35 protein-coding genes, 1 tRNA gene and 1 pseudogene (2 of these 37 only partly in view) are annotated in these 57,671 nt (G+C 39.7%); 22 read left to right on the forward strand and 15 right to left on the reverse strand.

Translation table 11 applies throughout. The features are described from left to right. Both lptD and pcnB read right to left on the reverse strand, forming a co-directional pair. Positions 1-2,154: the 5' portion of an LPS assembly protein LptD gene (lptD, locus tag IPMB12_RS08170; RefSeq protein WP_166916684.1), read on the reverse strand. Its footprint begins 213 nt before the window's first position; 2,154 of the gene's 2,367 nt are visible here — the first part of the coding sequence; the start codon lies at positions 2,152-2,154; its stop codon lies off the left edge, out of view. Positions 2,155-2,298: 144 nt separating this feature from the next. Then, positions 2,299-3,738 (reverse strand): polynucleotide adenylyltransferase PcnB, encoded by a 1,440-nt coding sequence (gene pcnB, locus IPMB12_RS08175; RefSeq protein WP_166917746.1) that lies wholly within the window; start codon positions 3,736-3,738, stop codon positions 2,299-2,301. 175 nt (positions 3,739-3,913) lie between these two features. On the opposite strand from pcnB, the gene serC reads away from it, so the two are divergent. Together serC and hisC are read left to right on the forward strand one after the other, a co-directional pair. Further along, complete coding sequence (gene serC / locus IPMB12_RS08180) at positions 3,914-5,002, forward strand: 3-phosphoserine/phosphohydroxythreonine transaminase (protein WP_166916686.1); 1,089 nt, start codon at positions 3,914-3,916, stop codon at positions 5,000-5,002. Between the two features lie 33 nt (positions 5,003-5,035). Beyond that, positions 5,036-6,136, forward strand: a complete 1,101-nt coding sequence (gene hisC, locus IPMB12_RS08185) for a histidinol-phosphate transaminase (RefSeq protein ID WP_166916688.1) — start codon at positions 5,036-5,038, stop codon at positions 6,134-6,136. 106 nt (positions 6,137-6,242) lie between these two features. On the opposite strand, the gene IPMB12_RS08190 is transcribed toward hisC, so the two are convergent. The 6 genes from IPMB12_RS08190 to IPMB12_RS08215 all read right to left on the reverse strand — a co-directional run bounded on the left by IPMB12_RS08190 (position 6,243) and on the right by IPMB12_RS08215 (position 11,820). Further along, positions 6,243-6,917: a helix-turn-helix transcriptional regulator gene (locus IPMB12_RS08190; protein ID WP_166916690.1), complete on the reverse strand. Its 675-nt coding sequence runs from the start codon at positions 6,915-6,917 to the stop codon at positions 6,243-6,245. A gap of 71 nt (positions 6,918-6,988) precedes the next feature. Next, complete coding sequence (locus IPMB12_RS08195; protein ID WP_166916692.1) at positions 6,989-7,369, reverse strand: VOC family protein; 381 nt, start codon at positions 7,367-7,369, stop codon at positions 6,989-6,991. 129 nt (positions 7,370-7,498) lie between these two features. Beyond that, a complete protein-coding gene (locus IPMB12_RS08200; RefSeq protein ID WP_166916694.1) occupies positions 7,499-8,047 on the reverse strand; it encodes an MltR family transcriptional regulator in 549 nt (182 codons plus the stop codon). Between the two features lie 17 nt (positions 8,048-8,064). After that, the gene (locus IPMB12_RS08205; protein ID WP_166916696.1) at positions 8,065-9,240 is read right to left on the reverse strand and encodes a mannitol-1-phosphate 5-dehydrogenase; all 1,176 of its coding nucleotides are present in this window, start codon (positions 9,238-9,240) and stop codon (positions 8,065-8,067) included. Between the two features lie 101 nt (positions 9,241-9,341). Continuing rightward, complete coding sequence (locus IPMB12_RS08210) at positions 9,342-11,201, reverse strand: PTS mannitol transporter subunit IICBA (RefSeq protein WP_166916698.1); 1,860 nt, start codon at positions 11,199-11,201, stop codon at positions 9,342-9,344. A 271-nt stretch (positions 11,202-11,472) separates the two neighbouring features. Further along, positions 11,473-11,820 (reverse strand): DUF4156 domain-containing protein, encoded by a 348-nt coding sequence (locus IPMB12_RS08215; protein WP_166916700.1) that lies wholly within the window; start codon positions 11,818-11,820, stop codon positions 11,473-11,475. Between the two features lie 227 nt (positions 11,821-12,047). Here IPMB12_RS08215 and IPMB12_RS08220 point away from each other — a divergent pair. Further along, positions 12,048-12,124 (forward strand) — tRNA-Ile (locus IPMB12_RS08220). 7 nt (positions 12,125-12,131) lie between these two features. Here IPMB12_RS08220 and IPMB12_RS08225 read toward each other — a convergent pair. The 4 genes from IPMB12_RS08225 to IPMB12_RS08240 form a co-directional block, all read right to left on the reverse strand. Then, complete coding sequence (locus tag IPMB12_RS08225; RefSeq protein WP_166916702.1) at positions 12,132-12,971, reverse strand: PHP domain-containing protein; 840 nt, start codon at positions 12,969-12,971, stop codon at positions 12,132-12,134. A 56-nt stretch (positions 12,972-13,027) separates the two neighbouring features. Further along, complete coding sequence (locus IPMB12_RS08230) at positions 13,028-14,890, reverse strand: beta-glucoside-specific PTS transporter subunit IIABC (protein WP_166916703.1); 1,863 nt, start codon at positions 14,888-14,890, stop codon at positions 13,028-13,030. Between the two features lie 137 nt (positions 14,891-15,027). After that, the gene (licT, locus tag IPMB12_RS08235) at positions 15,028-15,867 is read right to left on the reverse strand and encodes a BglG family transcription antiterminator LicT (RefSeq protein WP_166916705.1); all 840 of its coding nucleotides are present in this window, start codon (positions 15,865-15,867) and stop codon (positions 15,028-15,030) included. Between the two features lie 256 nt (positions 15,868-16,123). Beyond that, complete coding sequence (locus IPMB12_RS08240) at positions 16,124-17,320, reverse strand: toxin-antitoxin system YwqK family antitoxin (RefSeq protein WP_166916707.1); 1,197 nt, start codon at positions 17,318-17,320, stop codon at positions 16,124-16,126. 322 nt (positions 17,321-17,642) lie between these two features. On the opposite strand from IPMB12_RS08240, the gene lpxL reads away from it, so the two are divergent. Both lpxL and IPMB12_RS08250 read left to right on the forward strand, forming a co-directional pair. Further along, complete coding sequence (lpxL, locus tag IPMB12_RS08245; protein WP_166916709.1) at positions 17,643-18,563, forward strand: LpxL/LpxP family Kdo(2)-lipid IV(A) lauroyl/palmitoleoyl acyltransferase; 921 nt, start codon at positions 17,643-17,645, stop codon at positions 18,561-18,563. Between the two features lie 248 nt (positions 18,564-18,811). Continuing rightward, positions 18,812-21,670, forward strand: coding sequence for an autotransporter family protein (locus IPMB12_RS08250; protein ID WP_166916711.1), 2,859 nt, complete (start codon positions 18,812-18,814; stop codon positions 21,668-21,670). A gap of 48 nt (positions 21,671-21,718) precedes the next feature. Here IPMB12_RS08250 and IPMB12_RS08255 read toward each other — a convergent pair whose 3' ends face one another. After that, entirely contained in the window at positions 21,719-23,953 is a 2,235-nt protein-coding gene (locus IPMB12_RS08255; RefSeq protein WP_166916713.1) for a TonB-dependent siderophore receptor, read from the reverse strand. 282 nt (positions 23,954-24,235) lie between these two features. Here IPMB12_RS08255 and IPMB12_RS08260 point away from each other — a divergent pair, with 282 nt between their 5' ends. Beyond that, positions 24,236-25,126 (forward strand): alpha/beta hydrolase, encoded by an 891-nt coding sequence (locus IPMB12_RS08260; protein ID WP_166916715.1) that lies wholly within the window; start codon positions 24,236-24,238, stop codon positions 25,124-25,126. On the opposite strand, the gene IPMB12_RS08265 is transcribed toward IPMB12_RS08260, so the two are convergent. Beyond that, on the reverse strand, positions 25,119-25,751 hold the full coding sequence (locus IPMB12_RS08265; RefSeq protein ID WP_166916717.1) for a hypothetical protein: 633 nt from the start codon (positions 25,749-25,751) through the stop codon (positions 25,119-25,121). The genes IPMB12_RS08260 and IPMB12_RS08265 overlap by 8 nt on opposite strands. A 439-nt stretch (positions 25,752-26,190) precedes the next feature. On the opposite strand from IPMB12_RS08265, the gene IPMB12_RS08270 reads away from it, so the two are divergent. The 11 genes from IPMB12_RS08270 (at position 26,191) to IPMB12_RS08320 (ending at position 52,122) form a co-directional block, all read left to right on the forward strand. Next, positions 26,191-27,675 (forward strand): hypothetical protein, encoded by a 1,485-nt coding sequence (locus IPMB12_RS08270; protein WP_166916719.1) that lies wholly within the window; start codon positions 26,191-26,193, stop codon positions 27,673-27,675. Positions 27,676-28,373: 698 nt separating this feature from the next. Further along, positions 28,374-29,813, forward strand: a complete 1,440-nt coding sequence (locus IPMB12_RS08275) for a hypothetical protein (protein ID WP_166916721.1) — start codon at positions 28,374-28,376, stop codon at positions 29,811-29,813. A 448-nt stretch (positions 29,814-30,261) separates the two neighbouring features. Continuing rightward, positions 30,262-31,743: a ketol-acid reductoisomerase gene (gene ilvC, locus IPMB12_RS08280; protein WP_166916723.1), complete on the forward strand. Its 1,482-nt coding sequence runs from the start codon at positions 30,262-30,264 to the stop codon at positions 31,741-31,743. 520 nt (positions 31,744-32,263) lie between these two features. Then, positions 32,264-36,046 carry a hypothetical protein gene (locus IPMB12_RS08285; RefSeq protein ID WP_166916725.1) on the forward strand — a complete coding sequence of 1,261 codons (3,783 nt, stop codon included), beginning with the start codon at positions 32,264-32,266 and terminating at the stop codon, positions 36,044-36,046. A 2-nt stretch (positions 36,047-36,048) separates the two neighbouring features. Further along, positions 36,049-44,286, forward strand: coding sequence for an SdrD B-like domain-containing protein (locus IPMB12_RS08290; RefSeq protein WP_166916727.1), 8,238 nt, complete (start codon positions 36,049-36,051; stop codon positions 44,284-44,286). 412 nt (positions 44,287-44,698) lie between these two features. Then, positions 44,699-45,544 carry a BglG family transcription antiterminator LicT gene (licT, locus tag IPMB12_RS08295; RefSeq protein WP_166916729.1) on the forward strand — a complete coding sequence of 282 codons (846 nt, stop codon included), beginning with the start codon at positions 44,699-44,701 and terminating at the stop codon, positions 45,542-45,544. Between the two features lie 207 nt (positions 45,545-45,751). Then, on the forward strand, positions 45,752-47,620 hold the full coding sequence (locus IPMB12_RS08300) for a beta-glucoside-specific PTS transporter subunit IIABC (RefSeq protein WP_166916731.1): 1,869 nt from the start codon (positions 45,752-45,754) through the stop codon (positions 47,618-47,620). 10 nt (positions 47,621-47,630) lie between these two features. Next, complete coding sequence (locus IPMB12_RS08305; RefSeq protein ID WP_166916733.1) at positions 47,631-49,028, forward strand: glycoside hydrolase family 1 protein; 1,398 nt, start codon at positions 47,631-47,633, stop codon at positions 49,026-49,028. Positions 49,029-49,074: 46 nt separating this feature from the next. Further along, positions 49,075-49,872: a histidine phosphatase family protein gene (locus tag IPMB12_RS08310; RefSeq protein WP_208293467.1), complete on the forward strand. Its 798-nt coding sequence runs from the start codon at positions 49,075-49,077 to the stop codon at positions 49,870-49,872. A 136-nt stretch (positions 49,873-50,008) separates the two neighbouring features. After that, complete coding sequence (locus tag IPMB12_RS08315) at positions 50,009-51,340, forward strand: OprD family outer membrane porin (protein WP_166916735.1); 1,332 nt, start codon at positions 50,009-50,011, stop codon at positions 51,338-51,340. 26 nt (positions 51,341-51,366) lie between these two features. Then, complete coding sequence (locus IPMB12_RS08320) at positions 51,367-52,122, forward strand: histidine phosphatase family protein (protein WP_166916736.1); 756 nt, start codon at positions 51,367-51,369, stop codon at positions 52,120-52,122. A gap of 60 nt (positions 52,123-52,182) precedes the next feature. On the opposite strand, the gene IPMB12_RS08325 is transcribed toward IPMB12_RS08320, so the two are convergent. Next, positions 52,183-52,878, reverse strand: coding sequence for a DUF3592 domain-containing protein (locus tag IPMB12_RS08325; protein ID WP_166916738.1), 696 nt, complete (start codon positions 52,876-52,878; stop codon positions 52,183-52,185). 246 nt (positions 52,879-53,124) lie between these two features. On the opposite strand from IPMB12_RS08325, the gene IPMB12_RS08330 reads away from it, so the two are divergent. The 5 genes and pseudogenes from IPMB12_RS08330 to IPMB12_RS08350 form a co-directional block, all read left to right on the forward strand. After that, complete coding sequence (locus IPMB12_RS08330; protein ID WP_166916740.1) at positions 53,125-53,961, forward strand: ABC transporter substrate-binding protein; 837 nt, start codon at positions 53,125-53,127, stop codon at positions 53,959-53,961. Positions 53,962-54,195: 234 nt separating this feature from the next. Then, positions 54,196-54,939, forward strand: a complete 744-nt coding sequence (locus IPMB12_RS08335; protein ID WP_166916743.1) for an amino acid ABC transporter permease — start codon at positions 54,196-54,198, stop codon at positions 54,937-54,939. Beyond that, positions 54,936-55,598 (forward strand): annotated as a pseudogene (locus IPMB12_RS08340) (amino acid ABC transporter permease); the annotation flags it as partial. The gene IPMB12_RS08335 and the pseudogene IPMB12_RS08340, both read left to right, overlap by 4 nt. A gap of 224 nt (positions 55,599-55,822) precedes the next feature. Beyond that, positions 55,823-57,193 carry a NarK family nitrate/nitrite MFS transporter gene (locus tag IPMB12_RS08345; protein WP_166916747.1) on the forward strand — a complete coding sequence of 457 codons (1,371 nt, stop codon included), beginning with the start codon at positions 55,823-55,825 and terminating at the stop codon, positions 57,191-57,193. A 92-nt stretch (positions 57,194-57,285) separates the two neighbouring features. After that, a protein-coding gene (locus IPMB12_RS08350) for a nitrate reductase subunit alpha (protein ID WP_166916749.1) crosses the window boundary here: on the forward strand, positions 57,286-57,671 show its start. Its footprint extends 3,352 nt past the window's final position; only the first 386 of its 3,738 coding nucleotides appear in the window; it begins with the start codon at positions 57,286-57,288; its stop codon lies beyond the right edge, outside the window.

Raw genomic sequence — 57,671 nt, forward strand, 5'->3', positions numbered from 1 at the left:
AAAGCTATCAGAAGATTGTTCAAGTTTGGTGTCATAGTAGTAAGAGCCTACTACAGATAATGTATCTGTAAGTGGCCAGCTAGCCATCAAACCAACTTGTGAAATATCTTGTTTATATGGCGAGTTAGTAATCAGGCCGATGGCATCGATATAGTTTTTATTGGCATAACGATAACTCAGTTGTGCCAGTTTATTTTGTGAGGCACGATATTCAATAACACCGTTGGCCAAAGCAACTTCATCAATACGTGTATCGTATTGCAGACCACCACGCATAATCAGGTTATCATTTACGCGCCAGAAGCCATCTGTAGCCCAGGTTAAACTACCAGTATCTTCATTCTGATCGAGAGGAGAACTGAGATCACCAGTACGTGATTTATTAAAGTAATAAACCTGTCCGAGAGAGAAGTTAAAGCGTTCAACTAAATTATTATCATAAAAACGTGTAGTCAAACCTGTAGAAAGTTGGTTGGCAGACGCAATGCGATCCAGACCACTATAAAGATGATCCCTGAATAGACCTGCATAATCAGATTGCAGTAATGATGAATCCGTATTCTGAATTCTTGACTGATTACGATAAGGAATATATTGATATTTAATACGTGGTTCGAGTGTTTGTGTATAACCATCAAGGAATGGAATGTTATCTCGTTCAAAAATAATACGTCCATCCAGATTTAGGTGAGGCATAACGCGGTTAACATCCTTTTGCAGCACAGAATAGTTATTACCCGGAACATCCTGATAATAGTGTGTTGCCAACAAAGTAGCATCAGCATTAAACATAGACCATTGGTTAGAGACATTATAGCTTACTGTTGGTGCAATATGTAAACGTGTAATCTCCGGGTTTCTGACACCAGGGCTGGTAAAACGTACTGCCTGAGCATAAGTGTTAAATTTAACCGAATCAAAAGGGTTACTGTAATAACGAATATCTAATTGTGGCACAGTACGGTACATATTATCTTTTAAGGTTGAACGAAATACCTGGAAAGATTTTGAACTCAACGCAACGTCCCAGTTATTATTAGCATAACCAAGCAAATAACGCTGAGTAATATAACCATCTGTCATCGAACCATAATTAGAACTTAAATCGGTGAAGTAACGTACATCACTTACACGAGTCATATCCGTTTCAATACGCCAGTTTTGGTCAATGAGTCCTTTATGTTCCCAGTGGAATAACCAACGCTCTTTATTATCACCAGTATCGATTTCAGGATCGCGACGGTCTTTATTATATAAAGAGTCATGATGTAACCAATCCAGCGCAAATACACCTTGCCCAAGGCTTGTTAAATAACGTGCTTCAGTTTGTAATTGCACACCACGACGCTGAATAAGACGTGGTGTAAAAGTAGCATCTAAATTAGGGGCGATATTCCAATAGAATGGTGTGGCGATGTTAACACCATCAATACTATCGTAGTTAAATGACGGTATGAGTAGGCCTGAACGGCGCCGGTCACCAACCGGGAATTGTAAATATGGTGAATACAACACAGGAACCGGACCGATTTTAAATACCGCATTCCAGATTTCAACTAATTCTTCTTCATTATCATGAATAACTGTACTGCCTTGAATATTCCAGCTGTTATCATCGACTGGGCAAGAAGTGAAACTTCCGTCTTTTAACGTAATATAGCGATTACTTTCTAGCTGAAGCTGGCTTGCCTGACCACGACCCAGTCGGCCGACTAAATGATATTGACTGTTTTTGATTTCAATATCATTAGTATCTAAGTTCATTGAGGCTTGTTCACCTTGTAAAGTAACAACATTATCAAGGTAGTTGATATCACCTGAAATGGTCACGACACGTGACTGGTCTTCTTTGGTTTCAATCGTGACTTTGTCAGCTTCTACTGACCGATTACCCTGAGTAATGACAACGTTTCCTTCATAGACAGCTGTGTTGGGTGCACTGGCTGTAAATGTATCGGTTTCAACTTCAACGGGCAGAGTTTTAATGTCACCTTCAACCAGTGGTTTAGTATAGACTGGCACGTTAGCCAGACATTGTTGGTCTAAGCAAGAAATTTCAGGACGATTTTCTTCGGTGTTATTAGCGAGACTATAGGCACTATAAAGCGTTGCCCATACAGCGACTGCGACCAATGAAGGGACATATTTTTTCATATGTAACGTATCTATACCAAGGCATCAAATAAAAAGATGCAGTATTATAACGTCTATTCATTATTAGCAAAAGGAATAATCAATAAAGTCACATTATCTATTCAATTGTTGAACAGATAATGTTAACTGAATGGAGATAAAGCGTTACTGCTTAGCTTTATCCTTAGTTGGTTTATGAGATTTACGTGGACTATGTTTACGACGCGTTGGCTCTTTATCCAGCATTTTAACCATCGCTTCTTGCTCGTCATGATCAGCGTGCTGGAATTCATCCCACCATTTGGCTAAAGTCAATAGTTCACCTTTCTCAATAGAAGAGCGAAGTTCTAACAAATCATAAGCCGCACGGAATTTAGGATGTTCAAGTAACACATAAGCTCGTTTGCCAAAACGTTTGGTCATACGAGCTTGCAGGCGCCAGATATCATTCATGATAATTGTTAAACGGCGTGGTATAGCGATGGTTTTACTTTGTTCATGTAACAAGTCATTAACCGCCATAGAGAACGCCTCATGATAAGGCAGGCCACTTTCCATCACCAGTTTCTGGGTCAGCTCTGTTAATGGATACCATAAGAACACAGCAAATAGAAATGCCGGATTTACGCGCTGATCATTTTTGATACGGTAATCTGTATTCTTGAGGACTTGTTCGAGGATCTGTTCCATATAGTTATCAGGCATTGCTTTATGCGTTGTCGTTTTTGGTGTAAACAGACGACTGATAACCGGGAAGAGTTGATCAAACAGATGATACTCACGAAGTAATTGATAAGTACTATAGCCATAACCGGATTGCAGTAATTTTAATGATTCATCAAAAATACGTGGTGCCGGAATATTTTGTAATAACGGCGCTAAGCGAACGATCGGCTTGGCCGTTTCTGGTGCTAAAGTCATATTTAATTTAGCAGCGAATCTGACTGCTCTAAGCATTCGCACAGGATCTTCGCGGTAGCGAGTTTCCGGCTCTCCAATTAAACGTATAACACCCTGACGCAAATCCTGTAAACCACCACAATAATCGCGAACAGTGAAATCTTTACTACAATAATAAAGGCTGTTAATGGTGAAGTCGCGTCTTACAGCATCTTGCTCTATAGTGCCATATACGTTGTCTCTGAGTAACATACCAGTATTTGACTGACGTGATTCATGAGAGTCATTACTGGCATCTTCATGATCGCCACGAAATGTTGCAACTTCAATAATTTCTTTACCAAACATAATGTGTGCAAGTCTAAAGCGACGTCCGACCAGACGGCAGTTACGGAATACTTTTTGAACCTGCTCCGGTGTAGCATTTGTGGTGACATCAAAGTCTTTTGGTGTTTGTCCCAGCAGTAAATCACGGACGCAACCACCTACAAGGTAAGCTTCGTAACCTTGTTTGTTAAGACGATTAAGCACTTTTAACGCATTTTCACTAATTAATTGACGTGAAATATTATGCTGTTCCCGGGGAACAATAACCACATTCCCTAAAGGTTGTTCTTGCTCTGAATGTTGAACTTCGACAGGTAATTCAGTAGGTACTTCAGATTGAAACAATTTGCGGTAAAAGCGCGAAACTTTTCTGAAAATAGTACACCCCTAAAATGGTAAAAAATTGATCGGCAGCAATTATATGCCTAACTCCTTTAATAATCAAACGACGAGCATTATAAAAATAAATTATGAAGAGTTTGTTGCGAGTTATGAATTACAATGATAAAACTATGTGGTTCAACATTCATTTCTCATCTATTGGTAAATCATTATGAATAAAGTGTACAATTTCAGTGCTGGCCCAGCTATTCTTCCGCACGAAGTGCTAAAACAGGCACAACATGAGTTACTTAACTGGCAAGATACCGGCGCATCGGTTATGGAACTTAGTCATCGCGGAAAAGAGTTTGATGCCTGTGCGATTGAAGCTACGCAAGATTTACGTGACTTATTAGCTGTTCCGGCTAATTATAAAATTTTATTTTGTCAGGGCGGTGCCAGAGGGCAATTTGCCGCTGTGCCAATGAATTTACTGGGGAATAAAACAACAGCTGACTATATTAATAGTGGCTATTGGAGCCAGTGTGCTGCAGAAGAGGCACAAAAATATTGTACGGTAAATGAACTACATATTCGTACTGAACATGATGGTAAAGTCGGTCTTAAACCCATGTCTGAGTGGAATTTAAATAAAGAGGCTGCTTTTATACATTATTGTCCAAATGAGACGATTGATGGTGTAGCGATTTTTAACGATCCCACTTTTGCTAAAGATAAAGTGGTAGTGGCTGATTTATCTTCTTCTATTTTATCTCAGCCAATTGATGTGAGCCGTTATGGTGTGATTTATGCCGGAGCACAAAAAAATATTGGCCCGTCAGGGCTCACGATTGTTATTGTGCGTGAAGATTTACTGGGTAAAGCAAGTCGTATCACACCATCTATTTTTGATTATCAAATTATGGCTAAGTATGATTCTATGTTCAATACGCCGCCAACATTTGCCTGGTATATGTCAGGATTGGTGTTTAAATGGTTAAAACAGCTGGGCGGTGTTGAGAAGATGCATGAGTTGAATCAGGCTAAAGCTCAGTTACTATATAAAGCTATCGATCAGTCTGATTTTTATCGTAATAATATTTCGGTTGCTAATCGTTCAATCATGAATGTTTCTTTCATGTCTCCGGGCGAAGAGCTGGACAAGCGTTTTGTTGAACTGGCAAAACAGGAAAATATTATTGGTATTAAAGGTCACCGAATTGCAGGTGGGATGAGAGCATCGATTTATAATGCGATGGATCTTGACGGGGTTAAAGCACTCATCGCCTTTATGCAGGAATTTGAGCGTACTCACGGTTAAACAAATTAAAATAGAAAATAAAAAGGAACAGTTATGAGTTGTGATTATTTAAGCAGGGCGAATAAAGGAATTAGTAAACTTCAACCTTATCAGGCAGGTAAGCCAATTGAAGAACTGGAGCGTGAGTTAGGTATTAAAGATATTATTAAGCTGGCATCGAATGAAAATCCACTCGGTTTTCCGGCTAGTGCCAAGCAGGCAATCACTAAACATCTTGATGAGCTCACTTTCTATCCTGATGCTAACGGATTTAGTCTGAAAAAAGCCATCTCTGAAAAATTTAAAGTAAAGCAGGAACAAATTACACTTGGTAATGGTTCTAATGACTTAATTGAACTCATTGCCAGAACGTTTGTTCATGATGAAGATGAAGTAATTTTTGCTCAGTACGCTTTTATTGTCTATCCGCTGGTGACTCAGGCGCTAAATGCTAAAGCGGTAGTTGTTCCGGCTAAAAACTGGGGCCATGATTTACCGGCTATGCTTGCTGCAATTACTGATAAAACTAAGCTGGTTGTGGTAGCGAATCCAAATAATCCAACCGGAACATTCCTTGAATCAGCTGAACTTGAACAGTTTATTAAACAGGTACCGGAAAATGTACTGGTAGTTTTGGATGAAGCCTATACTGAGTTCACACCAGTCAGTCGCCGTGCACCGTCACTACAATGGGTTGATAAGTACCCAAATCTGATTGTGTGCCGGACTTTCTCTAAAGCCTATGGACTTGCCGGACTGCGTATTGGTTATGCGGTTTCTTCTCCGGAAATTATGGGGATTTTAAATCGTGTGCGTCAGCCATTTAACTGTAATAGTTTAGCACTTGTCGCAGCCGAAGCTGTTTTGGCTGATGATGCTTATCTGGCTAAGGCTTATGAGAATAACTTAGCGGGCCTAAAACTGATTACTGAGTTTTGTGAGCAGGAGAAACTGCCATATATTCCATCAATGGGCAATTTTATTACCATTGATTTTGGTAAACCGGCACAACCTATTTATCAGCAATTATTGCAGAAAGGTGTTATCGTCAGACCAATTGCGGGTTATGGCATGCCAAACCATTTACGTATCAGTATTGGTCTGCCTGAGCAAAACCAGCGTTTAATCAATGGGTTAAAAGAAATTTTAAATTAATTTCTTCAATAAAATCAATGAGTTATAAATATGGTGTTTTCAATTTGGAAACACCTTTTTTCTTTGCTAAAACAATAAGTTAAACTGGTACCCGTTAGAATGTAACTTAGACGATTACAGAGGCCAGATAGGTTTCCAGTCTTTGTTCTTTTTCCAGCTTAAATGTCTCATCCAGTAGTGTATATTCCAGAATACGGTCTAAACGAAAGTGGCGGAAATCGTTACGCGTTGTACACCAGCCAACCATCGTCCAGCGGTCACTCCAGAAGAAGACTCCTAAAGGATAGATCTTGCGTCTTTCCGCTACTACGTCTTGTGGTTTTTGATAATCGATAGAGATCACCTGATGCTGAATAATGGCCTGATTGATTAAATCGATCATTGCACCATAATGCAGACGATTAAAACTTGGTGCGTAGAGCTTAATTTTATTGATATCTTCCTGCAGTTTTTTAGGCAAGGCACTATTAAGTTTTGAGAGCGCTCTGTCAGCATTGGTTTTCATTTTACCGCCTAAAGCTGCCACCATTCTGGCACCCAGTACCAGAGTCGTTAGTTCATCTAAATCAAACATTAACGGAGGAAGATCATAATCTTTACGCAGAACATAACCAACACCGGCCTCACCATCAATAGGCACGCCGGTACTCATTAAGTCCTGAATATCACGATAGACAGTTCTTTCTGAAATTTCCAGTTTTTCAGCCAGCCATTTAGCCGTTGTCAGACGACGGGTTCTTAAAAACTGAATTATCTGAAAGAGTCGGTCAGCACGGCGCATAGTTATCCTCGGTATACTTAAATGTTGGTAAAAGCTCAGAACAATGATAATCGTTCAGAGCTTTTCTAGTATTAAGGAACTGGTGACCAGAGTCCAATGGTATTTTCCTCACTGTCAGTAAACAGGGCGATATAACCATTCCCGCCAATTTCCATACATGGCATTACTGTTTTACCGCCTAATTGTTCTATTTTTGCCAGCGTTGTCTTAATTGAATCTGCAGGTAAGTAAATAACGATAGAACCAGAGCCCGACTGACATGATTTATAACATTCACCAGCAACAAGAGCACCACCAGTTTGTCCTTCCGGATAAGGGAAAATGGCCATAGACATATCATTCATTTGTTCAATATTAAATTGCACATTAAAAGCAGCTTCATAGAATTTTACGGCACGATCAAAATCACGAACAACAATTTCAAACCATTCAATTGGACGACGAACTTGCATAAGATTTTCCTTTTCATTTTGTTAATTAAAAATAATGTCATTAGGGTAAATGAGTGATTTACTTTGTGTTATCTCATTTACTGTGACTATCATAACGCAGTGCTCCTGACAGCATTATGTCAGTAGTGTTTAAGGAAAATAATTATGTTTTTGTTTTTCGCTGATACGCAGGGTTAAGTCGGTGATAGCAATGATCAGTGCAGAACGAATCATTTGCTCGTAACGGTGGCTATACATGGATGATTTCATTGAATCGACAATACCAACTTCACTCGTAGCTGTGCGGGTAATTGGCAGGTTAGGGGGTAAGACCATATCGTGCAGTAGACTGATTGGGCCTAAAATCTCATCATCTGTATAAGTATATAATGTCTCGTCATTTTCCAGCTCATCAAGAATTGCCATGAGCAGTTCAATATCTTCATACTCTTCACGGCTGATAATACCTAAGGCATACAGTAACTTTAGACGAACAGAGAGATCGTTAAGTGGGCCTTTATGCCCAATTAAAGAGGGAATAACAAATTTAATTGCGTGACGTTCTTTACGAAAGACTTTCATGATCAGCTTATTGACACTTTTGCCAATCAAATCAATGGCTGTAATCAAAAGCCCATGGATGTCAGGCTTTTGATTAAGCTGTTCTAAAATATAATCTTCGTGTTGTGTATCTGACATTAAATTTGTCACTAATATTAAAACTGCTTATTTTGCATCGAATGATAGATCTGCGCAACCCTACTTACTACAGGATTACTTTTCCCTAAAACAGAAGCTTCTAAACCTGAAACTTCACATAATGCTGCTTCAACCCCTGATTTAGTGATCTTTTCTGCCAGCTCAATAGCTTGTTCATCTTCCTGATTACGATAATTAAGCGCGGCAGCAATACCAATAAGTAAGTTATCATTCGCAGTATGATATTCAAAGGTGCCAAGTAATGGTTTGATCAGACGATCACCAGAACTCAGTTTACGGATTGGCTGACGACCAACACGCGCTGTATCATCATGCAGATAAGGGTTTTCAAAACGAGACAGAATTTTATCAATGTAAGCTGCATGTTTTTTTGCATCAAAATTATAACGTTTGATGAGGACAGCGCCACTTTCTTCCATCGCTTGACGAACGATGGCTCTGATTTTGTCATTTAAAATCGCGTCACGAATAGTTTCTACACCAAAATAAAAACCTAGGTAAGCCGTGATGGCGTGCCCGGTATTTAGAGTGAACAGTTTTCTCTCAACAAAAGCCATCAGGTTATCAACGACTTCCATACCCTTAATTGCTGGTACTGGGCCATTAAACTGGTTTTTATCAACAATCCATTCTGAGAATGTTTCCACAGTTACTTCTAAAATGTCACCGGTTTTAGAGGTGGCCGGCGGAACGATGCGGTCAACAGCTGAATCAACAAATCCAACGTGTTGGTTGACCCAAACGTGATAATTTTCTGGTAACGCTTTAAAGATATACTCTTTAAACTGACTGGTTCCACGTACCATATTTTCACAAGCGATAATATTAAGTGGGGAAGTATTCTGATCATTACAACGCTGGACTAAACCCTGCGCAACGCTACCGGCGATGCGAGCTAAGATTTGTGGACCAACTGCGGTAGTTATCAAATCAACCTGAGCAATTTGTTTAAAGACGTCATCTGACAGACTACTAATCGCATCAACATTTTTTACTGTTTCAGTTACGGCATATTCACCAACTACATTAACGGGATATTCGTGACGTGTTGCAATAGCATCGACGACTTGTTGATTAACATCAGCAAAAGTAACATGGATACCTGCATCAGAAAGTAATTTACCGATAAATCCTCGTCCGATATTTCCTGCACCAAAATGTAACGCTTTCATAATGACACCTTATTGATTATCTCTGTTAAGAGATTTTAAAACAGTGAAAGGGTAAGTTTTACCTTACCCTTATTTACTAAATTACTATCGTCAGTTCCTGCTTAAGATAAAATAGCCAGAACTTCGTCAATATTTTTTGTTGAGACCAGTTTCTCTATCACTGCACTATCGTCAAGGGCATTGGTTAGTTTAGCGATAACCTGAATGTGTTCGTTATTACGTGCTGCAATACCAATCACGATTTTGGCCTGATCTTCCGGACTGTCACTAAATGGCACACCAGCCGGATATTGACAGAATACGATACCTGTTTTTAGCACTTTATCTTTTGCTTCAATCGTTCCGTGAGGAACCGCAATAGATTCACCTAAATAGGTTGATGTGAGTTTTTCTCTTTCAAGCATAGCATCAATATATTCAGGCTCAACGTAGCCTCCTTCAACCAGTTTTTGACCGGCAAAACGGATCGCTTCTTCTTTATTGCTGGCACTAAGGCCTAGGAAGATATTGCTAGCTGATAATTTGAATACATTATTTACTGGGGCATTTTCTTCAATTGGTCTTGATGCACTGGTGCTTTGTGCTTTTTTCAGCCTATCAACCAGTTCACTATACAGGTTGCTGTCTAAGAAGTTAGTCAGTGAAATATGGTGAGCATTTGGAGCATATTGTCTTGCTCGCAGCGTTAAGTCTTGATGGGTAATCACAATATCAGCATCAGCCGGGATACTATTAATCGCTAAGTTATTGACGATAATATTTAAGCCCGCATCGTGAACTTTTTTGCGTAACACGCCAGCACCCATTGCGCTTGAACCCATGCCAGCATCACAAGCTACAATGATTTTTCTGACATTAGCAAGATCAAAGTTTTGGACACCTTTTGATTCGTTTTTCATGTCAGTCACATTAGATTGTGCTTCTTCCAGTGTTTTTTCTGCATTTTTAGAACTTTTCAGTAAGATTGCAGAGACGACAAACGATACTGCAGTCGCCGCAACAACAGAGGTAATCACACCAACATAAGAACCCTTAGCCATCCCAAGAACAGCGATGATAGAACCTGGTGATGCTGGAGCTGTTAAGCCGGCATTGAACAGAGTTAACGTGAATACACCAGTCATACCACCAAGAATAACCGCAATGATTAAACGTGGGTTCATTAGTACATACGGGAAGTAAATTTCGTGAATACCACCAAAGAAGTGGATAATTGCCGCACCACTGGCTGAACCTTTAGCGGAACCTTTACCAAAGAACATATAAGCCAATAATAAACCAAGACCAGGGCCCGGGTTTGCTTCGATTAAGAAGAAAATAGATTTACCGGTAGTGACTGCTTCTTGTACGCCAAGTGGAGTAAAGACACCGTGGTTGATTGCGTTATTTAGGAACAGGATTTTTGCTGGTTCAACCAGAATTGATGTTAATGGCAGAAGGTTATTCTGAACCATGAAATTAACACCAGAAGCCAGAACATTCGATGCACTAACGACAAATGGCCCAATAGCATAGAACGCCAGCAGAGCAAGTAACATACCGATGATACCGGCTGAGAAGTTATTGACTAACATCTCAAAACCGCTTTTGATTTTACCATCAACAGCTTTATCGAATTGTTTAATGACCCAGCCGCCTAAAGGACCAACGATCATCGCACCTAAGAACATCGGGATACTTGCACCAACAACTACCCCCATGGTTGTAATAGCACCAACAACAGCACCACGTTCACCATAAACAAGTTTACCACCGGTGTAACCAATTAAAAGTGGTAATAAATAAGAGATCATTGGACCAACAAAAGCGTCTGCTAACGTTTTATTTGGTAACCAGCCTGTCTCAATGAAAAGAGCAGTAATAAATCCCCAGGCAATAAAGGCACCAATATTTGGCATCACCATATTACTTAGGAATCGCCCGAAATTTTGCACTTTCAGTTTAACGTTTGATGTAGACATAATGAATTCCATTGCAGTTGATAACATGGTCATTGTATGGTTATGTCTAAAATTAAATCATTACAATTTATGGTTAAATGTGATCTATATCACTGTTGAAAATTTATGTTTGTTTTAAAAATGTGATTTATATCACAAATATCTGGGTGTTATAGTGAAAAAGTGTCAGCAGTGATCGTTTTTTCAGCATTTTTATTGAAGAGAAAATATTATCAGATAAAAAAATAGTGCCTTAATTAGCACTATTTTTATTAAAAGATTTGTCTAATGACTACTGGCATTTATACACATCACCCGCCATAACAGCATCAGTTGGTGCTATGTCTGAAATAACTTTCATGGAGGCATCTTGCGCATTATGAATTACGTTACCCCCCATTTGTGCTGCCTGGTTTCTTAAATCAATTGCAGCGTCACGCATTAACTGGCTGTGAGTTTTAGTTCCGGAGAAGAAACTACCGCGAGTTCCTTCGGCTCTTCCTAAGAATTGGCAGCTTTCAGATGGTTTTTCATCAACGAACTGAACATTAGCACCAGCAGAAGATAGGGTATATTGAGATGAAGAACATGCTGTCAGAGCAAGTACAGCAGAAACTAAAAGAATTTTCTTAATAGACATAAAATTTCCTTATAACAAGAGAAGGAGACTAATCAATGAATAGGTACAATATAATAGATTAAGCTGAGTTACGCTATTAAAAACTACAATTTCCCCGCAAATTAGCACCTAGTGAATGCTGATAATCTACTCATTCAGCCCTGATTTGAACAGGATTTTCACTTTTTATCCGATATTATCTGGAAAATTTACTCTAACTCTATTATAATTCCTGCCCTCACCACAATGGCCCCTTAGCTCAGTTGGTTAGAGCAGTCGACTCATAATCGATTGGTCACTGGTTCAAGTCCAGTAGGGGCCACCATTTAGATTTAACTGGTATAAACCTTAATATTCCCAGCTTTAGCTAGTTCTTCAAGCTGCTCCTGAGTCAAACCAAAATCCCCAAACTTAAGCAATGCCGGATCATGAAAATCACTACCACCACTTTTTAACAGCTGATATTTTTCCGCATACATTTGAGTTTTTTCATAATCAATCGGTTTCATTTTTGAATGGCTAATTTCTAAGCCTTTCAGACCAAAACCGACATATTTTTCGATCTCGTCATAATTATCATAGACACAAGGGTGAGCTAAGATGGGTACTCCGCCATCAGCAATGATACTGGCAATACCTTCAGCAACAGGAATATACCCCATCTTTAAGTCAGTCTCTTTACTGGTTTTGGATGCAAAGAGTTCTTTATATCTCTCTTTGGTCATTTCCTGCGGATATTTTTCTTTTAAGGCCTGAAAGATATTCATTTTAAAAACGATATTATATTTAGAGAATTTTTTGGCATCCTCATAGCAAATATCATAGCCATGCTGATGTAATTCTAAAATGAGTTCCCGGTGATACTGATCCCGACAAGCAAGAGTATGCGAACAGAGTCTATCGACATTTGGTGTTTCAAGGTTGAGTCCAAGCCCGACAATATGGACTTTCTTAAACACATCAAAATCATAGCAGCTCATCTCTACACCTTTGATGATGTTCAGTCCCAGCCTTTTCCCTTCTTTAAATATTTCCGGATAGTGATTAGTGGTGTCGTGATCGGTAATGGCCAGTGTTTTGAGACCTTTACTCCTGGCATTTTCCAGCACATCAGTAATTTCACATACACCATCACTATGATTGGTGTGTATGTGTAAATCAGCATAAATCATTGTGTAAACCTCTATTATTTGCCCATCCAACAAGAGTAGTCAGATGGGCGAAACATCTAAAATACTGTCATAAGTACTACATTTTTATCAACAGCGTGTTGTTCTGTTTTGATGATATCCAGATAATCATTGCTATTAGTAATAATGATCATCGTTGTTATGTCATAACCTTCACGTTTTAGGGCCTCTAAGTCAAACTCAATTAACGTTTCGCCTTGTTTGATTCTCTGGCCTTTTTCTACTTTGGTTGTGAAGTATTTACCATCAAGTCCAACAGTATCAATACCAACATGAATAAGCATTTCAATATCATTATCCAACTTTAAGCCGATGGCGTGCCCTGAAGTAAATGTTGCTGCTACAATCCCATTACCCGGTGCTGTGACAAGGCCTGTTTCCGGAATGACGGCAATCCCACTTCCCATAATGCCGGAAGCAAAAGTCTCATCATTTACTTTATCTAAAGGGATAACCTGACCCGCTAAAGGCGCGGTTAGTTTTACCGGATTACCTTTATGAGTAACTGGTGAGGATTCATTATTTGTACTATTTTCAGTGGCTAAGTTTTCACTGACCGGATCATCAAAACCTATAATAAACGTAGCAATAAAGGTCACAATACTGGCGATAATAAGTGTGATAATGGCATTAACAATTTGATTGTCAACATCAGACACCCACATCGGCAGGCTCAAAAGTCCAGGAGTTGCATAAACGAAGGCTTTTAGTTTCATGACTCCGGCAAAAACACCCGCTACACCACCACCAACCATACAGGCGTACATGGGTTTTTTCAGTCTTAAGTTAACACCATACATGGCCGGTTCTGTGATACCGCCAAAGAAAGCGGTAATACTGGCAGAAAAGGCTAATTGTTTAAGTTCTTTATTTTTTGATTTAATAGATACCGCTAAAGCGGCCGCAGCTTGTGACATGTTAGAGCAAAGGGCAATAACACGAATAATTGGGTCATAGCCTTTTTGTTGTACCAGCATAACCGTAATTGGGCTTAGGGCTTTATGTAGTCCAACAGAAACTAACCAAGGGTAAAGCATAACAAGGATTGGAATGGCGATAAAGCCAGTATGTTCTTGTAAGAACAAGACTGAATCAGCTACCAGTTGAGCTAAATAACTGGCAACAGGGCCCACTGCAATTAAAGCTATTGGCGTAGTGATCAGAACCACTAAAAGTGGTGCAAGGAAGACTTTTACCATATCAGGCACAATTTTATACACAAACTTCTCAATGTAAGACATCGCCCAGACAGTCAGTAGTGCTGGAATCAGTTGTGATGAGTACTTAACCAGCTCTACTGGCATGGCAAAAAAGTGTACCGGGTTGCCAAGTTTGACGAGTGCGTCCCAGCTAGGGTGGAGCATAGTTAAACAGACAAAGGCTGCTAAATACTGATTACAGTTAAACATTTTAGCAGCGGAAAAACCGATAAAGACTGGCAGGAAGTAGAAACCGGTATCAAAGATAAAGTTTAAAATATAGTAGGTTTGGTGAGTTTTATCTAAAATGCCAAGCATATTTAGTACGATGAGTAACACTTTCCCCATCCCAGCACCAGCCAGTATTGGAATCACTGGGGCGATAGAACCGGTTATTGTCGATAGTACTTTATTGACGATAGATTGCTTAGTGCCTTCTGATTTAGATGAACCTTCAATTTTGATATGTTTAACGATTTCGTTATACACTTTATCCACGTCATTACCAATCACTAATTGGTATTGTCCACCTTTTTTTACTACCGATAAGATTTTTTTGTTTTCTGTTGCAGCTTGATCGTTCACTTTGCTTTCATCATGCAGAGTAAAGCGTAAGCGGGTTGAACAATGGACGAGGGATTTTATATTTTTTTCACCACCAACAATGTTGATGATCTCATTTGCAAATTCTTGGTAATTCATGTTGCCACCTTTGATTTAGGATTAAATAATCAAGGTTTAGCCAACTTAATGTTACTATCCAGCGATGAATTTAATAATATTATTCAATAATTTTAATCAGTTATTTTATTATGTACTCTTTTTATATTTTGTGTCTGTTATTTTCCCTCCGTAATTTTAGCGATATGAATACTTAGATATAATATTTCATCGTTATCTAAGTGATATTGGTACTTTTCTTCAATATATTGTTTTATTTTTAAACTGCACAAATACGGCCTGACATACTTTTCTTTGATCATGTCTAATAACTCATTTTTGAGTAAATTGTTATTACTTTCACTTTGTGAGAATAAACGGATAGCAAAGAACTTTAAATGAGTCACAAAACGGTAATAAGACAGCGACTCAAGGTCATATTCAATATTAAAATGATACTTCACAATATTGGTAATATTTTGAATAAAATTAGTGACTTCGTAGGTTTGATGAATATCATCGTTGGTTCTTGCACTCACAATATGCAGGGCGATAAAACCCGCTTCATCTTCCTGCATTTTGATGTGGTAAGTCTCCTCAATGAGCTTTAAGCCATATAAGCCAATCTCAAACTCTTCTTTGTAGAAATTTTTGATTTCCCACAATAGTTTATTATTGAGCGTAATTCCTTCTTTATATCGTTCAATACTGGCCCGAATGTGATCAATAATTGAGATATATACTGTCTCATGCAGCTCTAAAGATATTTTCTGTTTTGCGTATTGGATAATGTTATCAGTCAGTTCGATACACTCTAGAGGCACATCACTAAATAAATCGAGAATTTTTTGTGGGTATTCCATAGAACTGACCACAAATTTTTTAGTAATTTGTTTAGGATCGATATCATCACCGATTTTTTTAGCATAAGCGATACCGCTGCCCATAACGATAATTTCTTTATCATTGGCATCGAGTGATAACACAACGCTATTATTCAATATCTTTTTTATTTTCATATTATTAGCGCCCTAAAATGAAAAAACCTATTTCCGGATAGTGGTCTATCCGGAAATAGGTTTTGTGTAGTAAGCCAAGTACTATTACAATCCTGTTATGGTCGTAACGTAACAATAAAAATCTATAGAGTCAATATCAATGAATGTGAATTGATAGGCAAGTCACAAATCTGAGTGAGCAGTTTCTTAGTTTTTCTTTTTCTCTATCAGCATCTTTATCTTTTCAAATTAATAACGATAAGCTCTTTGGTGATAATTAGTTTTTAACTGGTTCAATAACAATAAATTGCCCATCTTTTATTTGATATTGCTCTTTTTGGTACACTTCCGGTTGTGGGTCAACATTCATTATTGTGACTTCCTGACCGTTTATTATCTCAGTACGGAAAATAGTGCGAATGTAGTGGGTGATATCGATTGTTTTATTATCGATAGTGAACTGCGAGTACCTTTCAATATCTTCAAAAGCAAACTGGCTACTTAGTAGCAGGGAGTCAATAATATCATATCTGGATTGATCATAACTATTGAGCTGAATATTAAGCAGGACGATATCAGAATCATCATCACGGTTGTAAGCAATGAGCTCATATAAATAATCATCAATTTTAAATGTACCAAGAGTTAAATAGCGTAAATTCTCAGTAACAAACTCACTGCCAAAATGGGTTCCTTTGACTGGTGTTGCTATCTCTTGTTGTTTAAAGCGATTCAACATATTTTGGTATTCAGAGGGTAAATAAAACTCGTAGATCTCTGATTTTTGAACAGAGTATTTTGAAAACTGGTCAGAGGTAATTGGGAGATTAAAGTCAGGGATATCAATATGACTATTAACTGTAAGCTGACCGTTAGTATAAGATTCTTCAAAAATGATATTACCAATTTTACTCAGCGCAGATCCATCAAGCCTTCCCTTGTTATAATGCTCATAGCTAAAATTACCATCTAAAAAGTAGGTTTTCCATTCCCCTTGTTTTAAGCCGTTTTGAAAAGATCCTTCATTGGTAACATCACCAAATTGATTATATTGTCGATAGGGACCATCTCTGCCATCTTCCAGATAAAACAGTTGGTTACTGGCATCTTCAACGGTTAATACAGTAAAAGGATCGGTCATTTTACTGTCGATTATTCCTGTATAAGGATCGTAAGAGGCAGATAAAAGCTCTCCGGTTTTTTCATCACGAATGACATTTTGTAAATGAGTAGCTGGCTCGGTATAAAAATCCTGAATCAGGATTTTATTATTTTCTGTGATACCTAAGAAAACTCGCTGACACCAGGTTCCACTTTGGGAACAAAAACCATCCCGGATAACCTCTTTAGGTTGCCACTGTGCCTGTGCTGTTAACTGTTCATTAGTTTTATAGACCGGATCTTTAGCACCGGCTAAATGAGAGGTGAGTAAAGTCAGTGCAAATAGTGTCGAAATTACAGGTGTTTTTTGCATATCGTTAAAAGTTTCTCAAAAGTTTTATCATGATTTTAGGTACTCTTTAAAGCAAATAATATAAGAAGATATTTATTCTGACAAGAATGGGGCTGGAGTGTGATTCTATATTAATAAAAAAGAATAGTATTCACTTTATCTTGTTAAGCAACTTATAATGGAGAATTTGTGACAGAAAATATTTTTCTTTTTTAATAAAATAACGATTTTTACAAATAGATCAGAACTTTATTGATTAATACTAGTCTAACTTTACATATTGATAGTTACTATTTTTTTTACTCGAATAATAACAAGAACCTCACTTAAAAAGGCACATAATTTGACTCCCCATTTTTCATTGGCTTTACTTCATCCAAAGTATTGGTTGACGTGGTTTGGCATCGGCACTCTTTACTTATTTGTTCAACTTCCTTATCCGGTTTTATTTCGTTTTGGCAAGATGATTGGTCGTTTTTCTAAAAAATTTCTAAAAAGACGTGTAAAAATAGCGGAAAGAAATATCAGAGCCTGTTTTCCTCATTTATCACAACAGGAAATTGACCAGCTTATTATTAATAACTTTGAGTCAGTCGGGATGGGCTTGATTGAAACCGGTATGGCCTGGTTTTGGTCAGATAAACGTATTCGAAAGTGGAGTAAAGTTGAAGGGCTGGAGCAATTAGATAATGCAGTACTGGCTAAAAAAGGTGTTCTGCTTATTGGTGTTCATTTTCTAACATTAGAGTTAGGTGGTCGCATACTTGGTCAATATCATGAAGGAGTTGGTGTTTACCGTGCACATAATAATCGTCTACTGGACTGGGTTCAGCTGAAAGGGAGACTAAAATCCAATAAAGCATTCATTGATCGTTCTGATACGCGTAAAATGATCAGAGCGTTAAAACAAGGGGATATCCTTTGGTATGCTCCTGATCATGATTATGGTATTAAAAATAGTGTTTTTGCTCCATTTTTTGCGGTATCTCAGGCGGCTACAACTATTGGCACACATCTGCTAATTAAATCTGCAGATCCAACGATTATCGCTTTTACTCCACTACGTAATCATGATGGAAGTGGTTACACGATTTCTATTTCAGATAAGGTAGAAACATTTATTTCTGCTAATGCGACAGAAACGGCGACACATATGAATCAAATTATTGAAAAAGAGATTATGAAAGCGCCTGATTTATATATGTGGCTGCATCGTCGTTTTAAAACTCGTCCAAAGGATGAGCCATCTATTTACATTTATTAGCTTAAATCTGTTAGATTAGCTTTTTCCTATTAAAATAATTTATCTATTTCAATTGATGTAGTAGTTGTTTTTTTGTAGTATGGAATAAGCTTAATTGAATTAAGTAATAGATAATCCTTATATTGCGAAGGTCTGTATCAGAAACCAGAATGGCTGTTATTGATTATCTTACCAGATTTCCCATAGCTTCAGGATGAAGCTTATTAATAAGAGGTGATTAAATTCACCGCTTTTCAAGGATGATACAAATGAAAGACTCTCCTTTCCTTAACTTTTCAAACTATACTGTTAAAACTTCTGTATTATTAACAACTGCGCTGCTGTGCACTTTACCTGTGCAAGCACAAGCTCAAATTGAGATCGATACTGATAGCAATTCCTCCATCAATTTAGATAGCATGGCTTCGGGTTCAGACAACTCTGCTGTTGTGAACGAAGGCGTTACAGTTGATGTCACGAATGGCCATGCTGTATTTGGGCAAAATCTTACCTGGAGTCTGGATAATCAGGGAACATTGAAAAGTTCAGATACTAATTCTTATGCTGTACAGTTACAAAACGGCAATTCATTCCATAATGAAGGAACAGTCACTGGTGCGGGTGGTGGCTTTACTGCCATTAATGCGGGCACAACAGTAATTAACTCTGGGGTCATTGAAACAACGGGGGGGATTGGTGTTGAGCTACGGACAAATGGTATTCTACAAAATAAAGAAGGTGGGCGTATTACCGGTGAATCAAAAGGGATTTATCTTCTTAATGGCTCAGCGGATGGCGCGGTAAACTCAGGGCTTATCGAAGCAACTAATGGTATGGCTGTCCATATTGATGGCGGTTTGGGTGGTTTTTTAAATGACGTCAATGGTGTAGTTCGTGGTACTACTGACGGGGTGTATCTGACTAATGGTACTAAAGCGGTCATTAATAATGGTTTGATTGAGGGAACAACCGGTAATGGTATTAGTTTTAACTCGGGTGGTACTTTATATAACTTAACAGGTAGTGAGATTAAAGGTGGCACTTACGGTGTTTATACCACAAATGGTTCATCCGAAATTACCACTTATGGCACAATTGAAGGTGGTGATTACTCTGTCTATTTCAATACCGGTAATGGTATTCTGACTTTACAAACCGGCGCGCTATTAATAGGTACTGCTTATGGTGGTAATACCAGTCAGCTTATTCTTAATGGTACAGGTTCTGCCAGTAATGACTTCTTAGTTTTTGGTTCTCTGGATATGGTTGGTAGTGAGTGGACACTGCTTGGCAGAACAGAAGCGAAGCAAACAACAGTCTCTAATGGTCGATTAATTGTTGGTGCACCGGGATCTTCTGGTGCTGTTCTCTCTACTGATACAGTCAACATTCTTGCCGGTACTGAAATGGTTGGGTTTGATAGTACGGTAGAAGGGGCTGTCACAAACAACGGAACTCTCTATGTAGGGAGTGGCTATACTTTTGATGGCAATTCTTCAACCGGACAACTTGATATTGTTGGTTCATATACTAACGCAGGTCAAACCATATTAAGTTCAGGTTCACCGTTTGGTAATACCCTTAATATTACCGGAAACTATAACGGTTCAGGTGGGTCAATTACTCTTGGGGCTTTGTTAGACGATGGCCATTTAGGTGCGATTACCAGTCAACAAGCTGACCGTATGCTGGTACGTGGTGATGCAACAGGGACAACTTCAGTTAATGTCGTTACTATTAGTGAATCACAGGTTGCAGCTGCATCACAGCTTTCTACTGTAAATGATTTACCAGCCGGCTCATACGTAAGGGCTGACGGTGAGATTGTCTCCCCTAATGATGGGGTTTCTATTATCCAGGTCTCAGGGACAGCACAGGAAAATTCATTTACTTTATCTACGCCATATGTCACCGGAGGAACACCTTTCCAGTTTAAACTTTATGCTTATGGTCCAGATTCATCTAACGGGTCTGCTTCTGCTGATCAAAACTTAGTTGGTAATCCGAATAGTTATTGGGATTATCGTCTTTCTCATGCTTATGTTACGGCTGTTCCTTTGCCTCCGGGTGAAGTTGTTTTACCGGGTGACGGTGGTGGAGATGGCGGTAGTGGTAGTGGCGGCGATGACGGAGATGAAGATGAAGATATTCGCTGGAAAGTGGTACCTCAAGTCCCTGATTACATTAGTATTCCTGGAGCACTTTTTAGTGCCGGTGTACAAGATTTAGATAATCTACATCGTCGCTTAGGTGAGATTCGAACTCTCAAAGATGATCATAGATCTGACTCTGATGGGGAGGTGTTTGCTCGTATTTATGGATCTAACATGGACTATTCTACCAATGTCCGTTTTCGTGATTTTGGTTTTGACGCTAAACAAAATTATCGAGCTTTACAGTTTGGATCCAGCAAAATATTACGTACTGATGATGAGGCAACTATTCGTTTAGGTGGAGCTGTTACACTTGGTCACTCTAAACTCACGCCTGATGCAGTTGATGGTCAGAGTACGACTAAAACAGATACCCAGAGTTTTGCTCTTATCGGCACGTATTTAGACAAAGATGGCTGGTATGTTGATACGATTCTTTCTTTTGGGTTTTTAAGAGGTAAAACTCGTACAGAAACCTACGGTAATCTTGATGTAGCAACGATAAAGGGTAATAGTTATAGTGCTTCAATTGAGGCTGGTTATCCGTTTGCTCTTGGCGATTCAGGTTTTAATTTAGAACCACAAATTCAATATATCTGGCAAAATCTGCACTTTAAAGATTTTACCGATTTTGATCAGGTGGATGTCAATATGGGACACCAATCGCAAAGTCTGTTACGTACAGGGCTTAGATTGTCTCATCCATTTGAAACTGAAGATGGTAACGAGGTCACACCATATGCCAGAGTAGATTATCGTCACGGACTTAATCGGGGAAAATCGGTCACCATATCTGATACTGATTTTGAAATGGGACGATTTGGGAGAGAGATTCAGGTTGGTGCAGGTATTTCTGGAGCTATGAGTGAACAGTTATCTTTATATGGTGAATTTTCCTGGCAGGATAATCTAGGTGATGCTGGCTGGAAAGGCTGGCAGTTTAGTGGTGGCTTAAGATATACGTTTGGCAAGTAAACTAAAAATCTCTCCTTTCCTGATATCTGGAAAGGAGAGATAAACAAATTAGAATGAGATATTCGTTCCTAAGAAGAAAGTTCTACCCGGTTCGTTATAAGTTGCAGCGCCGGCACCATCAATAGTGATAACACCCAAATTATTAGTGACAGCAGCAGAGTTACCGGAGCGGAACAGACGTTTATCAAACAGATTATCTACCCCAAAGCTGACGGAAATATGGTCATTAAACTTATATTGTCCACTCATATTAAAGATAGAATAAGGGCTAAGTTCGTGAGCGGAACTGCCTGTCACCGGATTACCATTAAAGTCATATTTTTTCGGTGTTTGTCTGCCATACCATGTCAGTGAGGCAAGTAAAGAGAGCTCCTCTGTAGCCTGCCAGTTTACCGATGAATTTAGGGTAAATTTAGGAGTGATAGAGAGATAATCGCCGGTTTGCTTATTTTTAGAGGTTAACATCCAGGTAATATTGTTACTCCATTTAATGGTGCTTGTGACCGGAATAGTGACGTTACCTTCTAAACCTTCAACTAATGCTTTTGGAACATTCTCCCACTGGAAAATATTGGCATTAGAGCCGCCAGTGGCTTGCCCAATTGGAGAGATACCTGATTCAATTTTATCGCGATAATCATTACGGAAATAAGTGATTCCGGCGACTAAGCCTTCGTTATTGTGAAACTCTAAACCAATTTCTTTATTAACACTTGTCTCTGCTTTAAGGTCATCATTACCAATTAAGTAACAGCTCTGAGTGCTACCACCATAACAACCCTGACCGCGGCTAAACAGCAGATAATTAGGATTGGTCTGATATAAGTTAGGTGACTTGTAAGATCTTGCGATCCCCAGTTTTAACGTAAAGTAGCTCCCCAGTTCCTGAGACAGGTTTAATGCCGGGCTCCAGTTACTGCCTGATACACTATGATGATCAAAACGCAGTGCAGGTGTTAGCATGGTTGTTGGGGTTAACTCCATATTATTTTCCACAAATACTGCGTAAGAAGTGGCTGAACTGGTTGGGGAACGATTTGCTCCATCAATCCAGCCAATAGTGCCGCCTTCTGTTGTAGACTGTGTATAAGAAGTGGGATCTTTCATACGCTGATAGCTATATTCTGCACCGACTGTCAGCATCTGTGGGACGACCCAGTCAAGTGGAATGTCTGTTTCATTATGGACAGTGATGTTGTTTAAGGTGATATTACTAAAATCTCTGGATGAAAATATGCCTTCCGTTCCACCGGCTAAGCCTTCTTTCAGACGATCATTACGGGTATTTTCATATTGAATATAACTTAATGAGCTCACGCCATTATCCCAGTTACCGCGGTGGGTGATAGCATAGTTTTGACGATAAAGTCGGTTAGTTTCCCGATCATACATACTTTTAACAATCGCATTTGTATTGGTATTTTGTGTATCACCAGTATAGATATTACCTTGTCTGCTGACGCCAGCTTCAAACTCCAGTGACTGACTATCAGTGATATCCCAACGTAACAGGCCGTTTATATCTTTATTTCTGACACCTTCACGCCCGGCCGGGAAGGTACCAGCATAAGCCCCGATTCGGTTTGATTCATGACCCTGATTAATATCCCAGTCATCGGCCTGAGTTTTATTAATGTTACCGTAAAGACGGAAACTTAAATTATCGGTAAGGCCGCCAGAGAGGATCATATTAAGACGTCTGGTTGCACCTTCTTCACTGTGCTGAGGGGCATTGATGTAGCTATTGATCGAACCATGAAATTCGCCGGTTGGCTGTTTAGTAATAATGTTCACCACACCACCCGCTGCACCATCACCATAACGGGCGGCAGCAGGGCCACGGATAACATCAATACGTTCAACTAATTCAGCGGGTACCCAGTTAGTATCTCCTCTGGTATCTCGTTCACCGCGCCAGCCATAACGAACTGACATACGACTTTTTACCGGTTTTCCATCAATAAGTATTAAGGTGTTTTCCGGCCCCATGCCTCGAATATCAATTTGTCTATTATTACCACGTTGACCACTGGTTGAGTTTCCGGTCAGATTGACGCCTGGCATAGTTCTAATAATCTCAGATAGATCGTTTTTAGGTGGTAATAGTTGAATATCTTCAGAGGTGATAACCGAAGCGCCTAAAGCTTGTCGGGTTTGTTCGGCAGCAGTGATCACCATAACGTCTTCTGATTCAATGCTCATATCGTCCTGTGCTGCAACAGCATAGCTAAAATTTACACTTAATAATAAGGTGAATAAATGGGAGGGTTTGAGTTTTTTCATGGTTAAGTATATTGTCCATAATAGTGAAGATAGGGACACTATTGTATTTAATTGCAAATAATAATCAATATCATTTGTATTCTTAAATAATAAAAATATGGTATACTTAGCTTTAAACTAAGATGTTATTAATAGATATGATTATCAACGATTTTTGGGTTGTAGTTCAAAGAGACAATTCAAAAGACCAAGGTAATAATCAGATAAGAGTTATTGAATATGCTGCTTTTTCGCCATTATATTATCGTTGTGCTCACGACTTTACTTTTTCTATCTGGTTGTATGGATAAGCAAAAGGATGCTGTGATGCCATTTACTATTGCTGGAAGTCAGGTTGATACTTTCCATTCACAGACTAATGGTGATTACCAGATTATGATTTATCAGCCAAATCAGACTACACCAAAAGGGGGATGGCCGGTTATTTACTTGTTAGATGGTAAGAGCTTTTTTTCTTCTGCTGTTGCAATAACACAAAATCAAAGTTGTCCTAAATGTTTACTGCAAGAAGGCATTATTGTGGCTATTGATTATCCACAAACCAGCCGGCGTGAGCTGGACTATTTACCCAAACCCGATGAATTTGTGCCAGAAGTTCTCCCTAATGGCAAAATGAATATTCCTGCGCAATATGGTGGGGCTGATGCTTTTTTAGCTTTTATCCGAGATGAGCTAAAACCAAACATTGAACAAAGATTTACGGTAAATAAAGATAAGCAAACTCTGTTTGGTCATTCTTATGGTGGATTATTTGCACTGCATACGCTTTTTTCAGCACCAGAAATGTTTAATAACTACATTATTGTCAGTCCATCGATTTGGTTCAGTGACCGCTATATTTTAAAAGAGTCACAGCAATTTATCGACAATAAAGCAGGACTTTCTCATTTAACTCAGCCTATTCATTTAATCATGTCTGTTGGAGGTTTAGAGCAATCGCTCAAAGGGCATGAAGTGTTTACCTCTGAGCAAGAAAAAGCCCAAAGATTACAACATTTTCAAAACAGAAGGGTGATTGATAATGCTCGCGATCTTGTTACTAGTTTGCAACAAGCTGAACTGCCTAACTTTTTTAGTCAGTTCACTATTTACGAAGGACAAATTCATCAGACAGCCCCTCTTATTGCCTTACAAGATGGTCTGCAAATCATTTTTAAGAAAAGACTTAATTAGGCTCATTATTAGGTGCATGACCCCATAACAGAGACTGAGACGGAAATTCTGGCACTTGGATATAGCTGATTTTCCACCTTCCATTGATCTCTAGTTTTTTTAAGTAGAGGCTAATTTCTTGAGGCTGGCTATCTGTCTTAATAGTGACGATGATTTGTTGGTCATCCTTTATTACTGTATCTATTCTTGCATCTTCTCCAAGTTTAAAAGGCAGCGCATCATGTTGTCTGGCAGCGTTAAACAAATAATCTAAGTAAAGATTTAGATCAAGAATTGATTCTATATTAGACATATTGGCTGTTTGTTTTAGCGTCTCATCTATTTCAGTACTTTTTTCCGGGAAGAACGGAAGAATATCAAGACGATAAAAAGCTTTGTGAATCAATGCCTGTTGTGTATCCGGATGAAGCAAAATATAAAAAGTAATGTAATCAGCACTCCGCCAGGCAGAAATAAACGCCAGTGATGTTGACTCGGGCGTACTAAAATCTATGGCTTCATAATAAGTACGAGCATTATTTTTATAAATAGAGTCAGTTTCAGAAGGCTTAATAAAGTTAAATAATATGAAAGAAATGATACCAATAAGTATGAGTAACAGAGCGGCGTTTATAGATTTCTTCATTGTATATTATCCGACTTTACTTTTTAAAAATTGATTCTAGCTTAATTTAACAGCTGATTGAAGAAAGATTTAAGTTAGATAAGAGTAAAAGTTCTCTTGTCATCTTTTAGATTCGTTAACTACTTTTAATATAAAAAGTAGTAAGATGTCATACTTTCTGCTACAGAAAGTAAATATCCACATCATTTTCATACTCCAATTACTGACTATATTTTACTACTCTCACAATTCTTTGATGTACATTTTAAATTGAAATAAACGATCAATAAATTACATTCAATAGTTTTATTCTATTATTTTGTATTGAATTGATCGGTACAAACAATTTTTTTTAATCCGCTTAACCTTCTATAATCCTAAAAAATTATTATTAATAATTAACTGGTTGTGGCGTTATTAGATAATAAGTTTTGATATTAATTAAAATAAAAGTATAAAAATGGAATGGAAAGGAATGGTACAAAATAAAATAGCAGTAAATCGGTTTTATCATAACAAATCAAAATATTATCTTGGTACGGTACAGATAATCGGCCTGTCTGGGCTACTTTTATCAGGGGCTACCGAAGCAGTCATATCCGCTCACACTATATTCACAATAGAGGGGACTAAGCCTTATATACAGTTAATTGATGGTAGCGGCAATGTAACTGGCGATCTTATGACTTTAGAGCAGTTAGTTGGGTTTACCATGCCAGGCAGTAGTGGAACCATCCAAAAAGAAGCCAGCGATTCTACAACCAACGGTGGTGCTGTTATCGTAGCTCCAGCAGGGATGAAATTTAGTGATGTAGTGACTCTGGTTAAAGCTGATGGTGTTGCTTATGGAATTGTCAGTGCAAATGCTGCCGACAGCGATGGAGATGCCAATAATAACGCAGGAACTATTATTGGGAATATGAAAGCCACATGGTATAACGATTACAGCATGGTGACTGATCTTGACGAAGAATTATCTGATTGTGGTGGACCATATAAATTAATCATTGAAGCCAATAATGTCAGTGTTGAAACGGCTTATGGTGATCCAAAGAGTAATACTTATGGTAGCCAGGCTCCAATTACTTATACCTTTCATTCAAGTGGATTCCCAAAACTTTGTTATATCATGACTGGCAGTCCTACTGCTTTTCCTACATCTGGTGCTCCGGGGGAAAATAGTAAATATCCAGCAACAGGCTATAACCCTGATCTATGGGTAAGGTTTACTGGCTTTTCAATCGAGAAAATAAATGCAGCTGGTTTAGCCTATCCTACTACGGGTTTTAATAAGGCTAAATTAATGTTTATAGCATCCGGATATAGCATGGAGCACAGTTCTATATATCGATGTACGACAACAAGCCCATGGATAGAGTTATCTTCCAGAGGAGGTGTCGGGCAAAACTGTGTTGTTTCATATAATACAGTCAATAAACCGACAACGCCGGCGGTGATTAATTTGGAATACTATGATGGCACCAGTTGGACTCAAAAAGACAGCTATACCATTCCGGCTCCAACAACATGGGCTGTCGTAAAAGGACTTTACGCTTATGCAGATAACGCTTTAGCTTCGGCAGCAACAGCATTCCCTGCGGCATCTATGTGTAAAGATGGTACAACCACTAGTGTCACCACTTTAGCCGAGGCTAACACTTATTTGTTTACTCGTCAGGAATTGAGTAATGTTCCATCTGCTACCGGAACACCTGTTTATAATATTAATGAACAACTTGCCAGAGATATTGATGGAACATTTGCAGGAGAGTGGGGCTCATTAAATGAGACTTATTATCCAGGCTCTGGACTGGCAACCAATGATGCTTCATTTACCTGGACAGGTGAGTCGTTCAGTGATTATCAACAGGTTGTGTATTCTCACTATGCAGGATACTCATATAACTATGGCCTACGGTCTCAGTTAACTACAATTTGTCGGTAGTATGAACATTATATAATTTATCAGGTTTTATTTGTAAATGATAAAGTCTTAATTTTATAATATATTGATTTATTTGAATAAATTTTTTGGGTTTATGTTTAGTCTCTGAACTCAGATTGTAAGATGACTATTTATAAACAGATATCAGGAGGTTATGAGATATATTTTTCTTGTTTTGAGTTTTCCCATCCAATTTTGCCTCATTATTTGATGAGGCCTTTTTTTATGTTGAGTCACTTTCCTGTTTTACCCAATATATAAATAAATGACTGGCAATATTCGCAAGTTCTTTAGAACGTGTAGTTCATTTTTTATAGATTATGCTGAATTTTCCTATCTGTCACTGATACTAAAATAAAGTTAAGTAAATTTTATGCTTTAGTGGATAAATTTTATTTATTCAATAAGTTAATTGAAAATTAATTTATAGAGTAGATATATTTTTTTCATGCTCATTAAGCCTTTTTAAGATTATATTTAAAATATAAATATATCGAAATAAACGATCAATATTATTTATTTAATAGTTTTAATCTATTATGTTTATTGTTATTGATCGGTATAAACGATTTTTTTTAAATGTATTTAACTTTTATAATTTGAAAAATTATTGTTAAAAATCAAAAAATTATAATAAATTCGTAATGAATTGACTTATCGTTTATAACAGATAATTATAAGATCTAGGAAAAAAATTAATGTTTAAAAATAGCACAAACTCACTTCAAGAATATGGCAGTAAATTAAGAAGTCTTGCAGAAATATCTTCTCAACAAAAAGTACAATGGAATCATAATAGTCGTTCTTTACTTGCGCCCATTTTATTAACAGGTTTAATTTTAGTTGTTTTGCCTTGTTATGCTTCTTTATCTACCAGTACCGCCAAAACTATTCAGGGGAGAGAACCAGAATTAAGTTTTGATAATGGTAATTCTATGGCAAGTAATCTGGATTATTTACTCAGCTTTGAGATGCCTGATGGCGCAGGTGATATAACAGTAATATCACCTACGACAAATGAAATTAATGTGACCTCTTTTTACACCTTTGAGCAGTTTGTGACGAAAGTCTCTGCTGATGGTATTGGTCATGAATTATCACCGACTTATTATTATGATACTGATGGAGATACCCCGCATTTAACAACACCAGTAGCAGGATCTTTAACCGCAACTTGGAGTTATGTGGCTGCTGATGGCACAACCAAAATAATAACAGCTGATGAGCTTAGTGAACCATTTAATGGTTGTAATGCCCCTTACACACTAACAATTACAGCAAATGATCTTAAAGCCTTGTCAGCATATGGTGATCCTATGAGTAAGGCTTATGACAATCAAAGTACGTCCTATACGGTAAATGTCACCGATTATCGAATATGTTATGCCCGACCGGCCGAAATGACAGTGATATCTAACTGCTCTGTTGCTGGTAACTGTACGTATGAGTCTGGTTACAATCCGTCAGTATTTACACCAGGTGCAGGGTTCTCTCCAAATTCAGCAATAACGTTTCCTACTACGGGTTTTGATCAGGCTGAATTTAGATTAGTCATGAGCAGTAATCAAAGCGATTATATCTATACTTCAAGTAACCCTGCTATTGTTTCAATTGATGGTAATGGCGATGTCACATTACATTCAACGAGTAAACCAGTTTTACCCCTGAATATCACATTGACAGCAACACCAAATGATACAACTTATCCTGCTCAAACATACAGTTTTAGTATTGTGAAGTGGGCCAGGGCACTGGGTGAATCCACTTACGCTAATTCCATATTATCTACTGCAACAGCCTTTCCTGCTGCCTCAATGTGTAAAGATGGCACAACAACGAGTGTGACAACAGCTGAAGAAGCAGAAACGTACTTTTTTGCCAGATCTGATTTTACCAATACACCTAAAGTGATGAGTAATGGACTTAATGGTTATTTTACGCGAGATATTGATTCAACGTTTATGGGGGAGTGGGGAAATTTATATGGCGGTTATCCGGCAGCTACAGGGTTTAAAATGCGAAATGTTGCTTGGGCTAGCGAATCACGAGATGATGGTCAGCAGTTTGGTGTCAATATTGCCAGAGGGCAAGTTGGGGTGCCCCCAGTAAATGGTTTATTTACAGTAGTATGTCGCTAACGTTATTTTAATCAACAATTGGTATGTTAAAGATACTTAGCCTACGCAAATTAAATCTTAGGTTTTGATATTGAAGTGCTATTTTAGCAATAAATAAAAAGGTGAAAGATATATAGTTTTTGGTTTCATAATATTTTCGGCTCAGTCGCGCCTCATCAATTATGTGATGAGGCTTTTTCATAGTGATATAAGATGACAGTAATAAAGAAACCTATGCTTTTTTATGTAAATTTTATATAGCTTCCATTCATCGATACATATATTCATTCCTTCTTTTGATTATAAAACTGAAATACGCTGTTTTGATATTTAATCATTATTGCAATATATGAAACATTGTTTTTTAAATATATCAATTTCAGCAATAAAATAATTCAGCTATGATGTACCTACAAAGATAAAGGTCTTTCTTATTATTAATGCTTTCTTACTCGCAAGGAGTCCAATCATGTCAAACTATTTCAACACGTTAAACTTACGTGAAAAATTAGAACAATTAGGTCAATGTCGTTTTATGTCGCGTGATGAATTTGCATCTGAAGCAAATTATCTGAAAGGTAAAAAAGTTGTTATTGTTGGTTGTGGAGCTCAGGGTCTAAACCAAGGCTTAAATATGCGTGATTCAGGGCTTGATATTGCATATGCATTACGTGCAGAAGCTATTGCTGAAAAACGTGCTTCATGGCGTAAAGCAACTGAAAATGGTTTTAAAGTTGGTACTTATGAAGAGTTGATCCCTACAGCAGACTTGGTAGTTAACTTAACTCCGGATAAGCAGCATTCAGCAGTGGTTAAAGCAGTTCAACCTTTAATGAAAAAAGGTGCAGCACTGGGCTATTCTCATGGTTTTAATATTGTTGAGTCTGGTGAAAAAATTCGTAAAGATATCACTGTTGTGATGGTAGCGCCAAAATGTCCGGGTACAGAAGTTCGCGAAGAATATAAACGTGGCTTTGGTGTTCCTACACTAATTGCGGTTCACCCGGAAAATGACCCACAGGGCGAAGGTTTTGCTATTGCTAAAGCATGGGCTGCTGCAACTGGTGGTCATCGTGCTGGTGTACTTGCATCATCATTTGTGGCAGAAGTGAAATCTGACTTAATGGGTGAGCAAACTATTCTTTGTGGTATGTTACAAGCAGGTTCTTTACTATGCTTTGATAAATTAACTAAAGAAGAGGGTGTGGATCCTGCTTATGCATGTAAGTTAATTCAATTTGGTTGGGAAACAATTACCGAAGCATTAAAACAAGGTGGTATCACCTTAATGATGGATCGTTTATCAAATCCGGCAAAATTACGTGCTAATGCTTTAGCTGAACAATTAAAAGTAATTATGAAAGATCTATTCCGTAAACATATGGATGATATTATTTCAGGTCATTTCTCAGCAACAATGATGGCTGACTGGGCAAATGATGATATTAATCTTTTAACCTGGCGTAAAGAGACTGGTGAAACCCAGTTTGAAAAAGCACCACAATACAATGGTAAGATCGAGGAGCAAACTTATTTTGATCAAGGTGTGGTAATGATTGCTATGGTTAAAGCTGGTGTTGAATTAGCATTCGAAACAATGCTTGAATCTGGTATTCTTTCAGAATCCGCATACTATGAATCACTACATGAGCTACCACTGATCGCTAATACTATTGCACGTAAACGTTTATATGAAATGAACGTGGTTATTTCTGATACAGCTGAATATGGTAACTACTTATTTGCAAATGCTGCTGTACCGTTATTACGTGAAAAATTTATGCCAATGCTACAAACCGGAGATTTAGGTAAAGCAATCCCGGAAGGTAGTGTAGATAATGCTCAATTACGTGATGTGAATGAAACTATTCGTAACCACCCAATTGAAGTTATCGGACGTAAATTACGTGGATATATGACCGATATGAAACGTATTAATGTTGCCAGCTAGTTTGACTGTTTAAATTCACATTTATGCAGAAAAAGGGAATATTTATTCCCTTTTTTTATTTTAAATTAATTAGTTACTAATCTAATAGAAAACAAGTTATTTATAAAATAAATATTATTAATAATTTGTTTTTTAATCAAAGTACAAATTTATCTTCTTAGTCTTTACAAAAATACATTATAATGTAAAGAAATGATAATTTATAATTTTTTTTGTTAATTAATTTATTCATCTAATTATTCTAGAACTCAAAAGATGAATAAATTTTTATTAAGTTAATGTATTAGATTGATTTTTAGATAACCTTTAATAGAACAAATTTACGATGAAAACGATCAATTTATATGGTTTTGATAGAATTTATCTATATAATGTAGATCGATTGATCGATATAAACGATTTTTTATTCACCCAGTGATGAAAGATAATGATGCGCAAATCATTTGATTTTTTTCATCATTTATCCGGTGGAATTTAATAATAATCAATAAAAAAGCAAGAATGGATAGGTTAAAAAACAATGCAAAACAAAAACTGGAAGAAAGCCCTTCCCGGTCTGGGTATGGGTACGTTGTTTCTATTTGGCTCTTCTGTTGTCTACGCTCAGCTGGCTAAACAGCCTACGCTGGCGATTACAACCGATCAGTTTAATAATGAACAAAAATTAAACCTCAGTATTTACAATCCCAAATTATCGTTAACGTCAGCAGGCTTGTTTGCAACGCCGATGGGGTTATATATATATTCCAACTATCCAACCAAAATCAGTCATTATCAGCTGAGCATTTATCGCGCTAGCGACGCGGATAATGTTCAGCCACTCAAAGTGTTGCGTTTTGACGATGTCAGCCCGTATGAAGCGGTAATGTGGACCGGACAGATTGATAGTGGAACGCTTGCTACCAATACTCAATATAAAGTGATTCTGGAAATCGAAGGCGTGAATGGTCGTCGTGACAGAGTCGCTCCTGTTTATTTTGAAACACTGGGCGTGAATAATCAGGCTCAGGATTCTGATTTTGACGTTTATACCCGTGATGCGGATGCTGGGATCCGTTTTTCTGATTTTGCAGATAAGCCCTACCTGTCCGAACGTGTGATCAACGGTGAAACCGTCCAGGTGGTTGATCTTTCTAAACTGTCAGCCATGTCAGAAGAAGAGCAACAACAGTTCTGGAATAGCGCAGTGGTGCATATGCGTGCAAAAGAGATCAATGAGGGCGCACTGGACAATACGACCCGTACCTCAGCAAGAACAGCCAGCGAGCCAGTGACTGCCACTCCGTCAACCTTATCAAATGACGCTTTACTCCGTGGTCAGCTACGCGACAGCGCGGAGATCCCGGGCTTTGGGATCAACCGCGTAGAGCAGCAGGGCATTGTGACCTCGGCGCAGGACAGAACCATCATTGTGCAAATGGCGGGTCTGGAAGGCAAGCAAGACGTGATGTTGAACGGTGAGCGCCTGATGGTGGATAACCGCGGCCGTGCAATGCGTGAAGTCGTGCTGTCACCGGGTGAGTATGATTTTAACCTGAGCTGGCTGGATGAAGACGGTGTCCGTCAGACGCAACAGGACAGTTTAGTGATTGAGAAGTCCAATGACTTCTTCTTTGTCGGGATGGCCGAGGTAACCTGGGCACAGAACAAAGTCAGCGGCGACGGTAAGATGATTCTGGAAGATGCGGATGAACATCATTACCGCGGCACCGGCAGCTGGGACGGTCGCGTACAGTTCTACTTAAAAGGCAATCTGGATGAGTACCGCATTACGGCGCATTTAGACACGACTGAAACCAAATTGAAAGATGCATTCGGCCGAATCGGCGACCGTGACCCGCGTCGCTTTACTCGTGAGCTGGACCCCAATGCTTACTATCCAATTTTTGGTGATGATTCGACAGTGGAAAATGATGTCGACACCGAAGGTAAATTCTATGTGAAGCTGGAGAACGGTAAAAACTACGCGTTATGGGGTAACTACAATACCCAGATGACCGGCACGGCGTTCTCTGATTTTAACCGTAGCCTGTACGGTGCCAAGATTTATCACGAGAGTGAAGCGACCACCAAATTCGGTGATACACGCAGTTATGCAGCGCTGTTTGGCGCGACCGGAGATACCCGTGGTAGCCACAATGAGTTCTCCTCAACCGGTGGTAGTCTTTATTTCTTAAAACATCAACGTGTGACCGAAGGGACGTTAAAACTTTCTGTTGAACTGCGTGACCCAAATACCAGTCGTGTGAAGAGCATCCAAACGTTAACAGAAGGCGTGGACTTTGAGATTGATAACTTCCAGGGGCGTATTCTTTTAACCAATCCATTACCGATGACCGCGAACAGTGGCACGGGTGGCAGTATTATCTCCGGCGGTAGCTTACTGAACGGCGATAACGTCTGGTTAGTCGCGGACTATGAATACTACTCCGACGGCTTTGATATGGAAGAGCAGAAGGTGTTTGGTGCGCGTGCTTATGGCTGGGTGAATGACTACATTCGTCTGGGTGGTAGCTATGTACATGAAGACCAGGCGAGTGGTGAATCGTATCAGCTGCAGGGTGTGGACTTAATTGTGCGTCCTCTACAAGGCACGCATACCCATGTGGAATACGCGACGTCAGATGCGAGCAGCAATGATATCTATGTCTCGAGTAACGGTGGTTTAGGCTTCAGTAAAGTGAGTCTGGGCGACAATACTAAAGGCGCGGCATGGAGACTCGAACAAGAAGCCGACTTTAATGAATACTTTGAAGCGGAAGTGCCGCTGAAATTCAAAGGTTACTACTCCATGAAGCAGCAGGGCTTCTCCTCGTTCTCGACCGCGCGTGACAACGACCTTGAGGAATGGGGCGCAGAAGTTCGTTATGACTTTGAACAGGATAAGAGTGGGTTCTTACTGAGCTATACGCGCGAAGAAGAGAAAACCTTACACCTTGAAAAGATTGCTCGTGCGCAGTATTTCGCGAGTTTAGGTGAAAGTCTGAAAGGGGTAGTTGAACTTCAGGACAGAAGAGAGAACAGCTACAACGGTGCTGGTGAGACAAGAGAAAGTCTGGCTGCCGTGAAGTTAGAAACGGAGCTGTTTGAAGGTCGTGACAAAGCGTATATTATTCAACAGGTTACTTTAGACAAGCGCGGTGACGTGAGTGATAACAACAAAACCACAGTGGGTTACCAGTCACAGATTACCGACAGTTTAAACATTGGTGCGGAAGTGTTTGGCAGTAACCGCGGTGCCGGTGGTGGCGTGTCTGCTGCATGGGACATGAACGAACGTGCCAGCGTGTACACCAAAGTGATGAACGACATTGATTCTAACGCAGGTCGTGGTATCACGACAACAGTGGGTACCAATGTCAAAGCCACTTCACAGATGGATGTTTACAGTGAGCGTCAGTTCAAGAGTCAAAACACACAACGTTCAACGTCAGATGTGTACGGGGTGAAGTTTAAACCAACCGACAGTCAGTATATCGATGCATCTTACAGTACCGGACAGGTGAACTACCGTAACTCCGGTTCAACCACACTCACCGGTAACAACGACACCAAACGTGATGTGTATTTGCTCGGCTACGGCTTCAAGAATGACTGGTTCCAAATCCGTAATAAGTTAGAGTACCGCTGGGAGCGGGGCAATGGTGAGACGGTGAAACAGTGGGTGTCCACCAACCGTGCCAAGACGATAGTGAGTGAAAACTTCAGCTGGTTAGGTCAGTTTGATATTGCTAAAACGACCGGCAGCAATGACGTGGTGAATGACTTCACCGAAGCGGCAGTGGGCTTTGCGTATCGTCCGATGGAGATTAACAACCTGAACCTGTTTGGTAAGGTGACGTACATTCGTGGTGTTGACCCGGAAGACCAGCTGATTGCCAATACCGGCAGCAGCGGCACGACCAGTTACTACAGCAGTCAGTATGACCAGAAGAGCTGGGTGTTTGCCCTTGAGGGTGTGTACGAGTTCAACCAGTACTGGGAAACCGCGTTTAAGGCGGCGCACAGAGAAGGTTACCTGCGCTATAAAGGCGAGAGTGAGTGGTTCTCTTCCGGTGCAAGTTTATATGCTGCGCGTGTGAACTTTAACTACGCTGACTTTGAATATCAGGTGGAGTACCGCACGCTCAGAACGAGTTTAGCGGATGACCATAAGGACGGTATCGTGACGAGTATCTACCGTAACTTAGGTGACAATGCCAAGATAGGTATTGGTTATAACTTCACGGAATACAATGATGATTTAACGCGTCTGAACTATGATGCGAAAGGCTGGTTTATCAATGTGGTGGGGAGTTTTTAATAATGACAATCAAAAACAGACCTGACAATAACAACAATAACAACAACGTCATAAAAAATAACCAACAGACATTGAAAGAAAGCATCTCAGGAGAAACTGTAATGCGAGGATTAAAAAGAGCACTAAGCACCATCAAGCGAGGTCTTGGTGTGTTATGTTTAGGGGCGGGGTTACTGGGGTTTGCAACAGCAGCTCATGCGGTATCTGTCTCAGGTAAAGTGTATTTAGATTTTGATAACACGGCGAGTCTGATTAACTCCCCGCCGACGCTGAGTGGGATTAGTGTTGAGCTGTTGAACAGTTCAGGGGCTTCCCTGTCACCGGCAGTGACGGGTACAACAACAGCCAGTGGTGACTTTACACTTGAAGCGCCGGGTATTGGTAGCTACCGCGTTAAGGCTATAACGTCAACCTCTGGTGAAGAAGGGATTGCGACTGTCGCTGTTTCTGGTAGTACACCTGTCACCGGAAGTAACGTATTTTTAAAAGGTTTGGGTGGTGATCTAACTTTAAATATTAAAGATACGCTTGCTGCAGGCGTTAAGAATATTGAGTTAGTGGTTTCTGCGACTGATATGAGTAATATGACCAAAGCCACAGATGCATCTGGTCAGGTAATTATTCGTAATACCTTAACCGGCTCTGCTTATACTGTTACGGTGAGTCCGGCGGATATTATTGCTGATACCAGTAATGGTAAAAATTATGCACTTTGGAACACGACATTACCAAATGGTTCTTCTCAATATGTGGATACTTTTAGTACAACAATGAGTGGGACTGCACAGTCTGCAACCTTTAATGTACGTGAGCGTAATGAATGGGGTGCTGATGGTATTGTGGCTGTCGATCAGGACGAAAATGGTTCTTATACAGCGGGTGTTGACACTGGTGCCGCAGGTATTAATGTAGAAATTTATTACCAAGGTACAACCACTCCAGTTTTAGGTCAGTCAACGATTACTACTGGTGCAGATGGTAAATATAACTTCAAAAACTTACCGCTTGGTGATTTTACCGTTAAAATGACGAATATTACTGCACCTTGGCAACTTGTGACCGCTGATAATGCAAACTTTTCTATCTCAACGGCAACGGGTAATCCATCCGCCTTTAACTTTTTAGTTAATATTGATAGTAATGATACTTCTCTTCCTAAAGTATCCGGTTATGTATTTGCTTTAGCAAGTACATCAGTTCCGGTGGCTGGTCCAGATAGTGGCCAGACAGGGAATACTGTACCTGTAGCGGCAAGTCCTCGTTTACAGACGACGGTAAAATTATATCAACACAGTACAACTGGTTGGAGTCTACTTGCAACTCAGCTTTCTAAAAGCGATGGTAGCTATGCATTTAAAGGCTTAATGTCAGGTAAAGACTATAAAGTTATCTTAGATGAGAGTGGGATTAATACCTCTGCGTATTACTTTATTGGTGATACTGATGGTAAATCCTCAGATACTTCTGCTGCATCACTCAGTACTCACCGTGGTAAAGTAACGCTCAGTGATAGTTCACAAGATACAATTGCAGGTAAAGAAATTGTTTTGGTCAATGTAACCAATGCCAGAACCAATCAAAACTTTTGGTACTCTACTATTAGTAATACCACGTTGTATATTAATGACTATATGACAACGGTAAATAATATTGTTTCTTGGGGCGGTACAGTAAATGGTTTAGCTGGGAGCTCAATGTCTGCACCTTTCCAGGGGCGATACTATGAAGAAGACGGCGTAACCCTGGCAAGAAAAACAGATGGGACATTAATTCCTACAGCTACTTTGGGTGCGCAACCTGATGGTTATCTAACTGTTAATCGTACTAACACTCCTACGGATCATGCTGGGTATTTTATCTTTATTTTTGATAGCTATGATTCTGCTAACGTTTCTCCTTCTGCTAGTTCTTCTAGCACTCCAGTAATCTCATATTTACGCGTGCCGTTAGCCAGTGTGACTAATGCTGGTCCAACTGTATATTTCCATGCATTAACACCAAATAGTATTTCTGGACGTGTTTATATTAATAATAGCCACCCAGGAACAACAGGTACTTATAATCCGACTGCAGGTGATATTCCTGTCTATTCATCTCGTGTGGTGTTATATCGTAAACAAGTATCGACTGGCATCTGGCAAACAGTAAGTAATAATGCTTCTGATACTAACGGATATTTTAAATTTACCAATTTACCTAATGGCGATTATCGCGTAACAGTGAATAGAAGTTTTGGTTCTGTGAGTAATGTGACAGCAAGTGATGTTGAAATAGAAGGTAACATTGCATCAGGTGCAACAACAGTAAGCACATCAACTATTGAGGTGACACTCACTGGTGGAACAAATTTAACTGATCAAGATCATTGGTATAAATTAACCACAACCGACTATTTAATTACGGGTACAACTTATCTGGATACACGTTCTCGTGGTACGTTACAGATTGGTCAGCCAAATCTTGAAAATGATGCTCCTTTTTATGGAGTAACCGTTTTACTTTGTAATGACGGTAATGAGGCTGATTGTAAAATTGGTGGTGCAAACTATATCTCTCATCAAGTAACAACGGTAAATGGTCAGTTTTCTTTTAGTGGTGCGGCAGATGGTATCACCTCTGGTGTTGACTATATGGTTAAAGCCATTAAAGATGGTGTAGCTGTAGTTAACTCAGGTGCTTTACAAGCAAATTACAAGGTTAATTTTACTGGTTTAAGTGTACCTGCTCGTTTAACTTTCTTATTACAAGGAAATACAACTTTTTCTGGCGATCCAGTGAATGACTTAGATGGTAATAGAACCTATTTAGGTAAAAATACTGCTGAAAATGGTCCGGGGAAAACAAATGTTTATTATCATGATGGTACAACATGGCAGTATTGGTACCAAACTGGTTTCTATTATAGCGATTTTCAAATTCTTTCATTACCGGCAGGTAAATATAAAGTTGTTCATGTAGCATCAGGATCTGTTTATAAAGATATTGCTGATAGCGATCCAAGTACTGAACCAGGGACTGTTGAATTTGAAATTCTTGCTGATGGTACATTTGCAGATGGGCTTCCGGGAACAGGTCGTAATTTTTATCAGGCTAGAGTGTATTCAATAGCAGAAGGTGTATCCGGTCAAATTTATCTGGATATCACAGGTAACGGTGTTAAAGATGATCGTTCTATTCCTGTACCAGGTTCTGAGTTAACCGGTGTAAGCGTTAAAGGTTACTTTACACCACGTTTATATCCTGACTATACCGAAGGAGAAGCCACTGTACTTGCTAGCCCAGACTTTACTGATAATGCAGTAGTGGCAAATAATGGTTATTTTGCTCATACAGCGGCAAATGCTTCTACTCCAGGTTTCTTATATGTCACCAACTACTTATTGAAACTAGATGGACTGGATACAAGTAAATTTGAACTAGTGGCTAATAGTGGTCCAAAACAGAGCTATTTATCTTCAGCTATTAAAAGTGATATGAGCTATATGCAGGTGAACGGTGCAGTATCAGGTTCACCAGATCAGTATTGGTTAATAAAACTAAAAAATCCAACAGGCATCAGTGGTCGTTTATATTATGATTTAAACGGCAATAATACTTATGACAGTGGTGTTGATGCGGCAATGTCAGGTGTGCGTGTTGAACTTTGGAAAAGTGGTTCTTTATATACCTACACAAACAGTGGTGCTGATGGTAGTTATAGCTTCATCGGTTTATTCGATGATTCTTATGATGTTAAAGTTACAAATACTGGTTTAGATACTTCACTTTATGAGCTAGTGAACCCAGGTTCTGGAGTTTACAACGGCTTAACTGTGAACACTATTTCTAGCCCAACCTTAACTGATAATGACTTTACTTATAAGAAAACAGGTGATGCATCGATCAGTGGTTATGTAATGCTGGATATCAATAATAACGGTACTATCGATATTGATTACAATAAACAAGGCGATATTGCTTTAGGTAACATCACAGTTGAACTTTATAAAGGCAGTGTTTCTGGTTCGCCTTATAAAACGATTCAAACCAATAGTAAAGGTTACTATAGCTTCTCAGGTATTGATTTAAGTACCAGTTATATCACCAAAGTTATTCCAACAACGGGTTATGGTGTGATTAATAATGTGGATGGTAATGCCAGTGATACATTAGCGGCAATTACCATTGGTGCGACACCATCATCACATTCAAACAAATTCTTCTTATTTGCAGGTAGCTCAAATAGCAATCCGGCAGCAGGTAATGGGGCATCATCAGCAACAAACAGTGGTCTGGCAGGTAAAACATTACTTGATGATGGTTCAAGTACGCCTTTACCGGGTGTTCTGATCAGTTTAGTTGATAGCGGTGGTGTAGAGATTGCGCGTCAGTTAACAAATGCAACTGGTGATTATCACTTCTATAACTTACCAAGTGATAGTTATAAGATCGTGACATTGAGCTCACCGTCTGGATATGCGCTTGTGCGTAATACAGCAGGAACGACTCCTCCACTGGATACTTTATCAGGGATCACTGTCGGTTCTTCTGGTGTGACAGGCCAAAACTTCTGGTACAAAACAGCCAGCGTTAACGGTATCCAGGGTAAAGTATATATAGATTTTGGTGCAGATAACGCGACAGTAACGGTGGATAGCAATGACCATCCACTGAGTGATGTAACAGTTGAACTGTATGACGGTACGGGCGCTACAGGTACTAAACTGGGTGAGACAACCACAGATGAGACAGGTGCATATAAGTTTGAGAACCTGATTTACGGTACTGGCGTGAACTACTCTGTCAAGATTGTGATGAGTACCCTGACAGATTATACCTTTGCACTGAGTAAAGCGGGCAGTACTTCAACGGCGGTAGTGATTGATGTTGCTAATCTGCCACAAGCGGGTGTGCTGGATAACGACTACTTTGTGGTGGGTAAACTGAAGATCGATGGTGATGTCTGGATTGATGCTGACGGTGATTTAGTTCAGGGTACTTCAGAGCTGCTTGATGGTGTTACAGTCAATCTGAACTATAAAGCCCCGGGAGCAAGCAATTACTCTCTGCTTAAATCCATGACAACAGGGACCTCACCCGCGACGACAGGTCAGTATGTGTTCAGTAGCCTGCCGGCAGGGACAGACTATCAGGTAGTGGTGGACAGCACGTCAACTGCACTGGCAGGGACATCACTGATAGCCAGTTCAGGGACAGGCAGTATTGCAGATAACACAGATACCTTTACCTTTGCAGCCCTGGCAGCGGATAACACTGGCAGCAGCACGGCCTATCGTTATAACGGCAGTGTGAGCGGACAGTTCATTATTGATGTAGACGGCAATAATGCGTATGTGTCGGGTGCGGATGATGCGTTTGCGGGCGTGGATGTGACGCTGAGTGCGACGATTAACAGTGTGCTGGTGACGAAGACGGCCACCACGGATACAGATGGTAAGTTCAGCTTTGATAACCTGCCAATTGGCAACTGGTCACTGACAACGGCGGCAACGCAGACGGTAGCAAACTGGTCAGATTACACACTGGGCTTTGTGAAGAGCAGTGCGGGTACGACCGTGACAGGGACAAGTGGTTTACCACTGAGTGTGGCGATTACAGCGACTGATACGACGTTTACTGGTATTGAAGCGGGCTATAAAGGGTCGGCTAAAATCAGCGGGTATATCGTGATAGATATGGACCCAAGTGACGGGGGCAATGCGGTAACAGGGACAGATACGCCAGTGGCCTCAGCGACGGTGACACTGGGCTCGGCCACAGCGGGCTTTGTGAGCCGTACCACGACGACGGATGCGTCAGGTTACTATGAGTTCACGGGTCTGTCTGCTCATACGTATAAAGTGACGGTGGATACGAGCAGTTCAACAGACTTTGCCGGTCATGTGGTGAGCTTTGACCCACTGGGCACCACGGTCAGTACGGTGGATTTAGCGGTAGCAACCCCGGCGACAGTACTTTCGACTCAGGACTTTGGTTACAAGAGTAACGGCAGTTTAGCAGGTTACATTTACCGTGACCTGGGTGGTGAGGGAACTCGCCATGCCGCGGTGGATGATAAGATGGCCGGTGTGCGCGTGAAAGCGACGCAGGGCAGTCTGATTCGTTACTCGAATGTGACCGTGGCCGATGGTGAGTACAAGATTGAGAACTTACCAAGTGGTCTGTGGACGGTGGAATTAGATACCGCGACCTTACCGGCGAATATCAGCTACAGCTATATCACTGACCTGTTTGGTGAGACGGCAACGGTGGTGGTAAACGGCGCTGAGGTGGAGATTAATCCAACGGCGGCAGCACGTGCAGCGGTACGCGGTGCGACGGTAAGCTTTGGTGTGAGAGCGGCAGCGTCTATCAGCGGACAGGTTGTGATAGATGTGGATGACCAGGACCCGTTACCACCGGCAGCGGCAACGGTCACCGCCTCTGATATCGCGATTGATACAACAGGCTTCTACCCGGGTTACAGTGTGAACCTGTATGTGGGTAGTACATTAGTGTCAACGCAGGCAGTCAGCAGTGGTGCATACAGCTTCACGGGGTTAAGTGATGGTGTGGCCTATATTGTTGAAGTGTTATCGCCGGCGAGTGATTACATCAACAGCTTTGCGACAGAAAGTACCGACAGCGGTGTGACCGCGGGTGCGGTGGTGAATACGGCCGCGAAGATGTCGCGTACGTATACCTTAGCGGCCACGGCAACCAGTGCGACTGACAGTCACTTCGGCTGGAAGGGTGCGGGCGGTATCAGTGGTAATGTGTTCTGGGATGCGGATGATAACGGCAGTTACAGCAGCAGCGTGGACAGCGATGTGGGCAGTGCCTTAACGGTGACGTTAACTCACGGTAGTGGCAGCGTGCCGGCGGTGAGCAGAACGATTGCCAGCGGCAGTACGGATTACAGTGCCACGGGCTTACTGCCGGGCAGCTGGACCGTCACCGTCACGGGTGTTCCGTCAACGTTTAAAGCCAGCTTTGACCCGGATAATGCATTCAGTGCGACCAGTCTGGTGCCAAATGCCGATAAAGACAAAGCGACCATTACAGTAGGCGGCAGTACGCTGACGAACCAGCACTTTGGTTACGTACAGGGTGGTGTGCTGTCAGGTGTGGTATTACATGACGCCAATGCCACCGGCAGCTTTGACCCGTCGTCTGATGGGGTGGAAGTGGTGGAATTATCCTTACTGGATATGACCCACAGTCCGGTACTGGACAGCAGTGGTAATGCCATCACGATTACAACGAGCAGCAGTGGTGAGTTCAGTCTGCGTAACTTAGACCCGTCAGTGGATTATAAGTTACAGACCAGGTTTGGTTCGGCGGCGAACAGTGGCTGTCGTCTGGCGGAGATGGAGCCGAGTTATGACTCCGAAGTCGGGGCGGTCAGCCTGTCTTCACCGGTCTCGAGTACGGTGGATGTGACGGCAGAGACCCATACGGTCGTTGCAGCGATTAGCAGTGCACCGAATAATGAGATTGCCTCAACAGACCTGCACTTTGGTTATCGTGCGGCGGGTGGTGATTTAACTATCCACAAAACGGTGCTGAAAGACAACGTGGTGGTGGGTGATATCGTGCCTTACACGATTACGATTGAGAACAACAAAGCGACGACGGCGTTTAACGTGACGATTAAAGACCTGATTCCGGCCGGCTTTAAGTATGTGGATGGGTCTGCCCGTCTGGACGGTGTGAAAATCGCTGACCCGACAGGTGCACGTCCGGTATACTTTGGTCCGATGGACATTGGCGGCAGTGGTGCGGTGAGTGGTGTGCCAAGTAAACGTACCTTAAGCTATATGCTTGTTGTGGGTGCGGGTGTGACGCAGGGTGAATACACCAACGTGGCGACGGCACTGGACCGCACAGGAAACACGGCATCGAACACGTCGCAGGCGACGGTGACGGTGACGAGCGACCCGCTGTTCAATGATGCGCTTATCTTTGGTAAAGTGTACGTTGACCGCAATGGCAATGGTGTTCAGGACGCTGGTGAAGAAGGCATTGGTGGAGTGAAACTGGTGACGGCACGTGGTGAAATCATTACGACAGACAGTCAGGGTCGTTATCACTTAACGGGTGTGGATGGCGGACGCTGGGAGCGTGGCACGAACTTTGTGCTGAAGCTTGACCCGAGAAGTTTACCGGAAGGTTATCGTGTGAAAGGGCGTAACCCGCAGGTAGTGAGACTGTCGCCGGGTCTGCCGAGTAAGATAGACTTTAAGGTCGAAGAGAAGTAATAAACCCTCCTTCAGGCTACTGGTAGAGATGCCGGTAGCCTGATTTTTATAATCTTTTGATTATATATAAAAAATATTAGCTTTTATCAGGCTAATTATTGCAAGGTCATGACTGAGTTACAAGCTTGGTCATTAATGAGATGAAAGGAGGTGCTAAGCAGAAAAAATTTATTTAAGGTTTTTTTTACATTCCCATTTTTTATTGTTTGCCCTATCAATGATGTGATAGGGCTTTTTTTATTTAAAATCAGAGCATTATCATGTAGTAAAATGTGAATTTTAAATATCAGAGCGATTGGTTTTTTATTAAAAGATCGGATATAAATCACACTTTATAACAACAATACTTTGCAAGTTTGTTTCACTCGCCATAATATGTGCCTTTTAATTTATTGGATTGATATAACATTGTATGAAAGTTCATAAAATACTGAATAATAATGTGCTTGTTACTGTTGATCCGTCTGGTAATGAAGTGATTATTATGGGACGGGGAGTCGGTTTTAAGAAAAAAGAAGGCGATGTTATTGACCCATCCTTAATTGAAAAAAAGTTCTCTCTAAGTAATAAAGAAGCCTTACCAAGATTTGCTGAACTGCTTTCTGAAATTCCAATTGAAGTGGTGACCACCAGTGAGATAATCATTAATTACGCCAAAGAAACACTGGGCGAAAAGCTTCAGGATAGTATTTATATCTCACTCACTGATCATATTCATTTTGCGATTGAAAGACATAAACAAGGGTTTGATATTCCTAATGGTTTTTTATGGGAAATCAAAAAACTCTACCCGAAAGAATTCAAGATTGGTATGCATGCTTTAAATATTATTCGTGATCGTTTGAAGGTGGAGTTACCTGAGGATGAAGCCGGGTTTATTACTTTCCATATTATCAATGCACAACTTAACGATACTATGCCTAATATCGTCAATATGACGAAAATTATGCGTGAAATTTTAAATATCGTTAAATACCATTTTAAATTTGAATATGATGAAGAGAGCCTGACTTATCAGCGCTTTATTACCCATCTTAAATTCTTTGCGCAGCGAATATTAAATAACAGTTTTGTGGCCAGCCATGACGTCTCGCTGTATGAGATCGTAAAAGAGAAATATCCTACGTCTTATCAATGTGTTAAGCGTGTTGATCTGCATCTTATTCAGCAATATGAACACCCTTTAACGGATGATGAAAGCTTGTATTTAATTATTCATATTGAGCGACTACGTTCAGAACTTTCGGCTCATGCTTAGAATGAGATCTCGATCACAGAATAAATTTTTCAAAATAATTTTACTTTTCAGTGTTTATAAAAAGATGTTAGGCTAAATAGAAATATCGGATTGTTACTGTAGTTACTGTATTTATTTTAATAAGTACAAGTGCTAGTACAGGCAAAACCTAAATCTCTCAGTGATGGGGGATTTAGGTTTTTTTTTGCTTTCAAAAGTGAGATTTGTATGAAAAACAAAGAATTAGCTGAAAATATTATTCAATATGTCGGTGGTAAAGATAACGTAATTAGCCTTGTCCACTGTGCAACTCGGCTAAGATTCGTTCTGAAAGATCACAATGTTGCTAATGCTGAGCATTTAAAAAAACAAAAAGGCATTATTATGGTCGTTGAGAGTGCCGGCCAGTTTCAGGTTGTAATTGGCAACAATGTGAATGAAGTGTATCAGGACATTATGGCTTTGGGTCACTTTGACAATAGTGATGAACAAACTATAGCCAAAAAACCAAAACAAAATATTCTTTCTAAACTCATCGATATTATTTCAGGAATTTTTGCTCCTATACTGGCTGCCTTGGTTTCTGCCGGTATCTTAAAAGGTTTACTTTCTATTTTATTAATTTGTGGCTTACTTGATGAAAAATCATCAACCACGACATTTTTAATTGTTATCGCCGATGCTGCGTTTTACTATCTGCCGATGTTACTGGGTTACTCCGCGGTTAAAAAGTTTGGTGGTAATGCTTTCTTTGGGATCGCGCTGGGTGGTTGCTTAGTTCATCCAGATATTATTAATATGCTGGGTGGCTCTTTACAGACGCAAACACATTTCTTTTTTATTCCGATTGATTTGATCCCTTATAGTTCTTCAGTTATTCCGGTTATTGTCGCTGCCTGGGTATATAGTTTCCTAGAGAAGAACTTTAACAAGATTTTTCATGACTCATTTAAAAAGTTCATCTCTCCGATGTTTGGTTTATTAATCACGGTACCTTTAACTTTTGCTATTATCGGCCCGGTTTCTACTTATCTCAGTAATAGTATTGCTGCTGGTATTATGTTTGTTTATCAGCTAAATCCAGTTATCGCTTCGGCCATTCTGGCATCGGTCTGGCAGATTCTGGTTATCTTTGGTGTGCACTGGGGCATGATTCCACTGTTTATGAATAATCTGTCTGTTTCAGGACGAGATTTTCTGATGCCAATTATTATCCCAGCTGTTTTTGGACAAACTGGTGCAGCGCTGGGTATGACACTACGCTCTAAAGATAAAGAATTTAAAGCCCTTGGTACATCTTCTGTTCTGTCTGGTTTATTTGGTGTGACTGAACCGGCAATTTATGGTGTGAATTTACCAAGTAAACGACCGTTTATTTTTGGTTGTATTGGTGCTGCTTTAGGTGGTGCAATTGTTGGTTTTTATCAACCATTCATGTATTCATTTGGTTTCGCCAGTGTGTTTAGTTTTGCTCAGTTAATTCCAATTGATGGCATTAATATCAGTGTCTTTGCCACTATTGCTGCTAGTGCTTTAGCATTCTTTATTGCAGCCATACTTAGTTACTGTTTTGGTGTAGCAAAACCTAAGCAAGTAGCTGAAGTATCAAACAACGATGAAGAAGAAAAAGCAGCTACCCAGAGCCAAATCAGTAGTCCAATGACCGGTCAGTTAATTCCTCTTTCACAAGTTAATGATCCTACTTTTGCCAGCGGACTGATGGGTAAAGGTGCTGCGATTATTCCGTCTGTTGGACAAGTTTTTGCTCCGGAAGATGGCGAGGTTGTCTCTTTGTTTAGAACCAAACATGCACTGGGTTTTTTAACCGACTCTCAGGCAGAAATTCTCATTCATGTTGGTATTGATACGGTTAAATTAGATGGCCAGCATTTTGAGGCTCATGTAGAAGTTGGCGCTAAAGTGAAGAAAGGTGACTTACTATTAACCTTTGATATTGAAGCGATCAAGCAAGCAGGATTTGACGTAACAACCCCAGTTATTATCAGTAATAGTGACGAATATCTTGATGTCGTTATTGCTCACGCACTGACCAGTATTGAGTCAGGTGAAACACTTTTAACATTATCCCATAAATAAGGAGTGATACATGTCGAATAAATTTCCAGAACATTTTCTATGGGGAGGCGCCGTCGCAGCCAATCAGGTTGAAGGAGCGTATTTAGCTGATGGTAAAGGCTTATCAACATCAGATTATCTGCCATATGGTATTTTTGGTGAAATTGTTGACCGTGAGGAAAAAGATATTATTGCCATTAAAGACCGGGCAATTGATTTCTATCATCGCTATCCGGAAGATATTGCACTATTTGCCGAAATGGGCTTCAGTTGCCTGAGAACTTCTATCGCATGGGCACGTATTTTTCCAAATGGTGACGAGCAAGAGCCGAACGAACAAGGCCTTGAGTTTTATGACAGACTATTTGATGAAATGGCAAAATACAATATTCAGCCGATGGTGACACTTTCTCACTATGAAATGCCTTATAACTTAGTGAAAAAGTATGGCGGCTGGGGAAATCGTAAACTGATCAAGTTTTTTACTCATTATGCGAAAACAGTTTTTGAACGTTATCAGCATAAGGTCAAATACTGGCTGACATTTAATGAAATCAATATGTCTTTGCATGAACCGTTTACTGGAGTGGGTTTACCAAGAAGTAGCAGTAAAGAACAAATCTATCAGGCGATTCATCATCAATTAGTTGCCAGTGCTCGTACGATCAAACTTTGTCATAGCATGATTCCGGACGCTAAGATCGGTAATATGTTACTGGGTGCAGTAGCTTATCCACTCACATCAAAACCAGAAGATGTCTGGGCTACACATAATGAAAATCACGCATGGTTATTCTTTGGTGATGTGCAGGCACGTGGTGCTTATCCAAGTTATATGAAGCGCTTCTTCAAAGATAACAATATTAATTTGACGATGACTGAGCAGGATAAAGAAGACCTGAAAGAAACGATCGATTTTATCTCATTCAGCTACTACATGAGCTGCTGTGGTACGGCGGATAACTCTCCTCGTCTGAAAGGTAACGTTTTAGATATGGTACCAAACCCTCATTTGAAAGCATCGGAGTGGGGCTGGCAGATCGATCCACTGGGTATTCGTTTCTTACTGAATTTGCTTTATGAACGTTATCAAAAACCACTCTTTATCGTTGAAAACGGACTTGGCGCTAAAGATGTCCTGACCGCAGATAAGACGGTGAATGATGATTATCGTATTGACTATATGAATGACCATTTAGTTCAGGTACGTGAAGCGATTGAAGATGGTGTTGAAGTTCTTGGCTATACCAGCTGGGGGCCTATCGACCTGGTGAGCGCTTCACAAGCGAAAATGTCTAAACGTTATGGCTTTATCTATGTTGATTTAGATGATGATAACAAAGGGACATTAACTCGTTATAAAAAGAAAAGTTTCTATTGGTATAAATCAGTGATTGAAACTCGCGGTGAAGTTTTGAAAGCGAAATAAATTTTTAGAATGAAAATAACGAAAACTAACTTACATAGAGGTCATAATGATAATTAATTTTAAGAAAACATTAGTGATTTGTCTTCTGGCGGTTTCGGCATTGATGACTGGCTGTGCTAATCAGCCAAAATCAGATGATGATACAGTCACTATCTACTTCGCCCGTCATGGTAAAACGTTATTTAATACCTTTGATTTAGTACAAGGCTGGGCTGATTCACCGTTAACTGAGCAGGGTATTGGAGTGGCTCAGTATTTGGGAGAAGGCCTGAAAGGCATTCCTTTTGATGCTTATTACACCAGCGATGCGGGTCGTCAGCGTGAGACCATGCAAGTGATCTTAAAGCAAATGGGTGTTAAAGATTATACCATCACAGAACTTCAGGGACTAAGAGAAGTCTTCTACGGCGGCTATGAGGGTGGTCCTAACGCTAAGGTAGTTTCAGATAGTATGAAATTGCTTGGTTATAAGTCTATCGATGCTTATTTCAAAGATTACAGTGCCGGTAAATTAGAGATTAAAACTATCGTTGATCCTATCGCTGAGGTTGATGCTAAGAAACTGGCAGAAAACTATGCGCAGGTAAAAGCCAGAACACAAGAAGCATTACATACTATTGTGCAAACAGCATTAGAAAAAGGTCAGCATAATATTCTGGCAATCTCGTCTGGTATGTCAATGCAAGTGATGATCTCTGACCTGACTGATAATATCGATAAAAATAAACCACTAAGTAATGCAACTGTTGTGAAAATTACTTATAAAAATGGACAATATCATGTTGATGAGATCGGAAGCATGGAATATGTACAAAAAGGTCGTGCAGCCTTAACAGGTAAATAATTGTTATAGAGTAAAAGTTGTATCCATAAATTGCAATAAATAGGATTGTTACTGCCAAAGGCAGGCAAAACCTAAATAGCTTGGGGGAGTGATTCTCTGAGTTGTTTAGGTTTTTTTATTTCCAGAGGATAATAATATGAAAAAACTGGTTGTACTAGGTATGCTTTCTACCTCCATGGTTTTTAGTGCTTATGCTGCTGAAAATCAACATTATGAGTTTTTAGATACACTGGCAGAAGAGTCGCTGATTAAAGATTCCCATATGGATCTGACACTCAGAAACTATTGGAAATATTTAAAAGAAGATGAAGCACAACCAAAAGAAGTGCACAATGCCTGGGGCCAGGCATTTGGTCTGGATTTTAAATCAGGTTATTTTGCCGATTTCATCGGTTTTGATGCTACCTTTACTGGTGTAGTCAAATTGGGTGCCAGTGATTACTTCTCAACCCGTGCCCTTCTTTATAATGATGGCAGTGGCATGGATAAAGATAACGCCAAAGGATTTAGTAAGATTGGTCAGCGTTACATCAAAATTAAACTAGGCAATGAGACTGTTCAGTTTAATGGTAAAGTCGGTTGGCAGATTTTAAAAAATTATGGTGTGTTAACTGCCTCTAACCGTTTGTCACAAAACAGCTACTTGGGTTATAGCGGAACGTTAAAGTACGACAATTTCTCTTTTGATGCGGCTTATATTACCAGCTCTATCAATCGTGATTCTCCGGATAAAGTCTCATTCACAACAAATGATAAATATGATGTCGATTATATCTGGACAGGTGGATTAACCTATAAAGATAAAGATCTTTACGCTTCTTATAGTTATGGTGAGGCAGATGATTACATGAGACGCCACGTTCTTGAGATGACCTATAAACCTATTTCAAAACTGACACTCGGTAGCCAGATTTATGGCAGCTACGCACTTGACCGCTACGATAGTATGGCTGCTGGACGTAAAGATTTTGATGACAATGCGTGGCACTATGCAGCAGATATTAAATGGAAAGAAGAAGACTGGAGCTTAAAATTTGGCGTTGCCTATACTGACGCTGATAAAGAAGGTGCTATTGGTTACTATAACCGCCATTTAACTAAAAATATGCGTGGACGTTTTAATGCCTTAACCTCAGCTGGCGTTGACTATATGCGTGATGGCGAGTTGGCTTTAACGGTACTTGGTGAATATGAGTTTATTCCTGATGTGACAACCGGTTTACAACTTAACTATGGTCAATTTGATTATAAAGGTAATACCGTCAGAAGCGGTGAAATCAACCTGATTAATCGATGGGCGCCAAGTGATACCAGACTTAAGAATTTGTCTATTTTCTCAATGTTTGGTTATGGCTGGTCTTATAAACAAAGTAATAAGACACCAGTCCTTGACCACAATGGTGATTATCAGCGTTCACCAAGTTTATCAGCTGAAATTATTATCGATTATCGCTTTAATCTTTTTTAATTAATGAATAACGAAAGGGTTCTATTATGAAACAATATTTAAAAGCCATTAGTGTGCTATTTGTTGTTGTCTTTACTATGTCAAATGCATTTGCGGCTGATGTTTATCTTTACGTCACGCGTCATGGTAAAACTATGTTTAATACTGTCCACCGCGCACAAGGCTGGTCAGATACTCCACTGACTCAACCAGGGATTGAAGTCGCTCAACAACTGGGTCGCGGTTTAAAAGATGTTGATTTTATCGCGACTTATTCAAGTGATTTAGGTCGTGCTCGTCAGACTGCACGTATCGTGCTTGAAACTAAAGGCGTACCGGTTGATATCATTGAGATGGATCGCCTGCGTGAAACCTGTTTTGGCCTGTTTGAAGGTGATTTGGACCCGAATATGTGGGGACCTGCAGCACAGCACCTTGGCTATAAATCCGATACTGAGCTGATGGCTGATATGGCTAAAGGCAATATCGCTTTACCACAAATGATGAATGCGATTGCAGCAGTTGAAACATCAGGACAGGCTGAAGATTATGAAAAAGTAAAAACACGTATGCAGGAGGCATTAACCATGATCGCTAAATCTGCACAGGAGCAGGGTGGCGGTAACGTGCTTATTGTTTCACATGGTATGGCAATTATGGCGATGATTACTGAAATGACGGATACACCACTGACAGGCCAGCTTGGTAATGCTAGTGTGACAAAAATTCGTTATACCGATGAAGGCAAATTTATTGTTGAGTCAATTGGTGATATGAGTTATATCGAGAAAGGTAAACAATAAATGCAATAAAATCAAAGGGTTATGTTTATTTAATAACCCTTTGATTTATTTGAAGAAATATTATGTATACATGGGTAGAAACCGAATATCAACTTTGTATTGTTTAAGGTCATTCCTATCCACGTAAACAGTGATTCTATCTTGAGTTATGTAAGGCTCCGGATTAAATGGAATATTTTTACTTTTAAAATGATACTTTTTAGTATTATCAATGGGATCAACCCAGTGACAATGAATGACATAAGAATCGTCACCATCTATTTTTGAGGAAGTGTCTACCTCAACGGAATCAAATATTGCCTGAATAGGTATTTTGGTCGCGGTGGGAAAAACGCCACCCTCTTTTTTCCGTGTAAAGAATCTTTTCAAGGTTAGTATAGGGAATAAACAAAATATTATTCCCAGAATGCCAGTAACTATTGATGCAAACCATAAGGCGAGAAAACCGTTAATTTTAGCATCAGTAGGATCGTCCGGATTATAATACACATTCACGATTTCTCCTCTGTCATAAGACGCCGGATTACTGCCAACTTCGGAGCGAAAGATTCTTGTTATACCATTACCATCTTGAAAAGTCACAACAGGGTAATAAGACGGAGAACCAGAATTATCCGAGTAAGATTCTGAAAGATAGGCGACTGTGCCTTCCACTTGTACTGAGCTTTTAATAAAGGATAATTTTTGTGAGGTGATAATCACGCTCATACACAAAGAAATGACGCCAAAAATAAGGATGAAAAAGGTTCTTATCATAATATTTCTATTATTCTATCAATTTATTAACATTGATTGTAATAGATAAAAACAATAAGCGATAGTGAAAGAAATACGTATCATATTATATAACTCAAAAGAAAGAGTTATCTGCTTTAAGAAAGTGATCCGGTATAGATGAATTGCTTATTCTTAAAAGTTATAAGCATGTGAATTAATGTTATTTCAGAAAGTAAAAGCAAGTTGCTAGACTTAACCTTGTACATCACCCTTTGGAGACTAAATATGGATTTTTCATTTAAAAAAGTAATCGGTGTTGCAGGTATTTTAGCTGCCACATTAAGCAGTATTGCCCCAGCTCACGCTGACCGTTTAGATGATATTACTAAATCAGGAGTGATCAAAGTTGCTGTTTTTGATAGCAACCCGCCATTTGGTTTTGTGGATGAAAAAACCAAACAATTTATTGGTTATGATGTGGATATTGCTAATGCCATCGCTAAGTCACTTAATGTTGAACTTAAACTTGTTGCCACTAACCCGGCTAACCGAATTCCATTATTAAACTCACAAAAAGTTGACCTGATTGTGGCGAACTTTACGGTCACAGAAGATCGTGCCAAAGTGGTTGATTTTAGTGTGCCGTATTTTGCAACCGGACAAAAATTTATTGCTCGTAAAGGCGTGTTAACTAAACCTGATGATTTAGCGAACTTACGTATTGGTGCTGATAAAGGCACGGTACAAGAAGTGACTCTGCGCGAACGTTATCCAAATGCACGTGTTATTTCTTATGATGATACTCCGTTTGCTTTTGCCGCACTGCGTAATGGTGTTGTGCAGGCAATTACTCAGGATGATGCAAAACTTGTTGGACTAATGGCTAACGTGCCGGAAGCACAAAAAGCGGATTTTGAAATTTCTCCATTTAGTATCACTAAAGAGTATCAGGCTGTTGGTTTACCTAAAGGTGAAACACGTCTAACTGAAAAAGTGAACGAAGTATTGTTAAAACTAGAAGCTGACGGCGAAGCTGATAAGATTTATAACCGTTGGTTTGGACCAGAAACAACCTCTGCAATGCCTCGTGGTGATTTTAAATTTGGATCACAAGCGCAGTAAAGAAGCAAAAGTAAAAGTAGTGTAGTTTATTGTATACATTATTTTTAAAGGACAGATATCCCAGGGACGGGACACAATAAACAACGGTGCCAGTGAGTGAATAATCAACTTACTGGCACTTGTTTTAGATGGTTTTATGTACTGTTAGTCTACTCTCAGAGGATATGTGTATCATCCACGGTTTTTGATGATGTATCATACCTTTTCATGTTGAATTGTCAGGGGTTGTAAGTAATGTCGTGGGAACAAATATCGAGCCAGTTACTTGATGCAAAATATTTGTGGTGGCTATGGGATGGCTTTTTAGTCACGCTGGCGATCTCCTTTCTGACCATTATTTTTTCGACCTTACTGGGATTCATTTTGGCTATGGCCAGATATAGCCGTTTTGCTATCATTCGTTATATCACAATTGGCTATAATGCTATTTTCCGTTATTCCCCTTTATTGCCACAGCTGTTTTTCTGGTATTTTGGTGTCGGTAGTTTACTACCGATAGAGTTCAAATTATGGTTGTTTGATGAACCCCAAATTTCACTGTTTTTTTTCACGCTTAAATTTCCGTCCTTTGAATTTATTATTGGTCTGATCGGCTTAACCTGTTACTCAAGCTCATTTATTGCTGAAGAGATTCGAGCCGGGATTTTAGGTGTGGGTAACAATCAGTTTAGTGCCGGTTTAGCCATGGGTTTTACTTACCGTCAGACTATGTCGCTGATTATTCTGCCGCAGGCGTTTAAAATCGCCTTTTCACCACTGCTTGGGCAATATATGAATATCGTCAAGAATTCATCCCTGGCCATGGCGATTGGTGTGTTTGAACTCTCTTATGTCTCCAGACAAGTTGAAACAGAAACCTTAAAAACTTTTCAGGATTTTGGCATCGCAACCTTTCTGTATATTTTGATTATTGCCGTTATTGGTGCTTTTGGCTATCTATACCAATACTATCAACCAAATAGGGAGAAAGTAGGATGAACTTCTCTGTAATTTGGAATAATTTTGAATACTTAATGTGGGGCGTCTTTCCTGATGGTCCTCTTGGTGGTGTTGCGCTCACACTAATTATTAGTCTTGCTGCCGGGATTTTATCAACTATTCTGGGCATTATCTTCGGTATTGGGTTGACCATTTTAAAAGGGTGGACGGGTAATATTTTAAAACTGGTTCTGGGCTTTTTACGTGCTATCCCTATTTTAATGTTTATCTTCTGGACTTACTTTTTACTGCCGGTTTTATTTAACGTAGATATTCCGGCAACATTTACTGTGATTATTGCTTTATCGCTAATTGGTGCCGCTTATATTGCTCACTCGGTTTATGCTGGTATGACAGCAATCTCAGCCGGGCAGTGGCAGGCTGCAACATCACTTGGACTTGGCAAATATCAGGTCATCTTTTTTATTATCCTCCCTCAGGCACTACGTATGATGTTGCCTTCATTTGTTAATCAGTGGATAGCGATGATTAAAGATAGTTCACTGGCTTATATTGTGGGCGTGAGTGAATTTACTTTCCTTGCGACGCAAGTCAACAACCGTAGTATGGTCTATGCTACAGAAGTGTTCTTATTCGTGATTGCAGTTTATTTTATTATTTGTTTACTGGTTGATGCTGTGATGGGGCTGGTAAATAGGTATCTCCTTAAAAAATATTAACCAATTGTTTTTTATTGGTTTACTTTTATTCTTGCTTTATCTTCCCTTTATACCTCATTGGTATTAGTCTCTTTTATGCTTTGGTGGTAATCACTGATAGGAATTAAATAATTACCGAATTTCACTACAATAGCATAAAGAATATTCATCTATTCGGATAATGAATTTGGTGGATTTTAGGATTGTTATCAAAGGGAGATTATATGAGCCAACCATTGCCTCGTTCGTCTGTAATCAAAGATTGGCAGCCTGACAACCCGGAGTTTTGGGAGCAAAAAGGGAAAGCAATTGCCAGACGAAATTTATGGATATCTATTCCATCATTGATGTTCGCATTTAGTGTTTGGATGCTTTTTAGTATTGTCGCTGTTTATTTAAATAACGTTGGATTTCAATTTACCACGAATCAACTTTTCTTACTGACTGCTTTACCTTCAATCTCTGGCGCATTGTTAAGAGTTCCATATTCATTTGTCATTCCTATCTTTGGTGGCCGCAGGTGGACAACTTTTAGCACTCTACTCTTGATCATTCCATGTATTTGGCTTGGCGTTGCTATTCAAGATACAAGCACCTCATACACAACCTTTGTGATCATTTCCCTATTATGTGGTTTTGGTGGGGCAAATTTTGCTTCAAGTATGGCAAATATTAGTTTTTTCTTTCCCAAATCTGCACAGGGTAGTGCATTAGGATTAAATGGAGGTTTAGGGAACATGGGCGTAAGTGTTGCTCAGTTTCTTGCTTCTATTGTTATTTTTGTTCCAATGTTGATTGGTTCAGCAAAATATTTATCTGACGGTTCCGCTATTTGGATTCAAAACGTTGCTTTTGTTTGGGTTCCACTTTTACTGATTTGTTCATTTGCTGCTTTTGTTGGTATGAATGATTTAGTTACGGCAAAAGCCTCTTTTTGGCAGCAGGCTGTTGTACTTAAAAATAAAACGATGTGGTTGCAGAGTTTACTTTATCTGGCAACGTTTGGCTCATTTATCGGTTTTTCTGCTGGTTTTGCGATGTTAAGTAAGACTCAGTTTCCTCAGGTTGATATTACTTCTTTTGCCTTTTTTGGTCCGCTTATTGGTGCGATTGGACGCCCTTTAGGTGGCGCTATTTCTGATCGTGTTGGTGGTGTTAAAGCAACATTTGTCAACTACATTATGATGATTATCTTCGTCATGCTACTTTTCACTACGTTGCCAGGTGTGCTATCTGATAGCGGTTCATTTATTGGTTTCTTCGGTGTCTTTATCTTTTTATTTTTTACTGCTGGATTTGGAAGTGGTTCTACTTTCCAGATGATTTCAATTGTTTTTAGACAAGAAATGATAGAGAAGATGATTAAAAAAGGTCACACAGAAGAGGAGGCTAATCGCGGCGCTGCAACAGAAACAGCAGCAGCACTGGGTTTCATTTCTGCGATTGGTGCGATTGGTGGATTTTTTATTCCTCAGGTATTTAGTCTTTCATTAAATTTATTAGATTCAGTGAGTTATGCGTTAGGCATATTTCTGGTGTTTTATGTGTTCTGTGCGATTGTCACAAAAGTTTGTTATGGACATCACAGTAAATAAAGTACGGCTTTATTAATAACAATAAATACACTTTTTATAAAAATAATTGAAGTAATGATGGTAATAATAAATATTATCAAGGAGCAATGTGCATGAGCAAGTTTATTGATCGGTTGCGGTACTTTAAGCAAGTTGAAGGAACATTTGCTGACGGGCATGGTTTGACCTTATCAGCTAATCGTGATTGGGAAAACAGTTACCGTCAGCGTTGGCAATTTGACAAAATAGTACGTTCAACACATGGGGTTAACTGTACAGGGTCGTGTAGCTGGAAAATCTACGTAAAAAATGGGCTAGTGACTTGGGAGACGCAACAAACCGACTATCCAAGAACTCGTCCGGACTTACCAAATCATGAACCTCGTGGATGTCCTCGGGGTGCAAGTTACTCTTGGTATTTATATAGTGCCAATCGTGTTAAATACCCGATGATGCGCAAACAGCTGATCACGCTTTGGCGTGAAGCGAAAGCAAAATA

Origin of the sequence: Zophobihabitans entericus, from assembly GCF_011745665.1 — a bacterium.
Lineage (GTDB): Bacteria > Pseudomonadota > Gammaproteobacteria > Enterobacterales > Orbaceae > Zophobihabitans > Zophobihabitans entericus.

What these genes read in the sequence shown, in the direction of transcription:
- serC (WP_166916686.1), top strand. Translation starts at nt 3,914, where the DNA reads ATGAATAAAGTGTACAATTTCAGTGCTGGCCCAGCTATTCTTCCGCAC.
- hisC (WP_166916688.1), top strand. Translation starts at nt 5,036, where the DNA reads ATGAGTTGTGATTATTTAAGCAGGGCGAATAAAGGAATTAGTAAACTT.
- IPMB12_RS08190 (WP_166916690.1), bottom strand. Translation starts at nt 6,917, where the DNA reads ATGCGCCGTGCTGACCGACTCTTTCAGATAATTCAGTTTTTAAGAACC.
- IPMB12_RS08195 (WP_166916692.1), bottom strand. Translation starts at nt 7,369, where the DNA reads ATGCAAGTTCGTCGTCCAATTGAATGGTTTGAAATTGTTGTTCGTGAT.
- IPMB12_RS08200 (WP_166916694.1), bottom strand. Translation starts at nt 8,047, where the DNA reads ATGTCAGATACACAACACGAAGATTATATTTTAGAACAGCTTAATCAA.
- IPMB12_RS08205 (WP_166916696.1), bottom strand. Translation starts at nt 9,240, where the DNA reads ATGAAAGCGTTACATTTTGGTGCAGGAAATATCGGACGAGGATTTATC.
- IPMB12_RS08210 (WP_166916698.1), bottom strand. Translation starts at nt 11,201, where the DNA reads ATGTCTACATCAAACGTTAAACTGAAAGTGCAAAATTTCGGGCGATTC.
- IPMB12_RS08215 (WP_166916700.1), bottom strand. Translation starts at nt 11,820, where the DNA reads ATGTCTATTAAGAAAATTCTTTTAGTTTCTGCTGTACTTGCTCTGACA.
- IPMB12_RS08225 (WP_166916702.1), bottom strand. Translation starts at nt 12,971, where the DNA reads ATGATTTATGCTGATTTACACATACACACCAATCATAGTGATGGTGTA.
- IPMB12_RS08230 (WP_166916703.1), bottom strand. Translation starts at nt 14,890, where the DNA reads ATGAATTACCAAGAATTTGCAAATGAGATCATCAACATTGTTGGTGGT.
- licT (WP_166916705.1), bottom strand. Translation starts at nt 15,867, where the DNA reads ATGAAAATAAAAAAGATATTGAATAATAGCGTTGTGTTATCACTCGAT.
- IPMB12_RS08240 (WP_166916707.1), bottom strand. Translation starts at nt 17,320, where the DNA reads ATGCAAAAAACACCTGTAATTTCGACACTATTTGCACTGACTTTACTC.
- IPMB12_RS08250 (WP_166916711.1), top strand. Translation starts at nt 18,812, where the DNA reads ATGAAAGACTCTCCTTTCCTTAACTTTTCAAACTATACTGTTAAAACT.
- IPMB12_RS08255 (WP_166916713.1), bottom strand. Translation starts at nt 23,953, where the DNA reads ATGAAAAAACTCAAACCCTCCCATTTATTCACCTTATTATTAAGTGTA.
- IPMB12_RS08260 (WP_166916715.1), top strand. Translation starts at nt 24,236, where the DNA reads ATGGATAAGCAAAAGGATGCTGTGATGCCATTTACTATTGCTGGAAGT.
- IPMB12_RS08265 (WP_166916717.1), bottom strand. Translation starts at nt 25,751, where the DNA reads ATGAAGAAATCTATAAACGCCGCTCTGTTACTCATACTTATTGGTATC.
- IPMB12_RS08270 (WP_166916719.1), top strand. Translation starts at nt 26,191, where the DNA reads ATGGAATGGAAAGGAATGGTACAAAATAAAATAGCAGTAAATCGGTTT.
- IPMB12_RS08275 (WP_166916721.1), top strand. Translation starts at nt 28,374, where the DNA reads ATGTTTAAAAATAGCACAAACTCACTTCAAGAATATGGCAGTAAATTA.
- ilvC (WP_166916723.1), top strand. Translation starts at nt 30,262, where the DNA reads ATGTCAAACTATTTCAACACGTTAAACTTACGTGAAAAATTAGAACAA.
- IPMB12_RS08285 (WP_166916725.1), top strand. Translation starts at nt 32,264, where the DNA reads ATGCAAAACAAAAACTGGAAGAAAGCCCTTCCCGGTCTGGGTATGGGT.
- IPMB12_RS08290 (WP_166916727.1), top strand. Translation starts at nt 36,049, where the DNA reads ATGACAATCAAAAACAGACCTGACAATAACAACAATAACAACAACGTC.
- licT (WP_166916729.1), top strand. Translation starts at nt 44,699, where the DNA reads ATGAAAGTTCATAAAATACTGAATAATAATGTGCTTGTTACTGTTGAT.
- IPMB12_RS08300 (WP_166916731.1), top strand. Translation starts at nt 45,752, where the DNA reads ATGAAAAACAAAGAATTAGCTGAAAATATTATTCAATATGTCGGTGGT.
- IPMB12_RS08305 (WP_166916733.1), top strand. Translation starts at nt 47,631, where the DNA reads ATGTCGAATAAATTTCCAGAACATTTTCTATGGGGAGGCGCCGTCGCA.
- IPMB12_RS08310 (WP_208293467.1), top strand. Translation starts at nt 49,075, where the DNA reads ATGATAATTAATTTTAAGAAAACATTAGTGATTTGTCTTCTGGCGGTT.
- IPMB12_RS08315 (WP_166916735.1), top strand. Translation starts at nt 50,009, where the DNA reads ATGAAAAAACTGGTTGTACTAGGTATGCTTTCTACCTCCATGGTTTTT.
- IPMB12_RS08320 (WP_166916736.1), top strand. Translation starts at nt 51,367, where the DNA reads ATGAAACAATATTTAAAAGCCATTAGTGTGCTATTTGTTGTTGTCTTT.
- IPMB12_RS08325 (WP_166916738.1), bottom strand. Translation starts at nt 52,878, where the DNA reads ATGATAAGAACCTTTTTCATCCTTATTTTTGGCGTCATTTCTTTGTGT.
- IPMB12_RS08330 (WP_166916740.1), top strand. Translation starts at nt 53,125, where the DNA reads ATGGATTTTTCATTTAAAAAAGTAATCGGTGTTGCAGGTATTTTAGCT.
- IPMB12_RS08335 (WP_166916743.1), top strand. Translation starts at nt 54,196, where the DNA reads ATGTCGTGGGAACAAATATCGAGCCAGTTACTTGATGCAAAATATTTG.
- IPMB12_RS08345 (WP_166916747.1), top strand. Translation starts at nt 55,823, where the DNA reads ATGAGCCAACCATTGCCTCGTTCGTCTGTAATCAAAGATTGGCAGCCT.